The organism is Sinorhizobium fredii USDA 205 (genome assembly GCF_001461695.1).
Classification (GTDB): domain Bacteria; phylum Pseudomonadota; class Alphaproteobacteria; order Rhizobiales; family Rhizobiaceae; genus Sinorhizobium; species Sinorhizobium fredii.
This window is the reverse complement of the sequence record NZ_AUTC01000140.1, coordinates 1-57,671: the sequence shown is the minus strand read 5'-3', so window position 1 is coordinate 57,671 and position 57,671 is coordinate 1. Positions and strand designations below refer to the sequence as shown.

Genomic DNA, 57,671 nt, shown 5'->3' with positions numbered 1-57,671 from the left:
GCTTCTGCATCGACACCGGCCACACCCATTACGCCGGGATGAACCCCGTCGAGACGCTGAAGACATATGCCGACCGGCTCGACTACGTCCACTTCAAGGACATAGACGAGCAGGTCTTCCGCCGCGTGCTCGGCGAGAAGATCCGCTTTTTCGAAGCCTGTGCGCAAGGCGTCATGTGCCCGATCGGCCACGGGGTCATCGACTATCCGGCCGTCAAGCGCGCCCTCGAGGAGATCGGCTATCACGGCTTCATCACCGTCGAGCAGGAGCGCGACCCCTTGAGCGCCGCCGGCAGCCTCGCCGATGTGAAGGAAAGCCGCGACTATCTGCGCTCGGTCGGGTTTTAGTTGGTGCCTGTCGCACCCCCCTCTGCCCTGCCGGGCAGGGGGGGATGAAACGAGGCACCATCGGAAAAAGCAAAATCTAGACCGCAACTCGACCAAACATTCAGGAGCACGACAATGTCAGTGAAGAAGAGACAGCCGATCCGCTGGGGCATGGTCGGCGGCGGACGCGGCAGCCAGATCGGTTACATCCACCGCTCGGCAGCGCTCCGCGACGATACTTTCGAACTCGTCGCCGGCGCCTTCGACATCGATCCGGTACGCGGCCGCGCCTTCGGTGTCGATCTGGGACTCGACGAAGCACGCAGCTATCCGGATTACCAGACGATGTTCGCCGAGGAGGCGAAGCGCGGCGACGGCATCGAGACGGTCTCGATTGCCACGCCCAACAACACGCATTTTTCGATCTGCAAGGCGGCGCTCGAACATGGCCTGCACGTCGTCTGCGAAAAGCCGCTCTGCTTCACGGTCGCGGAAGCGAAGGAACTGAAGGCACTCGCGCAAACACGCGGGCTGATCGTCGGTGTCACGTACGGCTATGCCGGACACCAGATGATCGAGCAGGCCCGCGCCATGGTGAAGAACGGCGACCTCGGCGAGATCCGCGTCGTCAACCTGCAATTCGCCCACGGCTTCCACAGCGCTGCGGTCGAGGAGCAGAACCCGTCGACGCGCTGGCGGGTCGACCCCAAATTCGCCGGCCCGAGCTATGTGCTCGGCGATGTCGGCACGCACCCGCTCTATATTTCCGAGGTCATCCTGCCTCATCTGAAGATCAAGCGGCTGATGTGCGTGCGCCAGAGCTTCGTCAAGAGCCGCGCGCCCCTTGAGGACAACGCGGTGACGCTAATGGAATACGACAACGGCGCCATCGCCAATGTCTGGTCCAGCGCCGTCAATGCCGGCTCGATGCACGGCCAGAAGGTCCGCATCGTCGGCTCGAAGGCGAGCATCGAGTGGTGGGACGAGCGGCCGAACCAGCTCTCCTACGAAATCCAGGGCGAGCCCATCCGCATCCTCGAGCGCGGCATGGATTACCTCTATCCGGAAGCGCGGCTCGACGACCGCATCGGCGGCGGCCATCCGGAAGGCCTGTTCGAGGCCTGGGCCAACCTCTACCGCCGCTTCGCTCTCGCGATCAACGGCAACCGCGGGCTGGCACCTGCTGGCATCGAGGAACTGGTTTTCCCCGGTATCGAGGCCGGGTTGGAGGGTGTCCGCTGGGTCGAAAATTGCGTTCGCTCGGCCGATGCCGGCGGGGTGTGGGTGGATTACGAGTGAGAGGCATAGCGCAAATTCCCCCTCATCCGGCCTGCCGGCCACCTTCTCCCCGCAGGCGGGGCGAAGGGGACTCGCGGCACCGTCTCGCCCCAACGATGCCGCTGTCATAGATGGACAGATCCTACAAACGCCTGGAAGCGGCAAACGGCGACACTGTCCCCTCGCCCCGCTTGCGGGGAGAGGGCTGGGGTGAGGGGCGATCAGAGGCTCAGCGGTCGATAGCTACGACTTCTGCTTCGCCACAAAGCCCGCGTGCCATTTCGCGAGCATCGACACAGCCTCCTTGAGGAAAGCCGGATGGGTGCCGGGCAGAAATTCAATCCTTGGCGCTTTCCCATCGAGCCTCAGCCGCGCAAAGACCCGCCCCGCCTCGTCCTTCAGTTCCTCCGGCTCCGACTTCCCCGGTTCTGGCTTGTCGCTTCGCGAAAGCCGGTTGAAGACGAGTTGGAATCGCTGGTCGGTATCGGCGGCGCGGAAGCGTGACGACGCGATCTCCTCTTCCGCCTTTTCGCGCGCCTCATCGCGTTCCAGCAAGGTGCCGATGGCCATCCAGCGCTCGCGGCCGGCCTTCGGCGCCGGGCCGATGGCGCGGGCGAGTTGGTGCGGCACGCCGTCGGCAACCTGCAACAGGCGCGACAGCTCGCTTTTCTGCACGGCAAGCGCATCGCCGATCACCTTGCGATCGAAGCCGCGGGCGGCGAGCGCGGCAGCAAAAAGCGCCCGCTCGATGAAGGAGAGGTTGCGCCGCTCGGCATTTTCCTTTCCCTGGGCCAGCACCAATTCGTCGTCGGTCAACGGCCGGACGATCGCCTTGACCTGCAGCTCAAGCCGGCGCACCGCCTTCAAGCGACGGTGGCCATAGGCGGTCTGGTAGTACCCCTGTTTCTCCGGATGCGAGCGGACGAGGATCGGCGATTGCTGGCCGTTGTCGCGGATGCTTTCGACGAGGGCGAGAAAATCCGGATCGTCGCCTTCGCCATCGGTCAGACGGTCCTCGATGAAGGAGGCTTCGACAAGCGCCGGATCGAGGGCGACGACGCGCTCACCCTGGCTCAGCGCTTCCCGGAGTGTTCTTGCCTCTTCCGCTTCGCGGGTGATGCTGCCGAGCGAAAGGCCCATGGCCTTGACGGCGCCGGATGCCGCGCGGGGCGCGGCGGGTTGGGCGTTGACAGGTGTCAACTCGCCCGGCTCTTCGCTCGCCTGCGGCGCGGCGGCTGGTGCACCGCCCATGAACAGCGCCCGCAATTCGTTCTTCCGGTTGTTGCCAGCCATGACTTAGCGCCCCCATGCCGCGTGAATGAGAGCCTCGATCTCGCCGTTGACGGCGTTCAGCGACTCGATCGCCCGGTCGTAAGTGGCGCGGGTGAAGTTCTCGCGGCCGACCTCGTAGAGCGTCTGCTTGGTAAGACCCGCGTCCGAGATCGCCGTCGACTTGACCATCGCCGAGGTCAGCACCCGATCGCCGAACAGCGAGCGCATGAAGCCGACGATCTGCGCCTGCGGCCCGTCATTGGGCTCGAAGCGGGTGACGAGATAGCGCAGGAAGTCGAAATTGAGCTCGCCGCCGGCCTCGCGCACGACGCTCAACAGGTCCGAGGTCATGTAGAGGAACTGGTTCATCGAGGCGACGTCGAGCATCTGCGGATGCACGGTGACGATGACCGAGGTGGAGGCGCAGAGCGCCGACAGCGTCAGGTAGCCGAGTTGCGGCGGGCAGTCGATGACGACGACGTCGTAGTCGTCGGCGACACTTGCGAGAGCGGCCTGGACGCGGGCGAAGAACAACGGCCCGGCATCGGTGCCGTTCTGGCGCGCGCTCAACGCCTGCGGCGTCGTGTGCTCGAATTCCTGCAGTTCGAGGTTGCCTGGCACTAGGTCGAGCCCGTCGAAGTAGGTCTTGCGGATGATCTCTCTTAGCGGCCGCGCCTCGGCGTCGTAGCGGATCGCGCCATAGAGCGTGTCGTTGCCGGTCAGATCCAGTTCCGGCTGATAGCCGAACAGCGCCGAAAGCGAGGCCTGAGGGTCGAGGTCCACCGCCAGCACCCGGTGGCCGGTCAAAGCGAGATATTGGGCGAGATGGACCGACGAGGTCGTCTTGCCGGAGCCGCCCTTGAAATTAGTCACCGAGATGACCTGTAGATGCTCGCCCCCCGCGCCGTCGCGCCAGTTCACATAGCCGCGTGCCTTAACGGCATTGCCCTTGGCAAGCGCCTGTTCGGCAAGATGGCGGCGCAGCGCATTGATGTCGGAGAGCGAATAGGAGCGGCGCCCGCCAATTCCGGTATCGGGCTGCGGCCCCTCGCCGGCAAGCGACAATTGCCTGAGATAGCCGTCGGAAACGCCGATCAGCTTTGCCGCTTCGCCAGAAGTGAAGCTCCGCAGCGTCTTCATCGCCGTCGGCGCGAACAGGCGGTCGCGCATCGCCTTCAACTGCTCGGAAAGCGCCCGCGCATCCGCCGCGATCGCCTCGTCGGCGGACCTGCCCGCAGCGTTCGTCGCCTTACCCACTGCGCTTGCGGCGTCCACGGCCGATCCTGTCATGTCCATCGTCGAAATCCCTCGTGCATTGCACATTCGCGCCTCGAGCCGCAACCGAATGACAACAGCCATCCCTTCGCCGGCCGCATAAATGCGCCCGTCGCGTTCCTTTACAGGTCAATCGCTGAACTACGCTGAAATACTGAATATGCGGTCCATTCCGTTACAGGAATGATTCATCCTCTGATTCGCGTCAAGCCATTTCTCCCGCCTCGACCTTGTCGCTAGGCGCGAAAGGTGTAGGTGTCGATCGACTGAGGCTTCATCTCGATCGAAAAGCCGGGCCGCTGCGGCGGCACGTAAGCGGCATTTCTGATGATGCAGGGATCGACGAAATGCTCGTGCAAGTGGTCGACATACTCGATCACGCGGCCGTCCTTGGTGCCGGAAACGGCAACATAGTCGATCATCGACAGATGCTGCACATATTCGCAGAGGCCCACACCGCCGGCATGCGGCCAAACCGGCAGCTGGTACTTCGCTGCCATCAGCAGCACGGAAAGCACTTCGTTCAGGCCTCCGAGCCTGCAGGCGTCGACCTGCACGATGTCGATCGCGCCCTCGGCGATGAACTGCTTGAAGAGAATGCGGTTCTGGCACATTTCGCCGGTCGCGACCTTGATCGGCGCGATCGCCGCGCGGATCTTGCGGTGGCCGGCGACATCGTCAGGGCTCGTCGGCTCCTCGATGAAGAAGGGCTTGGCGAAGGCCAGCGCCCTCACCCAGTCGATCGCCTCCTTGACCTCCCAGACCTGGTTGGCGTCGATCATCAGATAGCGGTCGGGACCGATCACCTCGCGGACGATCGTCAGCCGGCGGATATCGTCGGCGAGGTCTCGCCCGACCTTCATCTTGATGTGATTGAAGCCCTGGTCGACCGCTTCCTGCGCGAGCCGCCGGAGCTTCGCATCGTCGTAGCCGAGCCAGCCGGCCGATGTCGTATAGCAGGGGTAGCCCTCCTTCTCGAGCGTCGCGATGCGCTCCGCCTTGCCGGGATCGGCGCGTTTTAGGATCTCGATCGCTTCCTCGCGCGTCAGCACGTCGGTCAGGTAGCGGTAGTCGACGATATCGACGATCTCCTCCACGGACATCTCGGCCACCAGACGCCAGACAGGCTTGCCCGCTTCCTTGGCGATCAGGTCCCAGACGGCATTGACGATCGCCCCGGTGGCGAGATGGATCGCGCCCTTCTCCGGGCCGATCCAGCGCAACTGGCTGTCGTCGGTCAGATGGCGCCAGAAGCGGCCCGGCTCGCTTCGAATGGTCTCGATCTCCTGACCGACGACCAGGTGCCGCATGGCCTTGATCGCCATGCAGCAGATGTCGTTGCCGCGGCCGATAGTGAAGGTGAGGCCATGGCCGGCGAGCCCCGGCCGATCGGTGTCGAGAATGACATAGGCGGCCGAATAGTCCGGGTCCGGGTTCATTGCGTCCGACCCGTCGAGGCTTTGCGACGTCGGAAAGCGCAGATCGTAGACGCGGAGATCGACGATGTGGGTCATGGCATGCTCCGTTTTTCATTCAGTCGCGAACCGGGCGGCGCGGCCGGATGATACCACCCCGCAGCGACGACTTGTATCAGCGGCTCGGCGGCGCCCGGCCGTAGAGCAGCAGCATGACGATAATGACGATGCCGTAGACGATCTGGCGGCCGGCTTCCGGCATCTGCATGACCGAGAGGATGGACTGCAGGAGCGTGATCAAAATGACGCCCGCCACCGTGCCGAGATAGGAGCCGCGGCCGCCGAGGATGGAGGTGCCGCCGAGCACGACCGCGGCGATCGACGGCAGCAGATAGGCGTCGCCCATCGCCTGCGCCGCCTTGGAGGCATAGCCGGCGAGCAGCACGCCGCCGAAGGCGCTCAGGGCGCCCGAAAGTATGAAGGCGATCATGACGACGCGCCGCGTGCCGACGCCGGAGAGAAAGGCGGCACGCTCGCTGTTGCCGATCCCATAAACGGCGCGACCGAAGGCGGTGCGGGCGAGCAGAAACACCATCGCCGCGCTGACGGCAAGCCAGACAAGGATGGCGTTCGGAACGCCCGGCACGAGTGTGCCGGTCGCCAGCCAGCGTATGGCAGGCGGCGCCGAATCCTGCGGCGAGAAGCCGCCGGTGTAGACGACCATCAGTCCCTGCGCCACGACATTGGAGGCAAGCGTGACGATCATCGAGGGAATGCGCAGATAGGCGACGCCAAAGCCGTTCAGGAGGCCGAGAGCCATGCCGCAGAGAACCCCGACCGGGATAGCGACGAAGGCGCCTGTCGCTCCGAACCCGGCTGCGGCGCAGGCCATCATCGCGCCCATCGTCATCACCCACGGCACCGAAAGATCGATGTGGCCGAGCAGAATGACGATCATCATGCCGGCAGACACCACGCCGAGGAACGAGGCGACCTTGAGCTGCTGCAGCAGGTAGTCGGGCGACAAGAAATTGCTGGAATAAAGACTGCCGAGAAGGAGCAGCAGCAGGATGCAGCCGAAGGCGGTAAGCACGGCCGGATCGGCGCGGCGGAGCAAGGCGGGCAGACGCGCCTTGACGGACAAGCGGCTTTCGGAGGTCTCGCTCATTGAAACCAGTCCAGCCGGTTTCGGACCCGCAAAAGCGCCAACGAACCGATGCTGACGGCGATCATCAGCACGATGCCCTGGAGCAAGGGCTGCCACAGCGGGTCGACATCGAAGGCGAACAGCATGTCGCCGGTGGTGCGGGCCGCAAAGGCGCCGAAGATCGCTCCGACGGCGCTACCGCGGCCGCCATAGAGCGACACGCCGCCAAGCACGACCGCGGCGATCGACCAGAGCGTATAGGCGCTGCCGCTCGCATAGGCCGCCTCGCCGGTATAGGTGAAGAAGGTGAGGAACAGGCCGCCCATTCCGGCGAGCAGCCCGCTGAGCAGATAGGCCGCGAACTTGCCGCGGCGGATCGGCACGCCGGACATGAAGGCGGCCGGTTCGGAAGAGCCCGCCGCGAAGGCTGCCCGCCCCGCGACCGATTTCCGGAAGGGCAGCCAGATGATCAGCACGACGGCCGCGAGTGCGACGAGGCTCGACGGAATGACGCCGAACAGCCGGCCGGTCAGCGCGTCAGCGAGATCCTCGTTGACCGACCCCCCGGGAAAGGGCCTGAGCAACAGCCCAAGGCCGAAATAGACGGCCCCGGTCGCGATCGTCGCCACGATCGGCTGCAGGCGCCCGTAGATCACCAGCGCGCCGTTGATCGCGCCGCAGATCGTTCCCGTCGCCAGCACGGCGACCACTCCGAGGGTGGTCGGCACCGCTGCGCCGACGACGATCCAGGAGGCAAGGCAGTTGGTGAGCACCAGGATCATGCCGACCGACAGATCGATCCCGGCGGTGATCACCACCAGCGCCTGCGCCATGGCGACGAAGGCGAGCAGCACGCCCTTGTTGGCGGCAGTGTGGACGACATTGGCGGTGAAGCCGGCAGGATGATTGGCCACATAGACGGAAAACATCACCAGGAAGATCGCAAGGCCCGTCAGCGTGCCGCGCTGTTCGTTAAGCCAATAGCGCCATTCGCTCATGCCGCCGTTCCTTCATGCCCAGCCTCGACATTGAGCGCGCTGGCGATCAGCGCCCGTTCGCTGATCTCATCGCCTTCGAGCTCGCGGACGATGCGCCCGTCATAGAGAACCAGGACCCGGTCGCAGCAGCCGATCAGTTCGTCATAGTCGGTCGAATAGAAGACGATCGCAGCGCCCGTCTCCGCCAGTTGCCGAAGCAGGCGATAGAGCTCCTGCTTGGTCCCGACGTCGATACCGCGTGTCGGATCGTTGAGCAGGATGATCCGCGGCTTGCGCATCAGCCATTTGGCGATGACGACCTTCTGCTGGTTGCCGCCGGAAAGCGCGCCGACGGGCACGTCGAGGCCCGCGGTCTTGATTTCCAAGAGCCGCAGCATCTCATCGATCAGTTGCTCCTCCTTCGCCCGGTCTATGACGCCGCCGCGTGAAACGCGGTCGAGGGCGGCAAAGGAGAGATTTTCCCGGACGGTCATCGGCAGCATCAGCCCCTCGGTCTTGCGGTCCTCCGGGATCAGCGCCATGCAATGCGGTGGTTTTCGCGCCGCCGCCGGATCGCTGATTGCCACCGGCGCACCGTCGATGAGCACCGAACCGGTCATCCCCCGCAGCACGCCGAAGAGGGCGAGAAGCAAGAGCCGCTGGCCCTGGCCTTCGAGCCCGCCGAGCCCGACGACCTCCCCCTCGCCGACCGAGAAGGAAATATCGCGCAGCCGGTCGCTCCAGCCGAGACTACGGCATTCGAGCACCGGGGCCCTGCCCTGTTCGATCGCGCGCTTCTGCCGCGGCGGGAAGATGTTGCTGTATTCGCGCCCGATCATCATTTCGACGACCTCGCTGTTGGTCCGGCTACCGGCAGAAAAGCTCGCCACGTTGCGGCCGTTGCGGAACACGGTGCATGTGTCGGCGAGTTCGGCGATCTCATGCATGCGATGCGAGATATAGAGCAGCGCCAGACCTTCGGAACGCAGGCCCTTGAGCACGGCAAACACCTTGGCGACGTCGCCGGCCGTCAGCGCCGAGGTTGCTTCGTCGAGGATCAGGATGCGCGGCCCGGAAGCCAGCGCCTTGGCGATCTCGACCATTTGGCGGCGCGACAAGGGCAGGTCCTTGACCAGGGTTCGCGGGTGTATGTCTTCGGCGCCGGCCCGGGCGAGCGCCTCCTCGGCGATCGCCCGCTGGGCCCGCCGGTCGATCAGGCCGAAGCGGCGTGGCGGATTGGCGATGGCGATATTGTCGGCGACGCTGAGATCCGGGATCAGCGACAGTTCCTGAAAGACGCAGGCAATGCCGGCGGCAGAAGCCCCAGCCGGCGAGCGGAAGGTGGCGTCCTGACCGTCGAGCAGCATGCGGCCCTCGTCCGGCGCCACCACCCCGGCCATGATCTTGATCAGCGTCGACTTGCCTGCGCCGTTCTCTCCGAGAATCGCATGAATACGGCCCGCCTCCACGGCGAGATGGGCATTTTCCAGGGCACGAACCCCGCCATAACGCTTCGACACGCCTTCCATCCGGAAGAGCGGGGACGTCGCCTGTATCTCTGACATCGCCATCCGTCGCCTCGGCTCCCGATTCTCTTACGCATGCCGCGTGCGCACGCACGCGGCATAGTGCTCAGGAAAGCCCAGAGACCTACTGGTTTTCCTTCGTCTGACCCATGATCTCCTGCGCCGTGAAGTTGATGCCGCAGGTCGGGAAGGCGTTGCCGACGAAGAAGTTGTCCGACTGGTCTGGATAGAAGTCCTGGCCTTCCTTGAAGTTCGGGTCCTCGACGATCGCCAGCGGCAGCTTGATCGATTGCGGCACCACCTGTCCCTCGAGGGCTGCGATCGCCGTCTTGACCGCGACGGCGACTTGCGCCGGGCCGGTGCCCGCCGACGAGCACTTCAGGCCCTCGCCGGCATGCTTGGCGCAGAACTTGCGAAAGCCGTTCTCCGTCTCGCCGCCGAACGGCACGAAGGGATGGCCGGCATCGATCATCGCCTGCACGACGCCGGTATCGCCGCCCTGCGCGGTGATGCCGTCAAACTTCTTGTGCACGGCAATCGCATCGGCCGTCGCCTTCTGCGCGGTCGGGTCGTCCCACTTGCCGATCACCTCGACGACGTCCCACTTCTTGCCAGTCGCCGCGAAGGTTTCATGAATGCCGTTGTGGCGGTCGGTATCGACCGATGTGCCGGCGACGCCGCGCACTTCGAGGATCTTGCCACCTTCCGGAAGATGCTTGGCCAGCCAGTTCGCCCAGAGCACGCCGAGGCCCTTCTGGTCGACGTTGACATTGATGGCATCCTCGGTGTCGAGAATGTTGTCGAAGGCGACGAGGACGATTCCGGCTTCCTTGGCGCGCTTGATGACCGGACCGAAGGCGGTCGGGTTCTGCGCATTGACGATGATCGCGTCATAGCCGGAATCGATGAAGTTGTTGATCGCCGAGATCTGCGCCGGCACATCCTCGCCGGTGGAAACGACCTTGAACTCCTTGAGCTTGGCGGCAATGTCCGGCTGCGCGGCATAGGCCTTGGCCGTCTGGATCATCTGGATGCGCCATGTATTGGCAATAAAGCCGTTGGCCAGTGCGACCCGATAGGGGCCATCTTTTTTCGGGAACTTGAAGAATTTGGTTTCGGCCGCCCACGGTGCGAAGCAATCCGGCTCGGCCGCGGGACCGCTGACGATTTCAGGTTCCGCGTAGGCGGTGGTGGATAGAAGTGCGAGCGCAGCGGCCGTGAGAATGCCGCTGACGAAGGTTCTGGTCATCGAATTCCCTCCCGTTAGCATGCGGGACAGGGCATCGAACGGGCCGCCATCGAGTTCGCCGCAGACATGTCCGCGGGTTGGAGCACTGACCGTCTAATGAATGCAGTCGAATTGCTCCGGACCACTGGGAAGCCCTTCTCGGTCATACGCGACCTAGTGCTTCAGTGGCCGATCCGGCACGACTATCGATACGCGAGTCCAGTGACGCCAGACAGGCTCCTCCCGGGGGCGTCCGGTGGAAATGGTAGCGCTACCAATAAGTTATGTAAAGCGACGACCCATGCATGTCGTGCCCGAAACCGCAACGCGCTTTCGAGCAACAACGCAGCATCGTGTTACAGCGACATTTGCGCGTCTGAACCCTGCACACGATAGTAGCGTAATCGGGCTTGGCGGATGCATTTTCTGCCCTCCTGTACCGCAACCGGTGAGGCGCAGCAGGCGGTTGCGGTCTACTGTTCAGAGCACGTGCTTCAAGTGCAAGGCAGCGCAGCCAAACGCTGCGCTGCCTTGCGAAAAATACGGCTCAGCCTGGCTGTCCCGGGCGCATCGGCTGGTTGAAGCGCTCGGCGAAGGCCTCGATCGAACCGCGGCCGAAGCGCCTGAGGCGCCGTCGCACCAGCACGGACATGACGCGTGCGGCGGTGGAGACGGTCATCTCGTCGAGCGGACCGGTGCCGCTCCAGGGCTTCGTCAGGCGGTCGGTGACGATGCCGAGCATATTGGCCGGCATGATGTCGGTGCAGGGCCGCATCCAATCGAAAACGGCGCTGATCGGCACCACTTTTCCTTCGAAGGAAACGATCGGTTCGGGCATGTCTTCGTCCCAATCGTCATAGGCTTCGAGCGCATCTCTGAAGAGATTCTGCAGCGTGATCGGGGCATGCCCTTCATAAAGGGCGGGCAGGAAATTCGTCATTAGGGTCTCCTCCGAGTGGGTAGGCCGGAAACGCGAAATGGCCAATTCTGTCAGCGGTAACGGATTGTGATGCTCCTTCATAAAACGTGCAGCGGCAGTATGGTTCAAAGCACGGGAGCGCGCAAACACAATCGATTGAAACGGTGGATTTTCTGCCGCGGGGCAGAAAAGCGGCGAACCCAAGCTGACACAAGCTGCTGAAATCTTGGACTGATTTCCGCCCTGTGGAAAAACAGCTAGACCGTCAGATGACGGCGCGCTTCCGGGGTGTCCAGCGTCTCCGCCGGTCCCGCGTGGACAAATGCGCCGCGATCCATGATGTAGACCTGATCGGCGAGCTCGCGGCAGAAATCGAGATACTGCTCGACGAGCAGGATCGCCATGCCGGTCGAGTCCCTCAAATATCTGATGGCCCGGCCGATGTCCTTGATGATCGACGGCTGGATGCCCTCGGTAGGCTCGTCGAGCACGAGGATCTTCGGGCGGGTGACGAGCGCGCGGGCGATGGCGAGCTGCTGCTGCTGGCCACCCGACAGATCGCCGCCGCGACGGCCGAACATGGTCTGAAGCACGGGAAACAGGCTGAAGATGTCGTCTGGGATCGAGCGCTCGGCCCGCTTCAGCGGCGCATAGCCGGTCTCGAGGTTCTCCCTGACCGTCAACAAGGGAAATATCTCGCGCCCCTGGGGCACGTAGCCGACCCCGTGCTTGGCGCGCCGGAACGGCGCCAGCCCGTCGAGCGGCATGCCGTTGAAGGAGATTGCGCCGGAACTCACCGGATGCTGGCCTGTGATCGCCCTAAGCAGGCTCGACTTGCCGACGCCGTTGCGCCCCAGCACGCAGGTGATCTTGCCCATCTCGGCCTTGAACGAGACGTTGCGTAGCGCCTGGGCGGCGCCGTAATGCAGGCTGACGTTTTCGACGCTCAACATAGGTTCAACTCCTACCGCTCATCGGCCGAGATAATTCTCGATCACCTTCGGATCGTTGCTGACGAAATCGATCGAGCCTTCCGCCAGCACCGAGCCTTCGGCGAGGCAGGTGACCTTGACGCCGAGATCGCGGATGAAGCCCATATCGTGCTCGACGACGACGACGGAGCGGGTCCTGGCGATTTCCTTGAGTAGGACCGCCGTTTCGGCCGTCTCCGCATCCGTCATGCCGGCGACAGGCTCGTCGACGAGCAGCAGCTCCGGCTCCTGGGCCAGCAGCATGCCGATCTCCAGCCATTGCTTCTGGCCGTGCGACAGGTTGGCGGCAAGATCGTCGCGGCGGCCCGTCAGCCGGACCGTCGAAAGGATCTCCTCGATGCGGGCCTTGTCCTCGCCGGTCAGGCGATAGAACAGCGTCGCGAAGACGCCGCGGCGGCGGTTCAGCGCCAATTCCAGATTGTCCCAGACCGTATGGCTCTCGAAGACGGTCGGCTTCTGGAATTTGCGGCCGATGCCGAGCTGGGCGATCTCCGCCTCGTCCTTCCGGGTCAGGTCGATGTCGCCCTTGAAGAAGACCGCGCCCTCGTCCGGCCGCGTCTTGCCGGTGATGATGTCCATCATCGTCGTCTTGCCGGCGCCGTTCGGCCCGATGATGGCGCGCAATTCCCCCGGCTCGACGATGAAGGAGAGCGAATTCAGCGCCTTGAAGCCGTCGAAGGAGACGGAGACGCCGTCGAGATAGAGCAGGTTTTTCGGCCTCTTCTCGGTCATGACTTTCACTCCGCAGCCAAGGGTTCGGCCGCCGGGAGGCCGGCGTCCTTGTGATTTCGCGCCTCCCGATAGGCTCTGCGCCGACTGACATATTGCAGCGCAGTGCCGACCACGCCCTTCGGCAGGAACAGCGTCACCAGCACGAAGAGGCCGCCGAGCGCGAAGAGCCAGAATTCCGGGAAGGCAGCGGTGAAGATGCTTTTGCCGCCGTTGACGAGGATCGCGCCGATGATCGGGCCGACCAGCGTGCCGCGCCCGCCGACCGCCGTCCAGATGACCACCTCGATCGAATTGCCGGGCTCGAACTCTCCCGGATTGATGATGCCGACCTGCGGAACGTAGAGCGCGCCTGCGACGCCCGCCATCATCGCCGAGACGGTGAAGGCGAAGAGCTTCATGTGCTCGACGCGGTAGCCGAGGAAGCGGGTGCGGCTTTCGGCGTCACGCAGCGCCACCAGCACCTTGCCGAATTTCGAGCGCACGATCCCCGATGTGATGACGAGCGAGGCGGCAAGCGCCAGCGCCGAGGCCGCAAAGAGCGCGCCGCGGGTGCCGTCGGCCTGGATGTTGAAGCCGAGGATATCCTTGAAGTCGGTCAGCCCGTTATTGCCACCGAAGCCCATGTCGTTGCGGAAGAAGGCGAGCAGCAGCGCATAGGTCATCGCCTGGGTGATGATCGACAGATAGACGCCGTTGACGCGCGAGCGGAAGGCGAACCAGCCGAAGACGAAGGCGATGAGCCCGGGCACGACGATGACCATCAGCGCTGCGAACCAGAACATGTCGAAGCCGTACCAGAACCAGGGCAGTTCCTTCCAGTTGAGGAACACCATGAAGTCCGGCAGCAGCGGGTTGCCATACGAACCCCGTGCGCCGATCTGGCGCATCAGATACATGCCCATCGCATAGCCGCCGAGCGCGAAGAAGGCGGCGTGCCCGAGCGAGAGGATGCCACAGAAGCCCCAGACGAGGTCGAGCGCCAGAGCGAGCAGCGCATAGGTCAGGTACTTGCCGAACAGCGAGACCAGATAGGTCGGCACATGCAGCGGATGGTCCGCTGATGTCAGGAGATTGAGGGCGGGAACGAGGACGGCAAGGGCCAGCAGGATCGCCACGGCGATGACGATGGTGCGGTCCAGCGATCTGATGAGGAAAGAGGTGATCATGCTTCCACCGCCCGGCCCTTGAGTGCGAAAAGCCCGCGCGGCCGCTTCTGGATGAAGAGGATGATCAGCACGAGCACGAGGATCTTGCCGAGCACGGCACCAGCATAGGGCTCCAGGAACTTGTTGAGGATGCCGAGTGAGAAGGCGCCGACAAGTGTGCCCCAGAGATTGCCGACGCCGCCGAAGACCACCACCATGAAGCTGTCGATGATGTAGCCCTGGCCGAGGTTCGGCGAGACGTTGTCGATCTGTGAGAGCGCGACGCCGGCCATGCCGGCAATGCCGGAGCCGAGCGCGAAGGTGAGCGCATCGACCCAGGGCGTGCGGATGCCCATGGAGGAGGCCATGCGCCGGTTCTGGGTCACCGCCCGCATCTGCAGGCCCATCGGCGTCTTCTTCAACAGGAACAGAAGGGCCGCGAAGACGGCGAGCGCGAAAAGGATGATCCAGAGGCGGTTCCAGGTGATCGTCAAGCCGCCGAGCTCGAACGCGCCCGACATCCAGGACGGATTGCCGACCTCGCGATTGGTGGGCCCGAAGATCGACCGCACCGATTGCTGCAGGATCAGTGATATGCCCCAGGTGGCCAGCAGCGTCTCGAGCGGCCGGCCATAGAGGAAGCGGATGACGCCGCGCTCCATCGCCATTCCCACCGCCCCGGTGACGAGAAAGGCGAGCGGCAGGGCGATCGCCAGCGACCAGTCGAAGAGACCCGGGAACGAATTGCGCAGGATCTCCTGCACCATGAATGTCGTGTAGGCGCCGAGCATGACCATTTCACCATGCGCCATGTTGATGATGCCCATGACACCGAAGGTGATCGCCAGGCCGATCGCCGCAAGCAGCAGCACCGAGCCGAGCGACAGGCCGTACCAGACATTTTGTCCGGCGGCCCAGAGCGCCTGGGTCTGTTCGATGCCGGCGAGCGCCGCCTCGATGTCGGGCCTCAGGGTTTCGTCGGCCGAGTTCAGCGCCGTCGAGAGGATGGAGAGGGCCTCGCGGCCACCGCTTTGCTTGAGGACCTGAACCGCCTCCTTCTTTTCGTCGACGGGCCGGTCGGAAATCAACAGCGTCGTGGCGCGCGCCCGCTCGAGCAGTGCACGAACCTCAGCGTCCTTCTCGGCGGCGAGCGCATTCTCGATGGCGCCGAGCGCATCGGCGTTGGGGGATTGAAGCACGGATTGCGCTGCCTTCAGGCGCTGATTGCGGTCGGGGCTGAGCAGCGTCAGGCTGCCGAGCGCGGTGCGCACGGCGCGGCGCACGCCATTGTTAACTTTTATCTTCGAGAACGCTGCCTTCGGCGCTTCGCCAGCGCTTTCGCCGGTCACCGGATCGGTGAGCGTGAGGTTCGAACCGCTTTCCTTTGTCAGGAACACCTGGTTATCGGCCTTGCGCGCATAGAGCATGCCTTCTCCGAGTGCCTCGAGCACCGGCACGACCTTGGCGTCGCCGGTCTTCGCCAGCGCGGCGATATGCTCGTCCATGTTAGAGAGTTTCGCCTCGCCGAGCGCGTTCACCAGATCGCGCAACCCCTCTTCCGCACGAAGCCCGCCGGGGATCGCGGTGAAGAGGCACAGGGCAATCAGCAGGGTTTGAAAGATCCGGTACATTCGCTTCTCGCTTGGCATCTGCGGCAAGTCCCCCGTCCGAATGGAGGCCGTCGGACGGAGGGTATTTCATGCTATCGGTTCGTCATGAAACTCGATGCCGGGGGCGGACCGCATCCGGCCCGTCCGCGAACAATTGCTTCGTCATGAAATCATGAACCCTTGCCGCCGCACTTGCCGGTGGCGACGTTGAAGTTGCCGCAGGACATCGGCGCCCGCCAATCGGAGATCAGGTCCTTGGAGTCCGGCAGGTAGTCCGACCACTCGTCGCCGACGACAAGGCCGGGCGTTTCCCAGACGGTCTCGAACTGGCCGTCGCCCTGGATTTCGCCGATCAGCACCGGCTTGGTGATGTGGTGGTTCGGCATCATCGTCGAGTAGCCGCCCGAGAGGTTCGGCACCGAGACGCCGATCATCGCGTCGAGCACCGCGTCTGTGTCGGTGGTGCCGGCCTTCTCGACCGCCTTCAACCACATGTTGAAGCCGATATAGTGGGCTTCCATCGGATCGTTGGTGACCCGCTTGTCGTTCTTCGTATAGGCCTTCCAGGTCTTGATGAACTCGGCATTGGCCGGGTTGTCGACCGATTGGAAATAGTTCCAGGCGGCGAGGTGGCCGACCAGCGGACCGGTATCGAGGCCGGCGAGCTCTTCTTCGCCCACCGAGAAGGCGACGACCGGAATGTCCTCGGCCTTGATGCCCTGGTTGCCGAGTTCCTTGTAGAACGGCACGTTGGCGTCGCCATTGATCGTCGAGACGACGGCCGTCTTCTTGCCGGCCGAGCCGAACTTCTTGATGTCGGAGACGATCGTCTGCCAGTCGGAATGACCGAAGGGCGTGTAGTTGATCATGATGTCCTCGGGCTTGACGCCCTTGGCGATGAGATAGGCTTCGAGGATCTTGTTGGTCGTGCGCGGATAGACGTAGTCGGTGCCGGCAAGCACCCAGCGCTCGACCTCTTCGTTCTCCATCAGATAGTCGACGGCAGGGATCGCCTGCTGGTTCGGCGCGGCACCGGTGTAGAAGACGTTGCGCTGGCTTTCCTCACCCTCGTACTGGACCGGGTAGAAGAGGATCGAGTTCAGTTCCTCGAAGACCGGCAGCACGGATTTGCGCGACACGGAGGTCCAGCAGCCGAAGACGGCCGAGACCTTGTCGACGGAGACCAGCTCGCGAGCCTTTTCGGCAAAGAGCGGCCAATCCGAGGCCGGGTCGACGACGACCGCCTCGAGCTTCTTGCCGAGCAGGCCGCCCTTCTTGTTCTGCTCGTCGATCAGCATCAGCATGGCGTCTTTCAACGTCGTCTCGGAGATCGCCATGGTTCCGGAAAGCGAATGAAGAATGCCGACCTTGATCGTGTCGTCGGCGGCAAAGGCGCCGTTGAACGCCGTCGTCGAAAGGACGGCAGCGAGGAATGCGCCGGTGACGCGTGCCCTGTAAGTCATCTGATTGAACCCCTCTAGCTCTGGTCGCCGCAACGGAGCGTTTGTTCTCCTTGGCCGTTGCTTGAGGGATCATTGAATAAGCCCGCTGCACTGCACATACGTCATTCTACGTAGATGGCGGGGGGAAGAAGGAAGCAGCGCGCAAGAAAGGCTGCCAGCTAGGCGCTACCTTTGCCGCATCGCAAAGGTAGCGCCTCCAGGCAAGCCTTTCAGACGATGCGCTTGCCCGACGCATCCAGCACCCTCTCGCCATCTTCCTTGGTGAACGGCCCCTTGTGCGTGTCGGGTAGAATATCGAGCACGACCTCGGACGGGCGGCACAGCCGGGTGCCGAGCGGCGTCACCACGAAGGGCCGATTGATCAGGATCGGGTTCTTCACCATCGCATCGATGAGTTGCTCGTCGGTCGTTCCTGGATCGTCAAGACCGAGTTCCGCGTAGGGCGTGCCTTTCTCGCGGATCGCCTGCCGGACGGTGAGGCCGGCGTCGCCGATCATCCGGGCGAGTTCGTCGCGCGACGGCGCCTGATCGAGATATTCGATGACGGTGGGCTCGATACCGGCATTGCGGATCATTGCCAGCGTGTTGCGCGACGTGCCGCAGCCGGGATTGTGGTAGATTGTGACATTCATGATTTTATCCTCATCGGGTTTGCAGGCCGCAGCAGCCACGTCATCAGAAAGAGCGCGGAAACCGCACCGACCAGCTCTGCGGAGATGAAGCCGGGCAGATCCGCCGGGCGGATGCCGGAGAACGTGTCGGTCAGCGACCGGGCGACCGCCACGGCCGGGTTGGCAAACGAGGTGGAGGCCGTGAACCAGTAGGCAGCCGTGATATAGAGGCCGACCAGCCAGGGCACGGATTTCTGCTCGAAGCGGAGCCCGGCGAGTATGGTGGCGACGAGCCCGAAAGTGGCGACCCATTCGGCGAACCACTGTCCTCCCCCGGTGCGCACCTTCGTCGACCATTCCAGGACCGTGTGATCGAACATCAGATGCGCCGCGATCGTCCCGAGGATGCCGCCGGCGACTTGCGCCGCCACATAGCCGATGAGATCGCGTCGCGACAGGGAGCGCGACAGCGCGAAAATCAGCGATACGGCCGGATTGAAATGGGCCCCGGCTATCGGACCGAGAATGGTGATCAGCACGACCAGGATCGCGCCCGTGGCAAGCGTGTTTCCGAGCAAAGCGAGCGCCGTGTCCTCAGTCAGCGACGCGGCCATGATGCCGGAACCGACGACGGTCGCGACGAGCAGCGCCGTGCCCAGGCCTTCCGCGGCAAGACGTCGGGAGAGATCGAATGACGACATCAGCGCGCCTCGGACGGACGGGACGTCGCGCCTTCGAGCCGGCCGATCTCATGCAGCTTCGTCTCGAGCGCGAGCTTGTCGAGCGAGGCGATCGGCAGGGCTGCGAACACCGATATGCGGTTCTTCAAGTACTTCGCCGCAAGGGCGAAAGCGCGGCCCTTCTCGACATCCGAACCCTCGACCGCAGCGGGGTCCTCGATGCCCCAATGGGCGGTTGCCGGATGTCCGATCCAGACCGGACAGGCCTCGCCGGCGGCATCGTCGCAGACCGTGAAGATGAAATCCATTTGCGGAGTACCGGGCTCGACGAAGACATCCCAGCTCTTCGACGAGAATCCCGTCGTGCGGTAGCCGAGCGCTTCGAGCGTCTTCAGCGCCCAGGGATTAACCTCACCCTTGGGCTGGCTTCCGGCCGAAAAGGCGCGGAAGCGGCCCTTCCCTTCCGCCTCGAGTATGGCTTCCGCCATGATCGAGCGGGCGGAATTGCCGGTACAAAGAAAGAGCACGCTGTAGACCCGATCGTCACTCATTGGCATTTCCCCTCCGCGGTTGGCGCGCAGCAGGCCGCGACCTCGGCGACCGGTGCGCAGATTTCGGGATGGCCGGCGCAGCAATCTTCCATCAGGAAACGGACGAGACTGCCGAGCGCCTCGTAATTGGCCGAATAGATGATCGATCTCGACTCACGCTGCTGGGTAATCAATCCTGCCCGCTCCAGTTCCTTCAAGTGAAACGAGACATTGGAGGGCGATACGTCCATCTTCTCCGCTATCGCCCCCGCGGATATGCCGCTTGGGCCGGCGACCACCAGCATTCGGATGACCTGCAGGCGGGTCTCCTGCGAGAGCGCACCGAAGGCGACAAGCGCTTGACGTTCGTCCATATTTCAACAATCCTTGAATAATTGAAACGAGGAATAACGCAGATGGACGCGCTCGACAACACCAAAATCCGGAATGACGACATCTCGCTCGGGCTTCTGCTTGAAACCCTGGCTGGGGCTAGCGAGCTTCCCCTCGTGTTTCACTATGACGGGCGGCCGGTCAAAGCCGGCTACCATGTGACCGAGGTCAAGGCCGGGCAGTTCGCAGCGCTCGATTGCGGTGCCAATGAGGAGGCATGGACCGAGATTTTCGTGCAGCTTTGGGATGTCGAGGGCGAAAGCAGGGCGCACATGCCGGCCGGCAAGTTCTCGGCGATCATCCGCAAGGTTTCGGATCACTTGCACCTTGCGCAATCGGCAAAGCTCACCTTCGAAGTCAGCGACGGCGTGCGTCCGATGCAGCTCTATTGCGCATCGCTGCCGAGCCTGCGCGGCAACGCCGTGCATGTGGAACTCGCGCCGAGGCCCGCGAGCTGCAAGCCGCGTGATCGCTGGCTTGCCGAGGAGAGAAGCAAAGCGGCTGGCTGCTGCGGGCCTGCGCTGGAGACGAGCGCGTGCTGCCGGTGATCGGCATGGAAATCTCTGACTTCGATCACTGTCCAGATGATTTCGCAATGCAGCAATTTCGCGCGCCGCGCGTCTGTGTTACGAAGGCAAGGCCGGGATTGCCGGGGGGCAAGGCACAGACGACGAGGGACCATGGCGGCACGCCAGCGCATCATTCCCGTTCGACGAGAATATAATCGCTGGGTCGCCAACCAGACGCTGGAAGACTATGCGCTGCGCTTCACCGCCAAGAGCGCGCGGCGGTTTTCCTCCGAGCGCATCTCGCAGACGGCGATCGGCGCCATCTCTTTCCTGGCGCTGGAGGCAATCGGCGGCGCCATCACCATGTCCTACGGCACCACCAATGCGATCGTCGCGATCCTCGTCGCCAGCGTGATGATCCTGCTGGTCGGGCTGCCGATCAGCCGCTATGCGATCCGCCACGGCGTCGACATCGACCTTCTGACGCGCGGCGCGAGCTTCGGCTATATCGGCTCGACGATCACCTCGCTGATCTATGCGAGCTTCACCTTCATCCTCTTCGCCATCGAAGCGTCGATCATGTCCGGGGCGCTGGAGCTCGCCCTCGGCATCCCGCTCTGGATCGGCTACATCGTCAGCGCCGTCATGGTCATCCCCCTGGTCACCCACGGCGTCAGGCTGATCAGCAAGTTCCAACTCGTCACCCAGCCCTTCTGGATCGTGCTCAACATCCTGCCGTTTGCCTTCATTGCGCTTGCCGACTGGGAGAAGGTGGGCCTGTGGCTCGCCTATGCCGGCATTCACCACGCCTCCGGACCGGCCGGCACCGTCGCGCCCTTCGATCTCGTCGAATTCGGTGCGGCTTCCGCCGTCATTTTCGCGCTGATGGCGCAGATCGGCGAACAGGTCGACTTCCTGCGCTTCCTGCCGCCGGACGGCCAGAGGAAGCTGCATCACCGCATCGCCGTGTTTCTTGCCGGCTCCGGCTGGGTGATCGTCGGCGCGCCGAAGCTCTTGGCCGGTTCCTTTCTGGTGGTGCTGGCGCTGAGTGCCGGCGTGCCATCGACCAGGGCCGCCGATCCGGCGCAGATGTACTACACTGCCTTCGGCTACATCCTCCCGTCGGAGACGGCGGCACTCCTCTTGATGGTCGCCTTCGTCGTCGTCTCGCAGCTGAAGATCAACGTGATGAATGCCTATGCCGGGTCGCTTGCCTGGTCGAACTTCTTCTCGCGGCTCACCCATAGTCACCCGGGCCGCGTCATCTGGCTGGTCTTCAACGTGGCGATCGCGCTGCTCCTGATGGAGCTCGGCATCTACCGCCTGCTCGAGGAGACGCTCGGCATCTTCTCGATCATCGCCATGGCCTGGCTCTGCACGATCTCCGCCGACCTCTTCGTCAACAAGCCAATGGACTTGTCACCCCCCGGTATCGAGTTCAAGCGCGCCCATCTCTACGACATCAATCCCGTCGGCCTCGGCACCATGGCCGTCTCGGCGCTGCTGGCGCTCGCCGCGCATTTCGGCGCCATGGGCGAGATCGCCGCCTCGCTCGCCCCCTATATCGCGCTGGTCACCGCCTTCGTCGTCTCGCCGCTGATCGCCTGGTGGACGAAGGGAAAATTCTACCTCGCCCGCAAGCCGCGCAAGAGCTGGCTGCGCGAGAGCGAAATTACCTGCTCGATCTGCGAGCATCCGTTCGAACCGGAGGACATGGCCTGGTGCCCGGCCTATGCGGCGCCGATCTGTTCGCTCTGCTGCTCGCTCGACAGCCGCTGCCACGACATGTGCAAGCCGAAGGCGCGGCTGAACACGCAGATCGCCACCGTCGCCAAGACGGTCTTTCCGGAGACTGTCGTCGCAAAGCTCGCCACAAGGCTGGGGCGCTATGCGATTTCGGCGGTGATCTCGATCACCGGCATCGGCATCATCCTGGCGATGATCGCCCACCAGACGACCGCCGCCTCGCCCGAGACCGCCGCCGTCGTCGAGCGGACGGTCGCCGTCGTCTTCTTCGTCTTCGCCATCCTGGCCGGGGTCGTCTCCTGGTTCTATGTGCTTGCCCATGACAGCCGCGTGGTGGCGGAGGAAGAGTCCTCCCGCCAGAACACGCTGCTCCTCAAAGAGATCGCCGCCCACAAGAAGACCGACGCGGCGCTGCAGAACGCCAAGGAAGCGGCCGAATCCGCCAACCGGGCGAAGAGCCGCTACGTGGTCGGCTTGAGCCATGAATTGCGCACGCCGCTCAACGCCGTGCTCGGCTATGCACAGATCCTCGAACGCGACGAGACGATCCCATCGTCGCGGCAGGGCGCGATCAAGGTGATCAAACGCAGCGCCGATCACCTTTCGGGACTGATCGACGGCCTGCTCGACATCTCGAAGATCGAGGCCGGCAAGCTGCAGGTCTATTCGAACGAGATCAACATCCACGATTTCCTCGACCAGATCGTCGACATGTTCCGCCCGCAGGCGCAGGCCAAAGGCATCGGCTTCGAGCACAATCGCGGCCCAACGCTGCCGCAATATGTGAAGACCGACGAAAAGCGGCTCCGGCAGATCCTCGTCAACCTGCTGTCAAACGCGCTGAAGTTCACCGATCAGGGCCACATCCGCTTCGACATCGCCTATCGCAGCCAGGTGGCGACCTTCACCATCGAGGACAGCGGCCGCGGCATCAGCGACAAGGACCTGCCGAAGATCTTCGACCCGTTCCAGCGCGGCTCCGCGGAGCACCGCATGCCGGGTCTCGGTCTGGGGCTGACGATTACGCGCCTGCTGACCCAGACGCTCGGCGGCGAAATCTCGGTCATCAGCGAGAAGGACAAGGGCACTGCCTTCAAGGTGCGGCTGATGCTTTCCGCCGTCGACCGGCCGGCGGCCCTCAAGGACCCGGTGCGCAAGATCAGGTCCTATGAAGGAGCGCACCGCACCATCCTCGTGGTCGACGACAATGCCGACCACCGCGACCTGATGCGCGAGGTGCTCGCGCCGCTCGACTTCACCGTGCTGACGGCGGCGAACGGCGCCGACTGCCTGGCCCTCCTCGAAGCGACGCGGCCGGACCTCTTCCTGATCGACATTTCCATGCCCGGCATGAATGGCTGGGAACTGGTGACGAAGCTCCGGGAGGCCGGCCAGACCGCGCCGGTGATCATGCTGTCGGCCAATATCGGCGACGGCTCGGCGGCCCGCGTGATCGGCCACAACGACACGCTCGCCAAGCCTTTCGGCGTGCGCCAGCTCACCGACAAGCTGGCGATCCATCTCGGGCTCGAATGGATCCACGCGGGCGACGTCAAGGAGTCGTCTCCCAGTGGCAAGACCGGAACCGTGGCGAGCCCCGGCGACCATCACGTCAAGGAATTGATCCAGCTCGGCGAAATCGGCTACGTGAGGGGTATCGAGGCGAAATTGACGGAGATTGCCCTGAACCCCGAGCACCAGCCCTTTGCCGAGGCAGTCCGCGCCTACGTCCAGGCCTTCGACCTCTCAGGCTACGACGCCTTCCTGAAGCGGCTGCTTCCCGAGGAGACGAACGCCCGTGCCTGAGGCCGCCAACCCGCGCGACATCGTGCTTCTCGTCGACGATTCTCCGGAGGCGCTCGGCTTCCTGACCGAGGCGCTGGAGCAGTCCGGCTTTTCCGTGCTGATCGCTACCTCCGGCAATGCGGCGCTCAACATCGCCGATCGCATCACGCCCGACCTCATCCTGCTCGATGCGGTGATGCCCGGCATGGATGGGTTCGACACCTGCGCCCGGCTGAAGGCGAATGCCTCGGTCGCCCAGGTGCCGGTGGTCTTCATGACTGGGCTCACCGAGACTGAACATGTGGTGCGCGCCCTTGAAGCCGGTGGCGTCGACTACCTCACCAAGCCGATCAACATCGACGAGCTCCGCGCCCGCATCCGCGTCCACCTTTCGAATGCGCGCTCGGCGCAGAGCGCCCGCGTCGCGCTCGATGCCGCCGGCCGGCACCTGCTTGCTGTGCGCGGCGACGGCACGGTGCGCTGGTCGACGCCGCAGGCGACCCGGCTTGTCAACGCCGCCACCGGCAGCGACGACGGCCTAGCGGTGGTGGCCGCCCGCATCGCCGCGTGGATGCAGGAACGCCAAGGCGGCGACAAGCAAGGCAGTTTGACGCTCCATCAGGCCGGCCAGACGGGCCTGCAGATTTCCTATCTCGGCGCCATCGGCGCCAACGAGTATCTCTTCCGCCTGACCGCCGAGAACGGGATCAGCGACGACGAGATGCTGCGCCAGCACTTCCACCTCACCCAGCGCGAGTCAGAGGTGCTCTTATGGATCGCCAAGGGGAAATCCAACCGCGACATCGGCGAGATCTTGGGCTTGAGTGCCCGCACCGTCACCAAGCATCTGGAACAGATCTATGTGAAGCTCGGCGTCGAGAACCGCGCCTCGGCGGCGGTCAAGGCGACGCAGGTGCTGCACGGGATTTAATCGGGTCGGGCGTGGGCCGCAGGGACCTCTCAAGAAGTACGCTCAGGGGTCGGCTTACCCCCCTCTGGCCTGCCGGCCATCTCCCCCACAAGGGGGGAGATCGACCCGCGGCGAGCTAACCGCCCCAATCAAAAACCCTGGCAATGCAGAGCCTTCTAGCGGGCACCGGGCGTGCGACATCCGTTCTCCCCCCTTGTGGGGGAGATGGCCGGCAGGCCAGAGGGGGGTGAGGCGCCGGCATCCATCCCGCCTGCGTTGCCTAAGGTTAAGCTTCTGCTGCAAAAAAGCGCGACCTGGAAAACCAGGCCGCGCCAGATCGCACTCATCGTGCGTTGCCCTGGGAGGCAACTTATTCGGCGGGCTGAACCGCGATTGCCGGAATGGTCTCGATAGGCGGATCGCCGGCAAGCGCGACCGAGAGCGCGCCTGGTCCAATTCGCCTTCCCATTTTGCCACGACCAGCGTCGCAACCGCGTTGCCGACGAAGTTGGTGAGTGCCCGGCACTCCGACATGAAGCGGTCGATGCCGAGGATCAGCGCCATGCCGGCAACCGGCACGGAGGGAACGACGGAGAGCGTCGCGGCGAGCGTGATGAAGCCGGCGCCGGTGATGCCGGCCGCGCCCTTCGAGCTCAGCATGGCGACGAGCAGGAGCAGGATCTGATCGCCATAGGAGAGCGGCGTGTCGGTCGCCTGGGCGATGAAGAGCGCCGCCAGCGTCATGTAGATGTTGGTGCCGTCGAGGTTGAAGGAATAGCCTGTCGGAATGACGAGGCCGACGACCGAGCGCTTGCAGCCGGCCTTCTCCATCTTGTTCATGAGGCCCGGGAGCGCCGCTTCCGAGGACGAGGTGCCGAGGACCAGCAGAAGCTCTTCCTTGATGTAGCGGATGAGCGCCACGATCGAGAAGCCGTTATAGCGCGCCACGGCGCCGAGCACCACGAAGACGAACAGGAACGAGGTGAGATAGAAGGTGCCGATCAGCATGGCGAGGTTGGCGATCGAGGCGACGCCGTATTTGCCGATGGTGAAGGCCATGGCGCCGAAGGCGCCGATCGGGGCGGCCTTCATCAGGATCGCCACCAGCCGGAAGATCGGCAGCGTCAGCGCCTGCAGGAAATCGACGACCGGCTCGGCCTTCTTGCCGACGATGGCGAGCGAGATGCCGAACAGCACCGAGATGAACAGCACCTGCAGGATGTCGCCTTCGGCAAAGGCGCCGACAAGCGTCGTCGGAATGATGTTCATCAGGAAGCCGGTGATCGACTGCTCATGCGCCTTCGCCGCATAGGAGGCGACCGCCTTCGCATCGAGCGAGGCCGGATCGATATGCATGCCGGCACCCGGCTGCACGACATTGGCGACGATGAGGCCGACGACGAGCGCAAGAGTGGAGAAGGTCAGGAAGTAGAGCATCGCCTTGCCGGCGACGCGGCCGACCTTGGCGAGATCGGTCATGCCGGCAATGCCGGTCGCGACCGTCAGGAAGATCACCGGTGCGATGATCATCTTGACGAGCTTGATGAAGGCGTCGCCGAGCGGCTTCAGCTCAGTGCCGAGCTCGGGATAGAAATGCCCGAGCAGAATGCCCGCGGCGATTGCCGCCAGGACCTGGACATAGAGATGGCGGTAAAAGGGTGTCTTGCCGCGGGGCTCCGCGGAATGCTCGATGATCATGTGATATCCTCCACTTAGGGTGCGCCCAGTCCGGCAACGCGCCGGGCCTCCCGGGCCACTTTTCCGAAGATCGACAGCCGCGGCCGCCTTGTGGATTTTGTCTGCAACGGACGTGCCAGTTTGCCGACGACGTTGCACGCCATTGAAAATATTAGATTTTGAGTGATCGCCCCTAACGCTGCCTTATCAGTATGTGCGGAAATCCGCACAACTCGGCTGGCACTCTGGGCGAAAACATGCACAATGCCGCCATGACCAAATACGCTTCAGGCACGGAGGATCTGGGCACGCTGCGCCGCCGGGCGCGGCGATCATGGCTCGTTTTCGGCGCCGTGGCGCTCGCGCTGCTGGTCGCCGGTTTCTTGCTTGCCGGGGCCTATGGCCGATCGCAGGCTCTGGTCGACCTCGCCGAGCAAAGCCGCCTCGACGCCAGCTTGAAGGCCTCGCTGTTAAGGGCGGTTGTCGAACGGCAGCGGGCCCTACCGCTGGTCCTTTCCGACGATACCGCCATTCGCCAAGCGCTGGTCTCGCCGAGCCCTCAGTCGCTGGAGCCGATCAATCGCAAGCTCGAAAGTCTTGCAGCAAGTGCCGAAGCGGCCGTCGTCTATCTGATCGGTCGCGACGGCGTTGCCGTCGCCGCCAGCAACTGGCGGGAGCCGACGAGCTTCGTCGGCAACGACTACGCCTTCCGCGACTATTTCCGCCTGGCGATGCGCGACGGCAAGGGCGAGCATTTCGCCATGGGAACGGTGAGCCGGCGGCCCGGCCTCTACATCTCGCACCGCATCGACGGGCCGGGCGGCCCGCTCGGCGTAGTCGTCGCCAAGCTCGAATTCGACGGCGTGGAGGCCGACTGGCGGGTCACGGACAAGCCGACCTATGTCACCGACCGCCGCGGTATCGTGCTGATCACCAGCCTGCCTTCCTGGCGCTTCATGACGACGAAGCCGATCCAAGACGACCGTCTGGCCGACATTCGCGAGAGCCTGCAGTTCGGCGATGCGCCGCTGCTGCCGCTGCCTTTCCATCGAATCGAGGCCCAGCCGGATGGTTCCTCCACGCTGGAGGCGCTGCTGCCGGGCAAAGGGACCGAGCCCTTTCTGCGCGTCGAGACGCTGGTGCCGTCGACGAATTGGCGGCTCGAGCAACTGTCGCCGCTCAAGGCGACGCTGGCTGCCGGGGCGCGCGAGATGCGGCTCATCATGCTTGCCGCGCTGGTGCCCCTCTTGGCATTTGGCGCGTTTCTGTTGCGGCGGCGGCAGGCGATCGTAATCCGATCGGCGAGGGAGCGGCTGGCGCGCAACGAACTGGAAGAGAAGGTCGAGGAGCGGACGCGTGACCTCAGCATGGCCCGCGACCGCCTCGAAACCGAGATCGCCGATCACCGGCAGACCGCCGAGAAGTTGCAGTCCGTCCAGCAGGATCTCGTCCAGGCGAACCGGCTGGCGATCCTTGGCCAGGTCGCCGCCGGCGTCGCCCATGAGATCAACCAGCCGGTCGCAACGATCCGCGCCTATGCAGATAACGCCCGCGTCTTTCTCGACCGCGGCCAGAGCGCCACGGCCGTCGAGAACATGACAAGCATCGCCGAACTCACCGAGCGGGTCGGCGCCATCACCGACGAGCTGCGCCGCTTTGCCCGCAAGGGCCACTTCGCCACGGGGCCGACACCGATGAAGGATGTCGTCGAGGGAGCGCTTCTGCTGCTGCGCAGCCGCTTTGCCGGCCGCATGGACGCGATCCACATCGAACTGCCGGCGGACGGCCTCGAGGCCATCGGCAATCGCATCCGGCTGGAACAGGTGCTGATCAACCTGTTGCAGAACGCGCTGGAAGCGATCGGCGATCGCGACGACGCCGCGATCCGGGTGCGCTGCGAGGAGATGGCGGGCGGCATCACGCTCACCGTCACCGACAACGGACCGGGCATTCCGGCCGCCATCCGCGACGAGCTGTTCACACCCTTCAACACCTCGAAGGAAGAGGGCCTCGGTCTCGGATTGGCCATCTCGAAGGAAATCATCTCCGACTACGGCGGCACGATCGAGGTCGAGAGCGGCCCGTCCGGAACGACATTCACCGTGCATCTGAAGAAGGCTGACGCGCAATGAGCGGCGCCCCATCCGTATTCCTGGTCGATGACGACCGCGACCTGCGCAAGGCGATGCAGCAGACCCTGGAACTTGCCGGCTTCACGGTCTCGCCCTTCGCGGGCGCGACCGAGGCGCTGGCGGAACTCAGTGCCGGCTTCGAGGGTGTCGTCATCAGCGATATCCGCATGCCGGGCATGGATGGGCTTGCCCTGTTCCGCAAGATCGCTGAACTGGACGCGGACCTTCCCGTCATCCTCGTCACCGGGCATGGCGACATACCGATGGCCGTCCAGGCCATCCAGGACGGCGTCTACGACTTCATCGCCAAGCCTTTTGCCGCCGACCGGCTCGTCCAGAGCGCCCGGCGTGCCCAAGAGAAGCGCCGCCTGGTGATGGAGAACCGCGCGCTGCGCCAGGCGGCCGAGGCCGCCTCCGAAAGCCTGCCGCTGATCGGCCAGACGCCGGTGATGGAGCGGCTGCGGCAGACGCTCAGGCACATCGCCGACACGGACGTCGACGTGCTGGTCGCCGGCGAGACCGGCAGCGGCAAGGAGGTGGTCGCAACGCTTCTGCACCAATGGAGCCGGCGAAGAAACGGCAATTTCGTAGCGCTCAATTGCGGCGCACTGCCCGAAACGGTGATCGAGAGCGAGCTCTTCGGCCACGAGGCCGGCGCCTTCACAGGTGCTGTCAAGAAGCGGATCGGCCGGATCGAGCATGCGAGCGGCGGCACGCTCTTCCTCGACGAGATCGAGGCGATGCCGCCGGCAACGCAGGTCAAGATGCTGCGGGTGCTCGAGGCGCGCGAGATCACGCCGCTCGGCACCAATACCATCCGTCCGGTCGACATCCGCGTCGTGGCGGCCGCCAAGATCGACCTCGGCGACCCGGCCGAGCGCGGCGATTTCCGCGAGGACCTCTATTACCGGCTGAACGTCGTCACCCTGTCGATCCCGCCGCTCCGCGAGCGCCGCGAGGATGTCCCGCTGCTCTTCTCGCATTTCCTGAAACGCGCCTCGGAACGCTTCGGGCGGGAGGTGCCGGAGATCTCCGCGGCCACCCGCGACTATCTGATGTCGCACCCTTGGCCCGGCAATGTGCGCGAACTCTCGCACTTTGCCGAGCGGGTGGCGCTCGGAGTAGAGGCAAACCCCGCCAAATCCGCCGCCCCGGCAGCGGCGACGAACAGCGGCACCCTGCCGGAGCGGCTGGAGCGCTACGAGGCCGATATCCTGAAAGAGGCGCTGACCGCCCATCGCGGCGACGTCAAGGAAACCCTGACGGCGCTCGGCATTCCCCGCAAGACCTTCTACGACAAGCTGCAGCGCCACGGGATCAACCGGGCTGACTATGCCGGGCGCACCGCCGCGGGGGAGTCTTGAGATTGTCGCCCGTTGTGGGCGAGACGCGGCGGCCGCAACCGCTTGACCGCGAACTTCCTGAGCCTATCTCCAGCGCATGGACACGACCGACCGCAGGCGATCCGCCCCCGCTACTCTCCGATCGCTGCGGATTGCCCTGCAGCGCCTCGAACGCGGCCGCGATTCCTGGGCACTGCGCTGGCAGGCGCTGCTCGCTTTCATCGATCTCAGCATCCTCGCCTTTTTCATATTGGGTCCCTATCTCCGGGCTGGCCCGTCCTATCTGATCATCGACTACACGATCGCCGCCTGGATCGGCGCCGAGCTGATCGCACGCGCTGTCGCGGCTCCTTCGCCCCAGGCCTTCCTCAAAAGACCTATGACATGGGTCGACGTGATCATCCTCGCTACGCTTTTGTTTCCGGACCTGTTGTTCAATTTCGCCTTCCTGAGAGCCATGCGGATCTGGGCGATCGGGCGAAGCCCGCTCTTTCGCGCAGGCTTGCGGCGGATTGGCGGGGCGCATCTTCAGGACGTGGTGCGCGCCTGCCTGAACTTCCTCGTCTTCCTGTTCATGATGACGGGCTTCGTCTACACCACCTTCTTCTATGCGCAGGAAGGCGGCGAAGGGTTCGTCGACGCCCTTTACTTTACCGTGGCGACGGTCACCACGACCGGTTTTGGCGACATCACGCTGCCCGGCACATTGGGCAAGCTCACCTCCGTCGTGACGATGATCATCGGCATCTCGCTCTTCGTCAGGCTCGCCCAGGCGGTGGTTCGTCCCCACAAGGTGAACTTCCCCTGCCCGCAATGCGGGCTGCAGCGGCACGACCTCGATGCCGTCCATTGCAAGGCCTGCGGCCACCTCCTCAATATTCCCGACGAAGGCGATTGAGGACCTGTCCTTCGGAACAACCCCGTTACGCGGCCGGCCGGCCGTCGCGGATCATCGAGAAATAGTCGTCCAGGCCGACCTGACCGCCCTTCAGTGCCACCTCAATGCCGTCGATCGACGGGTCGGCGCCATGGGCGGTGCAGAGCGGCGATCCCGGCGATTGCGGCAGCGGCAGGCGCAATGTCAGGGCGTCCACCGAAAGCTCGCTCAAGGCGTGGCTCGACGTATCGCCGCCGGCGATCACGGCACGACGAAGGCCGGCCCTCTCCACCAACGCCTTCAGAAGCAAGCCGAGCCGCTCGCCGATCCGGTGGCGCGACCCGTCCTCCAGGCCGATCGCATTGCCGCGGTCGCTCGAGGGGCCGAGCGCCGTGTAGAGAAGGACGCTCCGCCCCTCCTCAAGAACCGCAAGGCCGCGCGCAACAACATCCTCGAGCGCGGCCCCGCTGTCGGGCGCAGCAAGGGCGACCGGGTCGACGCCGATCCCCACAAAGCCGTTCTGGAGGGCGTGGCGGATTTGCCGTTCCGTCGTTGGCGAGACGCTACCGGAGACGACGGCGATCCGGTCGACCGGGCCCGGCGCCGTGAAGGCGGGCGCTGCGTCGAGCAGCCCGAGCCGGCGCCACTCGCGGACGAGCGCATATTCCAGGCCGGAGGAACCGCAGGCGAACTGGCCGCCGGAACTACGCTTGCGCCAGAGCTGCTGCCCGACGGCCGCCTGGCTTTCGACGCCCGCGACGTCGAGAAGGACGATGTCGTTTCCTTCGGCGAAGACGAAATCCGTGGCCGCGTTTGCATCCGCCGAGGCGAGCTGGGCGATATCGACCAGCCCCGTCTTCAGCGATGTCTGACGGGACAGGTGCTGGCGGATGTCTGCCTCATCCATCGGCGTCACCGGATGGCGGCTCATCACCGGATGGCGGTCGATGCGGTAGGTCTCGCCCCGAAAGGCGGCGAAGAGATTGCCGAAGCTCGTGTAGCGGCGGATTTGGGGAGCACCGAGCACAAGCGGCACCGGCGCCTTGCCGAACACCTCGCGGCCAATCTCGATCGCCTTGCCGATATTGCCGACCGCCGGACTGGAATCGAAGGTCGAGCAGACCTTGTAATGGGCGATCTCGGCCCCCAGCGACTTCAGCCAGACGAAGACGGAGGGGAGATGTTCCATCATCCAGCCGGGCGTCTGGCTGCGGCTCGTGCCGGCAAGGCCGAAGGCACGGCAATGGGCGAAACGCTCGAGCAGCTCAGGCTGCGGGATCTTGAGGAACAGCGCAGTCTCGACTCCGTGCGAGGAGAGCGCCTCCATGACGTCGGTGGAGCCGGTCAGGTCGTCGCCGTAGTAGCTCAGCAATGGTGTGTGCATGCGCTCCGTAGCTCAACTGGAGTGGGTCAGGCGCCCTTGCCGTCGGCGAATTTTGCGAGCGACTGGGCGAGTTCCGGATGATCCTTGGCATAGTCGGCAAGCGGGATGCCGGCGACCGCCGCCTCCCAGGCCTGGCGAACTGCCCTGACGCCGGCGCCGGCGCCGCCCGGGTGGCTGACAATGCCGCCGCCGCACAGGTAGAGAAGATCGGTCGAGCCGCCGGTCCGGGCATAGGTCTCGGGTGCCTGCCCGCCCCACTGTCCGGAGCCGACGACCGGCAACGGACGGTCGCGTTCGGAAAAGAGCGGCGTGCTGACCGCCTTGAAGGATTTCACGAAGCTCTCGTCCGGCTCCCAATATTTGACGCGGATGCCGTTGATCTGGAACTGGTCCACGCCGATCAGGCGCCAGAACTGCTGCCAGACGGAGAATTCCATTCCGAGGCCGCCGTGGCGGGTGAGGATATCCCAGCCGTTCCGATGCGCATGAAGCACGATCCCGGAGCGCTTGCGCAGGAAGGCAACGCCCCCCATGCCGATCGAATTGATGTTTATGACCCCGGCATTGCCGCCCGCCTGAACGACGAGATCGTGGTTGCGCATCATCTCGTCCGGGTCGGTGTGGGAGATGCCGAAGGCGTACATCACCTTCTTGCCGGTCTTCTGCTCGTGGTCGAGAATCCTCGGCATGATCGCGGCAATCCGCGCCTTCAGCGGCGAATAGGCCGGGCTCATCAGCTTCTCGTCGTCCTTGATGAAATCGACGCCGGAGGAGAGCAGTTCACCCACCAGTTCAGCTGTCTCCTCCGGCCTCAAGCCCAAAGCGGGCTTGACGATGGTGCCGATGATCGGGCGACCTTGGACGCCGGTCAGCCGGCGGCTCCCCGCAACGCCGAACTGCGGCCCGGGATGGGCGGCGGCGAATTCCGGCGGCAATTGCATGTCGACGATGCGGACGCCGGTCATCCCCTTGATCGAATAGACCCCGCCGATCGCGACGGTCATCAGCGCCGAGAGGTCCGTGCCGAGCGCATCGAGCGGGAAGTCGATATCCGCCTCGCCCCGGTTGAAGCGCTTCGCCTCGCCCGCCTCCTCCGGCCAGCAGGGGCGGTCGGTCGGCTCCAGATGCCTGATGGCGACAACCCGGGCCGCAACGCGGGCCTTCAGCTCATCGGTTTCGCCCGGCACCGGCACGAAGGTTCCGGTCGACTGGTCGCTGGCGATCCTGGCCGCCAGGGCCTCGACGTCGCCGGGGGTCTCGATGCGATAGGTGATGCGGATCACGGCACTTCGCTCTCGTGAAATAAGTGGCCTCATTCGCCTTGACTGGTATAATGAGTATCTGAGTTACGCAAGAGAAATCGCGTGAGTCGGCCGACAGGGGTGAGATTTCCTCGCCACGGAAAACGTGCATATAGAGGGACAAGCGACAATAGCGGTGGAGTTCACATGGCGATTCAATCCGAACCGATCGTTCGTAGGAAGCTTTCCGACGAGGTCTTCGCCCGGCTGAAGGCGCTGATCGAGACCGGCGAATTGCAGCCCGGCGACGAGATGCCGTCGGAACGGATGCTGATGGAGCGTTTTCAGGTCGGCCGCCCGGCCATTCGCGAAGCGATGCAGACGCTTGCCAATATGGGTCTGATCGAGATTTCGCACGGCGAGCGCGCCAAGGTGCTGCAGCCGACGGCGCAATCGCTTTTGAGACAGATGGACGTCGCCGCCAAGATCATGCTTTCGGCCTCATCGGATTCGCTCGAACACCTGAAAAACGCCCGCATCTTCTTCGAGCGCGGCATGGTGCGCGAGGCCGCAAGCCGCGCCACCGCCGCCGATGTCGCTGCGCTCGAGGAGACCTTGAAGCGGCAGCGCGCCGCGCTCGGCGATTCCGACGCCTTCATCGCCGCCGACATGGCCTTTCACAGCCGCATCGCGCAGATTTCCGGCAACCCGATCTTCAGTGCCGTGAGCGAAGCGATGCTCGGCTGGCTGAAGGAATATCACACCGAAATGCTGATCTGGACCGGCAAGGAAAACGTGACGCTCTCCGAGCATGCGGAAATCATCGACTGCATCCGCCGGGGCAAGCCTGATGAGGCCGAGCAGGCGATGATCAAGCATCTTGAGCGCTCGCGAGCGCTTTATGCGCCTAGGGGAAGGGCGGAGAGCTAGGGCGAGTAGGTCGTGCGCTTGTTCACCCCCTCTGGCCTGCCGGCCATCTCAGAATTCGATGCGGGCGACCGCATAGACGGGGAGCACGATGCTTTCCCCTTCCTGCGCCCTGACCTCGGGCTCCCTTGCCCCTTCCCGCAACCAGTTCTCGTCGAGAAGCGTGAGCCTTCGCATAGCCGGCTCGGCAAGCCTCACCGTCTGCAGATCGGGCGTGAGGTTGGCAAACAGCAACGTTGAGGTTTCTCCAAGGGCCGCGCCGAGCCCGACAACCCGATCGGGCGCGGCTGTCTCGACGGCGATGCGCCGGCCGCCCGACAGCTCGGCAAGCCAGCGCAAGACGTGGAACAATGGCCTCGGATGGCCCTCCTTGACGGGCTCGCCGGGTCCGGCCACCAGGCCGAATGGGCCGGCAAGTGTCGAAAGCGTCAGCACCTCGAGATCCGCGTCCGCCACGGTCGCCGCATAGGCGAGCGTCCACGCGGCACCGAAGAGCGCATTGTGCCGCGGATCGCGGTTTGCCATGGCGATACGCTTGCCCGACGGATTGTCCTTGGTCTGGCTACCATAGGGGTTCTGGCGCATGGCGATGGTCGAGGGACCGATGCGATAGGGCCTGTCGCCATAGATCGCCCGGACGGAGCGGGCGACATCGCGCAGCGCCTCGAAGGTCTGCATGACGCTCAGGTCGTCGGCGGCGTGGACGATCGGATTGGTGCAATGCGTCACATAGGAGAGCCGATCGGCCGGCACGCGCTTGCGGTTGAGCTCGGTGAAATAGCTGAACATCCCGCCGCCGAGCGGCACGCCCGGGAAATCCCTTTGTGCGGCGGCATAGACATCTTCGAGTGGCGGGCATTCCGGCCAGACGCTGCCGGGTGGCGTCGATTGGCGATCGACCGATGGGGACACGGCTAGACTTGCGAGCTTCAGCCCGCTGTCGCGCACCATCCGGGCGACCTCGCCCAATTCGACATCCAACGGGCGCCGGCAAGGCACGAAGCATTCGAGCGTCACCGCTGCGCCCGAACTATCCGCCATTTGTCGGAAGTGCCGCAGCGCCTCTGCGCCATGGCCGGCATCCGGGTCGAAGTGGCAGACCAGATGCCGAGCACCGAGCGCGCGGATCAGGCCGGCATCAAGGAGTTGATCGCTCACCTCGTCGGGCCTGAGGCCAATGCCGATTGCCGGCAGTGTTCCTTGATCTCGCTTCAGTGAAACCGCGATCGGGCCAGACTCCTGGTCGACCTTCGGGATGGCCGCGCCGGCCTGCCGGATCGACAGACGGATCGCTTGATGAACCGTCTCGCCGGCCTTCAGCACATAGGGCCAGGGCAGTGCCAGCGGCCGCACATAGGTCTTGTAGGAGCCGTCGGTCCAGTTCCGCTGGTCCTCCATCTCGAAGACGTCGCCCGCCATGCGGCACTCGGCCGCGACCCCCGGCATCACCTCATGGGTGATTGCGGCGATATCCTTGAACGGCTGCCAGGGCTCGATCAGGTCGGGGAAAACCGATCGCTCGATCGAACCGTCGCCATGCTCGACCGCGACTGGCCGGCCTGCCACGCCGACGATAGGATGCAGGATCGCAAAGCCGGCACGCGCCGTTTCGAAATCGCGATCCGGCGTGAAGCGCGAATCGAAGATGACAGCGTCGGGGAACACCTCGACCGTCGACCGACACTCGAGGACCGCCCCGTCCGGTGCCCGAAACCGCGCATTATATCGGACGATCGTCGCCGCCTCTTCCTGTTCGACGGTCAGTTCGGTGATTGCGGCCTCGCATGTGCCCCAATCCCGGTCGCGCACCAGAAAGGAAATCGTCCGCAACACTTCCCTACCGAAAAAGCGGATCGTCCGCAGATTGCCGCCGACGAGTTCGGCGCTGAGGCGACCGGCTTCGAGGCGGCGCGATTCCGGCTGCCTCTCTTCGGTGCCGAAGAGAAGAAAGGCATTCGAAGACGTCATAGCAGCAAGTCCTCGACCGGCACGGTCTTGCCCCTGGCGGCGCTGCGGTAGGAGGCCTCGACAAGGGCGAAGGTCTTGAGATTGTCCCTGCCCGACGTATCCGGCTCGCGGCCGGTGCGCAGACAGTCGACCCAGTGCTGCTGGATGAGGCTGACGCTCTCCTGGATGTTGTGCCAGGGCGGCGATGCCCAGGGGAGAAGGCGCGGCGCGACATCGGTCATCTCAGTGCCGTCGCGCGAGTGAACGTGGAGGCGGTAGCCCTGCAAGAGCCGAAGCGTGCCCTTGCTGCCATCGACTTCCAGCAAGGTTTCGGGGAAGGCCTCGACCGGCAATCGGGTGGCATAGCTGCAATCGACAACCGACGTGATCCCGAGCCGATGGTCGAGCATCATGGTCGCGACGTCCTCGCCGACGATCCTCGGATTGACCCGACGGGTACGAGCGGTGACCGACGTCGCGTCGCCGAAGAGATAGCGCGCAATGTCCAGCGCGTGGATCCCGAGGTCCTCGATGATGAAGCGCTTGCCCGTCGCCAGATAAGGCTGGCCGGAATAGACGTCATAGGCCGACCGGAAGCTTACCCGACCCCAGAACACTTCGCCGATCGCGCCGCTGTCGATAACCGCCTTTGCGGTCCGGATCGGCGACTGCCAGCGGAAATTCTCGTGCACCATCAGCGGTACGCCCACCTCGGCACAGGCGGCGACCATCGCCTTGGCGTCCTCCATCGTCGGCGCGATCGGCTTTTGACAGATCGTCGGAATGCCATTGCGCGCGGCGAGTTCCACGAGCGAGCGATGGCTTTTGACGGTCGTCGCGATATCGACGAAATCAAAACCGCCATCGGCAAACAGGTCCTCGGCCGAGGTGTAACGGCGCGTGATGCCGAACGCGTCGCCAACCGCCCGGAGCCTTGCCGGATCGCGATCGCAGATGGCGACGATGCGCGCCCCCTCGGCGTCGCGCCAGCCATGCATCTGGTTGACCGCAAAGAAACCACAGCCGATCAGGGCGCCTTTCAGAACTGCCATGCTGTCTTTTCCTTCCAACTCAAGGGGCCCTCCCCCAACCCTGCCAACTTAAAGACCCCCCAACTCTTGCAACTCAAGGCCCCCTCCCCAATCCCTCCACACGAGGGAGAGGGGCTTTGCTGTCGCACCTCCTCCTGTGACCTGGAGCGCTGCCACTCGCGAAAGCGCCGGGGTTGGGCAAGACGGCGCCGCCGCGAAGCCCCTTCCCCTTGTGGGGAGGGGTTGGGGAGAGGAATTCCTCGCTAACCCTTCTTTGCAAGCTGCATCAGCGTCACCTGCTGCTGCAACCGGCGCTGTGCCTGGTCCACCACGACCGCAACGATGATCACGATGCCCTTGATGACCATCTGCCAGAAGGACGAGATCCCCATCATGACGAGACCGTCGGAAAGTATGCCGATGACGAAGGCGCCGATGATGGTGCCGCCGATCGTACCCCGACCGCCGGACATTGACGTGCCCCCGAGGACTGCGGCGGCGATGGCGTTCAGCTCAAAGGAATTGCCCGTCGCCGGGTGCGAGGCCATCAGTTCCGAGGAGATGACCAGACCGACGATCGCCGCGCAGAAGCCGGAGAACATGTAGACGAACATCTTCACCCGATCGACGCGGATGCCGGACATCCGCGCCGCCCGCTCGTTGCCGCCGACCGCGAAGATATGACGGCCGATCGGCGTGCACTTGGCGACATAGGCGGCGGCAAGCGCCACGACGATCAGCATCCAGATCGACACCGGCAGGCCGAGAAGCCGGCCGGAGCCGAGGAAGGCGAAGCCGGTCGTCGACAGTTCCGGCTTGCCGACGAGGTTCGGGAAGGTCTGGCCGTCCGACGACAGCAGCGCGAAGCCGCGGGCGACATAGAGAGTGCCGAGCGTCGCGATGAACGGCGCCACGTTCAGCTTGGTGATCAGCAAGCCGTTGATCGCACCGATCACGATCCCGACCGCCAGAGTGATGAGGCAGACCTCGAAGACGTTGAAATAGATCGTGTAGCCGAACTGCAGGTCGATGCCGTTCAAAATCAGGCCGCCGGCCACCATGCCGCAGAGCCCGACGATCGAGCCGACGGAGAGGTCGATGCCGCCGGTGATGATCACGAAGGTCATGCCCATGGCGAGGAAGGCGTTGAGCGCCACGTGCTTCGACATCAGGATGAGGTTGGCGGTCGACAGGAAGTTCGGCGCGAAGACCGAGAAGAAGGCGATCACCGCGAAGAGCGCGATGAAGGTCCTGAGCTTCATCAAGGTCAGCAGCAGAGAGCCGTTCGAGGCTTCCGCCGTGGTGCTGGTCGTCGTTGCCGTGGTCATCAGGCGTGTTCCCTTGTCGTTTTGTGGCCTTCGGCCGAGGCCTTCACGATCATCTCTTCCGTCGCATCAGTGCGGTCGATGACGGTGACCAGCCGTCCATTGCTCATGACGGCGATGCGGTCAGAGAGCGCCATCACCTCTTCGAGGTCAGAGGTGGAAAAAAGGATCGCCAGCCCCTCGCCCGCCAGCCGCCGCATGGTGCGGAAGACGTCGGCCTTGGCGCCGACGTCGATGCCGCGGCTCGGCTCGTCCATCAGGAGCACCTTCGGCCTGGTCATCAGCGCCTTGCCGATGACGACCTTCTGCTGGTTGCCGCCCGACATCGACGTCACCTCGAAATCCGGGTTCGGCGCCTTGATCGAGAGATCGCGAATGGCCGCCTTGATAGCCGCCCGTTCCTTCTCGCCGACGATATGAAAACGCAAGCGAAGGAAGCGTTCGAGGCTTGCCAGCGTCAGGTTGCTGGCGATCGACAGCGCTTGCACCAGCCCTTCGCGCTGGCGATCCTCCGGGATCAACGCCAGGCCCTCCTGGATCCGGTCGGAGGTGTCGCATGCGGAAACGTCGACGCCGCCGACATGGACGCGCCCGGTCGAATGGGGATGCTGGCCGATGACGCATTCGAAGAACTCGCTTCGCCCGGCCCCCATCAGCCCGTAGATGCCGAGCACTTCGCCGGCGCGCACCGAGATCCCCATGTGGTCGACGGCAAGTCCGCCGATGCGCCGCGGCAGGCAGATGTCCTCGGCGCGGAAAACCTCTTTACCAAGGCGATGATCGACGGACTTGGCGAAATCCTTGGCGTCCGAACCGATCATCGAGCGGACGATCCATTTCGTGTCGATGTCTCTGATCATGGCGTGGCCGGTGATCTGGCCGTCGCGCAGCACCGTGATGTAGTCGCCGATCCGCATCAGCTCTTCGAGGCGGTGGGAGATGTAGACGATCGCCACCCCTTGCGCCTTCAGTTCCCGAATGACCTTGAAGAGCACATCGACCTCAGCCGCCGACAGTGCCGAAGTCGGTTCGTCGAGAATGAGGATGCGGGTATCGAGCGAGATCGCCTTGGCGATTTCCACCAGCTGCTGCTGGCCGATCGGCAGGTCCTCGACGAGCGTCTCGGCGTCGATGCCGGCATCGAGCCTGTCGAGGAAATGGTTGGCCTTGTCGATCTGGGCGCGATGGTCGATGCCGCGCAGGCCGCGGGTCACTTCGCGGGTCGCGAAGATGTTCTCGGCGACGGAGAGGTTGCCGAAGAGATTGAGCTCCTGGAAGACCATGCCGATGCCGTGGCGCTGGGCGTCGGCGGGCGAATGGAATTCGACCTCCTTGCCGTCGAGCAGGATGCGGCCGAGCGAGGGCTTCTCGACGCCGGCGATGATCCGCATCAGCGTCGACTTGCCGGCGCCGTTCTCGCCGACGAGCACGTTCACGGCCCCGCGCCTGAGCGCCAGGTTGGCGTGGCGCACGGCGACGATGCCGGAATAGACCTTGGTGACGTCCTCGAGACGCAGCACGCAATCTTCGTCCTGAACCGGCTGCATAGTCATCCACCCACCGTCAGCTCAACCGGCACGAAGAGCGGCAACTGCCCCTTGGCGGGATCGGGATAGGCGCCAACCGCATCGAGCTTCTTGCCGACAAGCTGGTCGCGCGACAGCTTGTCGAGCACCAGGCCGTTCACATGGGTATTGAAGGCCTTGCCGTATTGGGCCCACTCGATCTGGTTCTTGAATTCGTTGAAGTTCGCGAAGTCGAGGCTGTCGCGGATCGCCGTGCCGCGGATCGCCGGGCCGATCTGGACGCGGGCATCCGCCTTGGCGTCGCCATCGGCATCGACCTCCACATAGGCCGAGCGCGACTTCGTCTCGGCCTTGACTATGGTGCCGGAAAGGCGCGCGGCAAAGGTCCAGGGCGCGCTGCCCTGCTTCTCCTTGTGGCCGTATTTGGCGCCGGCCGCTTCCGGATCGCTTGCCGCAAGCGCGGCGACCTCGGTGAACGGCCCCGCCTTCTTGTCGAGATAGGGCACGACCTTGCTGTCCCAGATCTCGCCGACCATGCGATCCGGATCGAAACCGCCCGTGGCGGATTGCGCCGCCTCCTCCGCCGTCGGCGTCTTGATGATCTTGCAGCCCGCAAGCGCCATCATCGCCACGAGGACAATGACGGACGCGCCCCTCATACCTGGCATCGAAACCTTCTCCACAGGGAATGCTGGCGCGCGAGGCTGTCGCCGTCGCGCGCCAAGAGACGATCAGTTGGTGAGCGCGAAGGTCTCGAGCTGGTCGGCGTTTTCGCTGTTGATCAGCACGCAATCCATGAGCTGCTTTTCTTCCGCCGGCTTCTTGCCGGTGGTGATGAAGTCATGCGCCTGCTGGACGGCCATCTGAGCTTGCGCATAGGCAGGCTGCAGCACCGTCGCCTTGATGCCGCCGGACTTGATCGAGTCGCGCACGTCGTTGGAACCGTCGAAGCCGACGACGATGACGTCCTTGCGGCCTGCGGCCTGCAGCGCGGCGATCGCGCCCATGGCCATCGTGTCGTTGCCTGAGATGACCCCCTTGATGTCGGGATTGGCCTGCAGGATCGTTTCCATCTTGCTGTAGGCCTCGGTCTGGCTCCAGTTGGCCGATTGCTGTGCCACCATCTTCAGCTCGGGATATTCGTCGATGACGTCGTGATAGCCCTTCGAGCGGATGCCGGCATTGAGATCGGACTCGCGGCCGAGCAGTTCGACATAGTTGCCGGCTTCGCCCATCAGCTTGACGAATTCCTCGGCGCCGAGCTGGGCACCCTGGTAGTTGTTGGAGACGATCTGCGACACGGCAACGCCGGTGGCGTTGATTTCCCGGTCGATCAGGAAGGACGGCACGCCGGCGTCCTTGGCCTTCTGCACGGCGGCGATCGAGGCTTCCGAGCCGGCATTGTCGAGGATGATCGCCTTGGCGCCGCGGCCGATCGCCGTGTCGATCAGTTGCGACTGCTTGTTGGCGTCGTCGTCATGCACCAGCACGAGCGTCTCGTAGCCGAGTTCCTTGGCCTTCGCCTCAGCACCGACCGCCTCGGCCTTGAAGAACGGGTTGTCGTGCGACGGCGTGATGATCGCGATGAGATCGGCCGCGTAGGCCGGAATAGCCGAGCCGGCCGCCAGGAAGGCCGCGAAGGCGGCCACGGTCATTCTGCGTGTCAGTTTCATCTGTTCTCTCCTCCCAGGTTGAGAAACGACCGGAGTTGCCCCATGCCCTCCGGTTTTCGTGGATCAGGTGATGCGGCGGATGCTGTCGGCGATTTCCTGCGGCTCGAAGACGCGCTTCCAGTCGTCGCGCATCAGCATCGGCTTGCCGAACTCGATCGCCTTGTTGCAGGCATCCGAAAAGACACCCTCGACCTCTTCGAAGATCACCGCGCCGAGCACGTTCATGTGGCCGAGCAGAAAGTCGCGCGCCGCTTCCTTCGGCACGCCGCGGGCGACGCATTCGTCCATCGCCTCGCGCATGACGACGAGCAGCGAGGCGCAGACCGTCTCCGACAGACCGGGCTCGAGCAGCGCCATCTGCTCGACCGTCACCCGGTGCGAGCGCATGACCGGCGCCCAGATGAGCTTGGCGATCTCCTCGCCCTTGGCGTAGTCCGCCTCCGGTCCCTGCATCAGCGCCGAGACGATATGCTGCTTGGCGGCGATACCGCCGAAGTGGTCCTTGCGCGCGGCAAGCTCGGTCTCGTCGTTGAAGATCGGCGGGTGGCAGGGATGGGTGACGAAATAGGTGAGGTCGCCGCGCTGCGGCAGGTGTCCGGCAAAGGGTGCGGCCGCATCGAGGACGATGAGCATCGTGCCGGGCTTCAGCCTGTCGACAATGCCGGTTGCCACCTTGCCGATCGCCGTGTCCGGCACCGCAAGGATCACGACCTCGGCACCGTCGAGCGCGGTGTCGAGAGAGACCGCCTCGAGCCCGAGCTCCTTTGCCAGTCTCGCTTTGCCGATCTCGCTCACCTCGACGTGACGCACGTCGAAGCGCGAGCCCTTGAGGTTCTTGGCCAACCGGCAGCCCATCTTGCCGCCGGCGCCCAACAAGGCAATCGAAGTCATCTGTATCTCCCGCATGTCGTTGACGGAAGCGATAGACCAACTGGTATGATGAGTCAATGAGTATATCAGCGTCCGCCGACCGGCGTTCGGCGACGCCGCGGCAATTTCTTGCCTAATCCTGCAAGTTTCAAAAGAATGTGATAAACAAATGATTTGACGTCGAACGGAAGAGTGGGGAGCTATGTCCATGAGCGAAGCCATCATTGAGCGGCAGCGCCTGCGCGAGGAGACCGCGCCGCTGCGTGCGCGCATCCTCGACGAGCTGGCGCAACTGCCATGGGACGGCCTGCGCTACAGCCACAGCATCCCCGGGCTTTCGCTCTATCGCGTCGTCGAGCCGGCCGGCCCTTTTTCCGCCGTCTATGAACCGAGCCTGTCCCTGATCGTCCAGGGGAGCAAGCGCGTCCATGTCGGCAACCAGACGCTCGTCTACGATGAGTCCTGCTTCTTCCTGACGGCCCTCGGGCTGCCGGCGACCGGCCAGATCTGCGAGGCGAGCCTCGACGAGCCCTATGTGGCGGCGTCGCTCCGGCTCGATCTCGAGAAGCTGCGGCGGATCATCGCCGACAACGACCTGCAACCCGCGGACGCCCCCGAACGCGATCTCGTCGGCGTCGCCGTCGGCGCTGCAACGCCTCTGCTGTTCGACGCCTTTCTGCGACTGATTTCGCTGGCGAATGCGCCGGGCGACATCCCGTTTCTGGCAAACCATATCCACAACGAGATCCTCTACCGGCTGCTCACCGGCGAGCAGGGCGCACGGCTCAGACGCTTCGCGCTTGCCGGCACCAACAGCAATCGCGTCGCCAGGGCGATCGCCTGGCTGAAAGAGAACTACACCCGGCCGCTGCGGGTCGAGGAACTGGCGGAGATCGCCAATATGGGGGTCTCGACGCTGCACCATCATTTCCGCGCCATGACCGCCATGAGCCCGCTGCAGTTCCAGAAGCATCTGCGCCTGCACCACGCGCGGGAACTGATGCTGTCGCAATCGCTCGACGCGGCGACGGCGGCGCTGCGCGTCGGCTACGAGAGCCCGACCCAGTTCAGCCGCGAATATCGGCGCGCCTTCGGCCATCCGCCGCTGCGCGACATCAAGACGATCCTGAACTCGAACGATGCGGCCAAAGGCGATTCCGTCGGCTAGCGGCGCGGCAGACTACCGATGATCACAATCCCGTCAGATCGACAGGAATAGGCAACAATCCGACAGGATCGACTCTACCGGACGGAAAGCCGGTCTTCTAAGTTGCGACCGCAGCCTGGCGAATGGCTGCGGCGCGTGGGGGTGCATCTGCCTGGTCCCGCGCCTCAACGCGAGGAGAACACCATGGCAATTGTGACGATCAACGGCGTCGAGCATTCGGTCGATGCCGAGGCGGATATGCCGCTTCTTTGGGTGATCCGCGATCTTGTAGGGCTGACGGGTACGAAATTCGGCTGCGGCATGGCGCAATGCGGCGCCTGCACCGTCTATGTCGACGGTTCGCCCGTTCGCTCCTGTCAGACGTTCATCGGCGACATCGAAGGCGCAAAGGTCACCACCATCGAGGGCCTGAAGGGCAAGGTAGCGGAAGCTGTGCAGGCCGTCTGGGCCGATCTCGACGTGCCCCAATGCGGCTACTGCCAGTCGGGGCAGATCATGTCGGCGACAGACCTCTTGGCAAACAACCCGAAGCCCAGCGACGAGGACATCGACGCCGCCATGTCCGGCAATCTCTGTCGTTGCGCCACCTATCATCGAATCCGTGCCGGCATTCACGAAGCCGCAAAGCGCCTGGAGGGCTGAGCCATGCTACCGAAACTGATGCAATCGCTTACCCTCCCCGCCGCACGCGTCGAAGCGTCGCGGCGGCAATTCCTGATCGGCGCGCTGGCGACCGGCACCGGCCTTGCCATCGGCTTTCACCTTCTCTCTGCGTCGCCAGCAGCAGCGAGCGAAACGGCGACGCCGAGTGGCGCACATGCGTTTTCCCCCTATGTCACGATCGACGGAGATGGGAAGGTGACCGTCCTTTCCTCCCAATTCGAGATGGGTCAAGGCTCTTACAACGGCATTGCCACGCTTGTCGCCGAGGAACTCGATGCCGACTGGTCGACCATCGACGTGAAGGGCGCCGCCGGCAGCATCCAGGCCTATGGCAATGTCGCCTTTGGCGGCGCCATGCAGGGAACCGGAGGCTCGACCTCTATGGTGACCTCATGGGAACGCTACCGCAAGGCGGGCGCTGCGGCCCGCGCCATGCTGGTCGCCGCTGCGGCCTCCGAATGGGGCGTCGAGGCGGCGGAGATCACGGTGGAAAACGGACTTCTCTCCCATCCCTCCGGCAACAGCGGCGGTTTCGGCGTCTTTGCCGCCAAGGCGGCGACGCTGCCGGTGCCGGTCGAGGTGAAGCTGAAGCAGCCAAGCGACTGGAAGCTGATCGGCAATTCCGAACTGAAGCGCTTCGACAGCGCCCGCAAGGCAAACGGCACGGAGCAATATACGATCGACGTCAAGCTGCCCGGCATGCTGACCGCCGTGATGATCCACCCGCCGCTGTTCGGCGCAAAGGTGAAGTCCTTCGATGCCTCTGCCGCGCGCGCCGTCAAGGGCGTGGTGGACGTGGTCGAAACGCCGCGCGGCATCGCGGTGGTCGGCGAGCACATGTGGGCGGCGATCAAGGGACGCGAAGCGGTCACCGTCGAGTGGGACGAGGCAGGTGCGGAAAAGCGTGGAACGCAGCAGATCATGTCCATGTATCGCGACCTCGTGAAGAAGCCGGCGGCGGCAGTCGCGCGCAAGGACGGTGACACCGAGGCTGAATTTGCCAAGGCCGCCAGGGTGATCGAGGCGAGCTTCGAGTTCCCCTACCTGGCGCATGCGGCGATGGAACCGCTGAACGCGGTCGCGCGCATGAACGACGACGGCACGCTGGAGATCTGGGGCGGGCACCAGTTCACGGACGTCTACCAGAAACTCGCCGGAGATGTGGCCGGGATCGCTGCGGAGAAGGTCCGCCTCCACGTGATGAAGACCGGCGGCAGCTTTGGCCGGCGGGCCGTGTTCGACGGTGACGTTGTCGTCGAGGCAGTATATGTGGCCAAGGCCATCGGTTTCCGCGCGCCGGTAAAGCTGCAATGGACGCGTGAGGCCGACATGCGGGGAGGCCGCTATCGTCCCGCCTATGTCCACAGCCTCAAGGCCGGCATCGACGACGGCGGAAAACTCGTGGCCTGGACCGATCACATCGTCGGTCAATCCATCGTGGCAAAGACGGCCTTCGAGGGCATGGTCAAGAACGGGGTCGACCCGACCTCGGTCGAGGGCGCGAACAACCTGCCCTACGCCATTCCGAACCAGACGGTCGGCCTGACGAGCACGGAGGTCGGCGTTCCGGTTCTATGGTGGCGCTCGGTCGGTTCGACGCACACCGCCTTCGCCGCGGAAACCTTCCTCGATGAAGTCGCCGAGGCGGCAGGACGCGATCCGGTCGAATTCCGTCTCTCCATGCTCGAGCCGGATTCGCGCCATGCGACCGTCCTCAAGCTCGCGGCGGAAAAAGCAGGATGGCAGAAACCCTTGCCGGAAGGGCGCTTCCGCGGTGTTGCCATCGCTGAGAGCTTCGGCTCGGTGGTCGCCGAGATCGCTGAGGTCTCGACCGACGGCAACGGCCAGATCAAGGTCGAACGGGTGGTCGCCGCCGTCGATTGCGGCCTGGCGGTCAATCCGGACCAGGTCCGCGCCCAGGTCGAGGGGGGCATCGGCTTCGGGCTGAGCGCCATTCTCGGCGAGGAAATCTCGCTGACCGACGGCCAGGTCGACCAGGGCAATTTCGACCTCTACACGCCGCTGAGGATCGATGCGATGCCGGCGGTCGAGGTCCACATCGTCGCCTCCGCCAACCCGCCCTCGGGCATCGGCGAGCCCGGCGTTCCGCCGATCGGCCCTGCCGTTGCCAATGCCGCCTACAAGGCGCTCGGCAAGCGGATTCGCGTCATGCCATTCGCAAAATCGCTGAACGCGTGACCCTGCCTGCCCGGTTGGCCAGAAGGCCGGCCGGGCACTGCCGCCTGGGGATGGGTGCCTAAATTAGATCACCGCGATGACCCTGCCGGACGAATCGAGGCGACACCTGATTCGCGCCTGACGGACCTGGATGCCGTCTTGACCGGCATAGTCTATGCTGACGGCGAGCGGCGCCGTGAGCGCCCCATTGCGGTGCCGGAGCAGGGAACCGGCGCTTGCCGCACGCACGCGCACGGCGCCAAGCGGTGACGCAGCCGACGCAATCGCCCGTTGGCAGGCGCGCACGACGGTGTTTGGAGTGCCAGGAACCGCTGCAATCGTCAATGGCAGGCGTATGGGGTAGCCCCATTCGCCTCGCTCGTGCCCGGCGCGCTTCTTCAACGGCCAAAGGATGCGTGGCAGAACGATGGATGCTCGCGCGCTCGTTGCCGGGGCAATGCGGGTGATCGTGTTGGCACCGCCAGCCCCTGGTGACTGAGACCCCGCGGTCGCGCCACCGCTGGACGGCCGGGTCCCAGAGCCCGCGGCCGAACCGCCCGAAGCAGCCCCGGAACCGGTCGCTGTGCCGCCGCCGCCCGATGACCCGGCCTTCGAACCGGATCCCACCGACATGCCGCCACTCGTACGGCCGAGATTGCCGCCGACCCCAAGGCTGGATCCTCCCTTGCCGAGCGAGGTTCCGCCTTTTACTCCACCTACTCCGTCGGCCTCCGCGCCGATCCCCGCCGAGACGCCGCTTTTGTTGATCCCCACTTGAGCGCCGACGCCGACCGGACCGACCTTGACGCCAAGGCCTAAGGCAAGAGCCGATGCGGGCCCGATCGCGACTGCGATCAAAAATGTGGCAACTAAGTGCTTACGCATCACCGGGTTCCTCTTCTTTAGGCCAAGCTATCCTCAAAAATGCATTCCACCTACCAGCGGCCAAGCATCGGCGGTCGTCTGGGAAGCAGCGCGTCCGGGAGCAGAACCGTCGCCGATCGAACGGAGGGTGCTGGCTTGCCGAGCTCCACCTTGCGGATTTCCAGCGACCCGCCTCCCCCGGCCGATCCGGCGCGCTTCCGCGCTACTGGCTTGGCACGTTCATTGGCGTGATTGCCGTCGCGCACGTTCCGTCTACGCTCGATGCTTGCGGTGGGGCGCTCAGCCTTCCCCTTGGGGAGGTCGACTTCCTTGCGCTCCACCGCAAGGCCGCGGCCATTCGACCGTTCGCGCTCGTCTCCGAACGCCTCGCTCCGCGCCGCCGAGCTCCGAACCAATTCCTCCCTTGCCGCGTCGCGTTCTTGGCGAGCAGCGTCGAGATCGCGCGCGAGCGATCTTCCCTTCTCGCGTTCCAACGCAAGCGCTTCCCTGGTCCGCATTGCGACGGCCTCGGCAGCCTTTCGAGCCTGCACCGCGGCGGCCTGCTCCTCTGCCGCCAGGTCGGCGCGGGCCTCCAGGGCTGCGGCCGATTGGCGGGCCACGGCGAGATCGCGTTCGTAGGCTCCAAGCTTGCGCCGCTCTTCATTAAGTGCCCGCCTGGCATCGACCAGCGACGCCTCCGCAGCACTGCGCGCTCTGAGCGCAGCAGTGTCGAGACCACGCGCAAGCGATCTTCCTTTCTCGCGTTCCAATGCGAGCGCTTCCCCGGTCCGCATTGCGGCGGCCTCGGCAGCCGTTCGAGCCTGCACGGCGGCGGCCTGCTCCTCCGCCGCCAGCTTGGCGCGGGCCACCAGGGCCGCGGCCGATTGGCGGGCCACGGCGAGATCGCGTTCGTAGGCTCCAAGCTTGCGCCGCTCTTCATCAAGTGCTCGTTTGGCATCAGTCAGCGACGCCACCGCAGCATTGCGCGCTCTGAGCGCAGCAGCCTTTGACCGGATTGCTCCAGCCGACTTGGTCTCCAGACGTTCGATTTCGCGCCGCATGATGGTCAGGTCGCGCGCGAAGCCTTCGGCTCTCCGGCGCTCATTTATAAGAGCCCGTCCTTGTTCAGCCACCATAGCGGCAAGCTTTCGCGCCTGCGCGCCAGCATCGTCGGCGGCGCGCCGCGTGGCGTCAAGGTCGCGTCTGGCCGCAGCCAAATCGCGGCGGAGAATGTCCTCACGCTGACGGCCAGCCGATAGCGCGCCGGTCTTGATCGCGTCGACTTCCTTGCGCGCGGTGAGGAGATTTTCCTCCAGCTCGGCGCGTTTGGCGCGGTCGCGGGCGACCAACTCACGAGCCTCCGTGACCGTGGCTACCGCGGTTTCCCAGTCTCGCGCCGCATTCGCTTCGTGCTCCAGCCGAACCTTCATGGCTTCGAGATCGGCCCGCGCAGCATTGAGTTCCTGCGTCACGGTGGCAGCGCGTTGGCGCTCGGCAGCAAGGCTGCGATTGTGCCGTATCGAGGCGTCGCGAGCAGCCTGACGCGCTGCACGCGCTTCTCCGCGAGCCTTTTCAAGCTCCATACGAGCGGCCGCCAGGTCACTAAGCAAGACTTGCACCCTGGACTGTTCGGATTCCAGAGTTTGTAGTTGCTTCGTCGCTGCGGGCTCCGCGATGCGCAGCTGCGCTGCAGGCGGAGGCCGCTCGGCAGGGGTGGTCACCCGCGATGATGGCACTCGGGGCGCCGGTGTTCGTCGTTGGACGGTTGTGGCCGGACGTTGGTCGCTGCCGCTTCTGGCCTGCAAGCGATCGGCTATCAGCTTCGCCAGTTCACTCTCGCGTAAACCTGCCGCGGGCAGGCGTCCGATTTCCGGAAGTTCGAGCGTCCCACCTGTCCCGATCGTAAAAGTGTCGTTAAGCAGCGCCGCCTCGACTACGCCGCCAAGCAAGGTATGCCATCCAGAAACACTTATCTCGACCGTATCTTGCGGGGCTAGCCTGTCGTCAGTGGGTGGCCCACCTTTCGCGGGAGACCCAAGCAGCATCATGAGGCAGAACGGAACGACCCTGAGCGTGGCGCTCAATGGGGCCTGGCGAGCGCGATGACATGGAGCTGCCGCGGCGCATTGATCCCCACAGGGAAATGCAGGGCTGTCGCACGTTGCCTCGGACCTGTTTACATGATCCATGACTGATCCTTCCGGACATGCGCGACTGGCAAACAAGCCATGCGCGCACAGCGCTGACGATCTGCAAACATAACGTTCAAGGGTAGCAAAGCTGGGTCGCAGCGGTGAGGTTCAAATAGGATTAGTGGTATCCACTAATGTTCTTAGTCCGTCCTCATAACCCAATCGCATTACCTCCTTGGGATGAGCCGACCCACTTTCGCCGCGGCAGTGAGAGTGGTTCGAAGCCCCAAAGGCTCGGACCCGTGTGCTGGATCACGGTGGCGACGGCCGGTTTCGCTCGCGCCAGGAAGCCGGGCTGAGGGAGGTCACGCGTCGGAATTCCCGGTTGAAGTTCGATTTCGTCTGAAAGCCGGATTCGAGCATCGCTGCGGTCACCGGCATATCGGTCTCCCGCAGCAGCCGGCAGGCTTCGGCAATGCGGAAGTCGTTGATATATTGGGAGACGTTCTTGCGCGCCAAGCGATTGACGGCGCCGGAGATCAGCCGGGCCGGCACGCCCGCGCGCCGCGCCAGCCGCGACAAGGTCAGGTTTTCGTCTCGGGACAAGCGCTGCTCGGCCAGCAAATGATCGATTCGATCGAGGACTTCACGATCCTTCGCCGCCAGCGATGCAGCTTGTTCAATGTTTGAAGCGACTACCGGCAGCGGCCGCGCGCGGGCAGCGACGATGGCGGTAGGGCCGAGAAAGAGCAAGGCCAGAAGATTTGCATTGCTCACGATCAGAGCGGCATTGGCTCCCTTGCTCCACCGGAAATCGAGGAAAATCGCGAGGTCGAACAGGGCGGAAATACAAAGCGCCGCGGCGGCGATGAGAAGGGCGCGATGTGCCGCGTGGACGCCGTCGAAACGCGCTTCGTCCAGGGCATCGGGGCCTGTGCGGCCGAGATTCAGGAGAGCCAGCGCGTAGCCGACGAACAGCACGATCAGCGCACCGTCGATCAGCGCCGGAGACAGCACCAGCAGCGCAATTATTCCAAGCGGCGGCGCGGCGTGAAGCCAACGGGCACGACTTGCCCCCGCCTCCCGGTGGATCAGACTGCGGAAACTTGCCAGCACCAGCGGTGGCAGACAACTCGCCAACACGGGCAGCACATATCTGAGAGCTGCGACATCGTAACCCCATCGCAAGCCCATGATGATCGATTGCACGGCGCAAAGGCAGATCAACGCAAGGAACGGCCGAAGACCCTTGCGCGGCTCGTCGCTGCGCAGCGTCGCAACGAGAAGGATGACAAGCAGCGAGGCGACGACGAACGGCAGCGGGAGGAAGATCAAGCTATGTCCTTCGGGTGGCGATCAGTGGCCGGATGTTGACCTAAATCGCGATTCGGGACGACCTCAATCATGATCTAGGAAGCGGAGGAACCCGGCATGCGCGATCATTTGCAGGTCACTTCAACCTTGGAGGTTCCCGATGATTCCTTCGCATGTTCTTGCCGCCCTTGCCCTCGCCGCCGCATTCGCGGCACCCTGCCATGCATTCGAAGCCGGTGTGGGTGAAATACGCATCGCCGCGCCCGAAAGCGGGCGAAACCTTCAGGTCACCGTCTGGTATCCCGCCCGTCCTGGCGGCGAAGCCGTTTTGGTGGGTGAAAACCGGGTGTTCGACGGCGCGCCGGCGCTATCAAACGCACCGCTCCTCGAAGGCCGCTATCCGTTGGTGGTGATGTCGCATGGATCGGGCGGCCGCATCCAGGGGATGAGCTGGCTCGCCGCGGAACTGGCGAAGGCCGGATTTGTCGTCGCCGGTCCCAATCATCCCGGTACGACCAGCGGCAACTCGACCCCCGCCGACACGCCGAAGCTGTGGGAGCGCACGCAGGATCTGTCCTCCGTGATCGACAGGCTCGCGACCGACCCGCAATTCAGCAGCGTCATCGACAGGGATCACATCGGCGTCGTCGGCTTCTCGCTCGGTGGCGCGGCCGCCATGGAGATCGCCGGCGCCCGGGCCAATCTCGAAGCCTATGCCCGCTACTGCGATACCTACAAGAAATGGGATTGCGCCTGGTATGCGGGCGGCAGAGCCTATGTCGACGACAGACCAATCGAGTTCGACAAAGTCGACCTGCGCAAGATCGACCGGGCGCGCTTCGAACAATCGAATCTCGACCGGCGCGTCAAATCGGCCGTGCTGATCGACCCGGGTCTCGCGCAGGCCTATGACGCGCAGAGCCTGAAGGAGATCGCCATCCCGATGGCCTTCATCAATCTCGGCAGCCCGGGGACGATTCCTGCGGCGGTGATCGCCTCTGGGCTGGCGGCGCTGGCACCCCATGCATCCTATGCCACCGTTGCCGGCGCCGATCACTTCAGCTTCCTGCCCGAGTGCAAGGAAGGCGGGGCGGAACTCTTGAAGTCGTTCGGCGAGGTCGATCCGATCTGCGACGATGGCGATGGCCGATCGCGCGGGGATATCCATTCCGAGTTGATCGATCTCGTACGGGGAGCCTTGCAGCGAACCCTCAAAGAGCCTTCGTAAGATCAAACGTCAGAGCCGGCGATCATCGAAGCGATGGACGACGGCTCCCGCCACCGGGCTGCGGGCGACGAAAATGCCACCGGCCCGGCTTTCCTTTGCACTGTCGGCCGGGCGCAGCGAGGTGACGAACAGCGTCTTGCGATCCGGCCCGGCAAAGCAGGGCATGGTGGGTGCGGGCATCGGGAACGGATGCGCCTTGATCAGCCGGCCCTCAGGCGAGAAGCGATTGAGGACGCCGGCCGAAACGCCGGCGCTCCAGTAGTTGCCGTCGACATCGGTCGCCGCGCCGTCCGGGCGCCCGGTTGCCTCGTCAAGATCCACCAGCCGCCGGCGGCCCGAGAGTTCGCCCGTCGCCGGGTCGAACTGCCATCGGTCGATCCAGGGCCCGCGCGAATCCGAGTGGAACAGGACGGCGCCGTCGGCGCTCCAGGCAAGTCCGTTCGAGCAGACGATATTCTCTACGTTGCGCTCGACGGCGCCTGTTTGCGTCAAGCGATAGAGCGAGGCGATCGGCCGCCGGTCGGCGGCGACCTCGTGCATGGTGCCGACCCAGAAGGCGCCGTCCGGCCCCACCTTGCCGTCGTTCAGGCGCGTATCCGGCCTTTCCGGCTCGATCGCGGCGATCTGCCGGGCGATCGCGCCGCTCTCCGGATCGAACAGCACGACGCCGTCGCGCTGGGCCAGGACGAGACGGCCGGACCGCGCGAGCCCGAGGCTGCAGGCGCCGCCCTCCAAGCGCCATTCGACGTGGTTGGCCCCGGAAAGATCGGCGCGGTGAAGCGTGCTCCGACCGATATCGACGAAGAACAGGCAGTTGCGGCGCTCGTCGTAGACGGGGCTCTCGGCCACCTCGCAGCGCAGGTCCAGCACGCATTCAAATGTCAAGTCGAAAGACATGTTTTACACCATGATCTGACAGGCAGCTTTTCGCACTCCACGACAATGCGCAGAATTTTCAATGTTTCGCATCCTCGTTTTTCCTTAACATTCCTCTTGCCTCCACTCAACTTGTAAAATAAAAATACAAGAAACTTGCCAAGGAGATTTCCATGAAAACGACATCCGTCAGCGCGGCCGACCTCAGCGCCTCCGTCCTTTCAGTTCCACCGCTGGCGCGTGACGCACAAGGCTCACCAAGCAAGGCGGAGAATCGTCGACAGGTGGACTGGCTGCGCTCGGGCGACGTGACGACCTATCTCTATGGCGGCAACGCCAATCTCTATAATTTCGGCGTCGTGGACTTCGGCCGACTGCTCGACCTGCTCGAGGAGATCGCGCCGGCCGACGGCTGGATGATCCCGTCGATCGGCGCCGATTTCGGCAAGGCAGCCGATCAGGCCGCCATTCTGCGGGAGCGGGCCTTCCCGACCGCCATGGTTCTGCCGCTCTCCTTTCCGGCAACCCCGGCCGGCCTGGCGTCCGGCTTCTCCAAGCTTGCCGACATCAGCGGCCGTCCGCTGATCGCCTATATCAAGAATGACGGATTCATGGAGGCGGCCGACGTTGCCCGCCTGTTCCGCGACGGCGCGATCTCGGCGGTGAAATATGCGGTCGTCCGTCCGGATCCGAAGAACGATCCCTATCTCGCCGAAATCCTCGCCGCCGTCGGCTCCGGCGAGCGCATCGTCAGCGGCATCGGCGAGCGCCCGGCGATCGACCACATGGAAATGGGCCTGACAGCCTTCACCTCCGGCTCGGTCTGTGTCGCCCCGCATCTCTCGACGGCGATCCTGAAGGCCGGCCGCGAAGGTCGTTTCGCCGATGCCAGAGCCATTCGCGAAAGCTTCCTGCCGCTCGAGGACCTGCGCGACGCCCATTCGCCGATCCGCGTCCTGCACGAGGCGGTGCGGCTGGCCGGTATTTGCGAGACCGGACCGATCGGCGACTTCCTCACCAATCTCGACGGCGCCGAACGGCTCGAGGCGATCGCCAAGGCGGCGCAGGAATTGAAGGCAAAGAGCGAGGCCGCGACCGCAGGCGCGCTACGGCAGTCGGCGCGCGCCTGACGAGCAACTGGCGATGGCAGTTGTCCGACCCCCCTATGGCCTGCCGGCCATCTCCCCCGCAAGGGGGGAGAATGCATGTGGCGCGCGCAGTGCCCATCAACAGGCGCTGTCTACTCGCACGCAGCGTGCTCGGGGCGCTTGGCTTGCGGCGCGTCGATCTCCCTTGTCGGGGAGATTGCCGGCAGGCCAGAGGGGGGTGGGACCTGCCGCCACGCTTCGATTCAGGAAGGACACCTGCCTAGAGCTCGCCGTAAGATCCGGTGACGCGGGCGCGGGACTCGGTCAGGTGATAGCGCATGTGAAGACGCGCCAGATCGGCGTTCTGGCTGGAGATCGCCACGAAGATCTTGCGATGCTCTTCAAGGACCCGGCGCCGCCGGTCTTCCGAACCCTGTTGCGTAAGGCTCAACGCCATACGCATCGAGCCGCTCATTATATCGCGCAGGTCTTGCAGGAGGCGCGGGAAAAGCTCGTTTCCCGCGGCCGCCGCGACGGCAAGGTGGAAGGCAAAGTCCTCCTCCCAACCATTCTCGCCGCGCTGGAAGGCGCTCTCCAGCGCCGCAAGTGCCTCGCCGATCTGGTTCAACTGCGCCTTGGTGCGCCGCATGGCGGCAAGCCCGGCGCATTCGGTCTCGAGCGCCAACCGCGGCTCGAAGGCCCTCAGATAGCTGGCGATCTCCGCCGAAGCGGCGAAATCGGTGAGCTTGTTGGAGGGCCGCGACTTCACGAAAGTGCCTATCCCCTGGCGCGAGACCACCAGCCCATCCGCCTGCAGCCGCATCAAGGCTTCGCGCACCACCGGCCGGGAAACCTGGAAGTCGCTGCAGATGCGCGCCTCGGACGGCAGCTTCGCGCCTTCGACAAGTTGCCCGCTGGTGATCTGCTCGAGGATCTGGCCGTAAAGTACGTCGGCAAGGCGTTCGCGCCGCGCCGGCTTCAGTTTCAAGGATACGTCGTTCAAGAGCTTGGTCTCGCCTGTCATTTTTCTGAACAGGTCTAATTTAGCCGAGCCGATCGGGAATGCAAAGGAGGTCGCCGATGACCAAACGCAAGAGTCCAGATGATCTTAGGAGCTTCCGCTGGTTCGGCGCCAAGGACCTGCGCTCCTTCGGGCATCGCTCCCGTCTCTACCAGATGGGCTACGACCAGCAGGAAATCGCCGCCAAGCCTGTCATCGCGATTATCAATACCTGGAGCGACATCAACCCGTGCCACGCGCATCTGCGCGCTCGCGCCGAGGAGGTCAAGCGCGGCGTCTGGCAGGCGGGCGGCTTTCCGGTCGAGCTGCCGGCCATGTCGCTCGCCGAAACCTATGTGAAGCCGACGACGATGCTCTACCGCAACTTCCTCGCCATGGAGGTCGAGGAACTCATCCGCTCGCATCCGGTCGACGGCGTCGTGCTGCTCGCCGGCTGCGACAAGACCACGCCGGCAACCATCATGGGGGCGATCCAGGTCGACCTGCCGACGATCTTCGTGCCGGCCGGGCCGATGCTGCGCGGCAATTATCGCGGCCAGCCGCTCGGCTCGGGCTCGGACGTCTGGAAATACTGGGCCGAAAAGGAGGCCGGGAAGATCACCGAGCTGCAATGGAGCGAAATGGAGCGCGGCATCGCCCGCTCCTACGGCACCTGCATGACGATGGGAACCGCCTCGACGATGACGGCGCTCGCCGATACGCTCGGCCTGTGTCTTCCCGGCGCTTCGGCCATCCCCGCCTCGGACGCCGGCCATTCGCGCATGGCAGCACTTTCCGGCGCCCGCATCGTCGAGATGGTCTTCGAGGACCTGAAGCCCTCCGACCTGCTCACGGCCAAGGCTTTCGAGAATGCGCTGGCGGTGCACATGGCCATGGCCGGGTCGACCAATGCGATGATCCACCTGATCGCCATGGCGCGAAGATGCGGCGTCCGGTTGAGCCTGGAGGATTTCGACCGCATGTCGGAGAAGGTGCCGGTGCTTTGCAACATCCGCCCGACCGGCGCCTTCCTGATGGAGGATTTCTTCTATGCCGGCGGCCTCCTGGCCCTCTGGAAGCGACTTGCGCCGCTGCTCCATCTCGAGGAACGCAACGTCGTCGGCACGATCGGCGGGGCGATCGAACATGCCGAAGTGCACCTGCCGGACGTGATCCGGCCGCTCGACAACCCGGTGGCCGGCCGCGGCGGCACGGCGATCCTCAAGGGCAACCTGGCGCCCGACGGCTGCGTGATGAAACCGGCGGCCGCCGACCCGGCACTGCTCAAACACCGCGGTCCGGCGCTGGTCTTCGACGATTACGACGCGATGATGCGGGCGGTGAACGACGAGGACCTCGACGTCACCGCCGAGACGGTGATGATCCTGCGCAATGCCGGGCCGGTCGGCGGACCGGGCATGCCCGAATGGGGCATGCTGCCGATCCCGAAGAAGCTTCTGAAGCAGGGCGTGCGCGACATGGTGCGGATTTCCGATGCGCGCATGAGCGGCACCAGCTACGGCGCCTGCATCCTGCACGTCGCGCCGGAATCCTATGTCGGCGGTCCGCTGGCTGCGGTCCGCAACGGCGACATGATCGCCCTCGACGTCGCCAGCCGGACGATCACCCTGGAGGTCGACGCGGCGGAGATCGAGCGCCGGCTCACGGAATGGCGGCCGCCCGAGCGCGACTATTCGCGCGGCTATCTGAAGATGCATGCCGAACATATCCAGCAGGCGCCGGAGGGCTGCGACTTCACCTTCCTGCAGTCGCCGCACAAGCTGCCCGAGCCCGAAATCCACTGAGGTATTCCGATGATCAAGCGACTTCTGGTAACAGGCGCCGGCGGCGGCCTCGGACGCTATGGGCGTGAAAGGCTGAAAGGGTCTGCGGAGATCCTGCGCCTCTCGGACATCGTCGACATCTCTCCTGCCGGGCCCGGCGAGGAAGTGGTGCGCTGCGATCTCGCCGACCGGGAGGCGGTCGCCGAACTGGTGCGTGGCTGCGGCGCGATCCTGCATCTCGGCGCGATCTCGGTCGAAGCGAATTTCGATGCGTTGCTCCAGGCGAATTTCCTCGGCACCTACAATCTCTACGAAGCGGCACGACAGGCAGGCGTCCCACGCATTATCTTCGCGAGTTCCAATCATGTGATCGGCTTCCATCCGGTCGGCGAACAGCTCGACGCCCAGGCGGAGCGCCGGCCCGACAGTCTCTACGGCGTCAGCAAATGTTTCGGCGAGGATCTGGCGCGGCTCTATTTCGACAAGTTCGGCCTTGAGACGGCGTGTCTGAGGATCGGCAGCTGCTTCGACGAACCGAAGGACCGCCGCATGCTCTCCACCTGGCTGAGCCCCCGCGACTTCATCTCGCTCGTCGACAAGCTCATCGCGGCGCCGGCGATCGGCCATCTGGTGCTCTACGGCGTCTCGGCGAACCGCGATGCCTGGTGGTCGAACGGCCATGCCGACTTCCTCGGCTGGAAACCGCAGGATACGAGCGAGCCCTATCGCGAAGCGATCGAGCGCGATCAAGAGACCGCCGCAGGCAGCGAGTACCAGGGCGGCCGTTTCGCGGCGGGCGGTATACTCGGCTAGCGGTGAAAACCGAGCGTTTGGCACCGGGACCTAAATATCGGTTTCGAGGCTATGCCGTCATCGTCCTGCGACGGCACCATGAATGGCACAGTTCGGCCGATACCGTTGAAAAACTCGCCATTGCAGGTGCTTGGGACGCAT

At 64.4% G+C, this 57,671-nt stretch carries 47 protein-coding genes and 2 pseudogenes (1 of these 49 running past the window's edge); 16 read left to right on the top strand and 33 right to left on the bottom strand.

Going from position 1 to position 57,671, the window contains the following annotated elements:
- Both N181_RS16705 and N181_RS16700 read left to right on the top strand, forming a co-directional pair.
- Positions 1 to 347, top strand: partial view of a sugar phosphate isomerase/epimerase family protein gene (locus tag N181_RS16705; RefSeq protein WP_037398828.1) — the end only. The gene continues 577 nt to the left of window position 1, outside the view; 347 of the gene's 924 nt are visible here — the last part of the coding sequence; its start codon lies off the left edge, out of view; it ends in the stop codon at positions 345 to 347.
- A 114-nt stretch (positions 348 to 461) separates the two neighbouring features.
- Complete coding sequence (locus N181_RS16700) at positions 462 to 1,625, top strand: Gfo/Idh/MocA family protein (RefSeq protein ID WP_037434965.1); 1,164 nt, start codon at positions 462 to 464, stop codon at positions 1,623 to 1,625.
- Between the two features lie 222 nt (positions 1,626 to 1,847).
- On the opposite strand, the gene repB is transcribed toward N181_RS16700, so the two are convergent.
- From repB to N181_RS16615, 17 genes are all read right to left on the bottom strand, one after another.
- A complete protein-coding gene (gene repB / locus N181_RS16695; RefSeq protein ID WP_060563601.1) occupies positions 1,848 to 2,897 on the bottom strand; it encodes a plasmid partitioning protein RepB in 1,050 nt (349 codons plus the stop codon).
- Positions 2,898 to 2,900: 3 nt separating this feature from the next.
- Positions 2,901 to 4,166, bottom strand: a complete 1,266-nt coding sequence (gene repA, locus N181_RS16690) for a plasmid partitioning protein RepA (protein ID WP_370009496.1) — start codon at positions 4,164 to 4,166, stop codon at positions 2,901 to 2,903.
- A 221-nt stretch (positions 4,167 to 4,387) separates the two neighbouring features.
- Positions 4,388 to 5,665: an L-fuconate dehydratase gene (locus N181_RS16685; protein ID WP_037434962.1), complete on the bottom strand. Its 1,278-nt coding sequence runs from the start codon at positions 5,663 to 5,665 to the stop codon at positions 4,388 to 4,390.
- Positions 5,666 to 5,741: 76 nt separating this feature from the next.
- Positions 5,742 to 6,734: an ABC transporter permease gene (locus N181_RS16680; RefSeq protein WP_060563600.1), complete on the bottom strand. Its 993-nt coding sequence runs from the start codon at positions 6,732 to 6,734 to the stop codon at positions 5,742 to 5,744.
- Positions 6,731 to 7,711 (bottom strand): ABC transporter permease, encoded by a 981-nt coding sequence (locus N181_RS16675; protein ID WP_037436677.1) that lies wholly within the window; start codon positions 7,709 to 7,711, stop codon positions 6,731 to 6,733. The genes N181_RS16680 and N181_RS16675 overlap by 4 nt, the downstream gene beginning before the upstream one ends.
- Positions 7,708 to 9,261 (bottom strand): sugar ABC transporter ATP-binding protein, encoded by a 1,554-nt coding sequence (locus N181_RS16670; protein WP_050994732.1) that lies wholly within the window; start codon positions 9,259 to 9,261, stop codon positions 7,708 to 7,710. The genes N181_RS16675 and N181_RS16670 overlap by 4 nt, the downstream gene beginning before the upstream one ends.
- 79 nt (positions 9,262 to 9,340) lie before the next feature.
- On the bottom strand, positions 9,341 to 10,465 hold the full coding sequence (locus N181_RS16665) for a sugar ABC transporter substrate-binding protein (RefSeq protein WP_037398874.1): 1,125 nt from the start codon (positions 10,463 to 10,465) through the stop codon (positions 9,341 to 9,343).
- Positions 10,466 to 10,991: 526 nt separating this feature from the next.
- Positions 10,992 to 11,384, bottom strand: a complete 393-nt coding sequence (locus tag N181_RS16660) for a BRA0787 family protein (RefSeq protein ID WP_037398876.1) — start codon at positions 11,382 to 11,384, stop codon at positions 10,992 to 10,994.
- A 236-nt stretch (positions 11,385 to 11,620) separates the two neighbouring features.
- A complete protein-coding gene (gene urtE, locus N181_RS16655) occupies positions 11,621 to 12,316 on the bottom strand; it encodes an urea ABC transporter ATP-binding subunit UrtE (RefSeq protein ID WP_037398877.1) in 696 nt (231 codons plus the stop codon).
- An 18-nt stretch (positions 12,317 to 12,334) separates the two neighbouring features.
- Positions 12,335 to 13,087: an urea ABC transporter ATP-binding protein UrtD gene (gene urtD, locus N181_RS16650; protein ID WP_037398878.1), complete on the bottom strand. Its 753-nt coding sequence runs from the start codon at positions 13,085 to 13,087 to the stop codon at positions 12,335 to 12,337.
- A gap of 5 nt (positions 13,088 to 13,092) precedes the next feature.
- On the bottom strand, positions 13,093 to 14,253 hold the full coding sequence (gene urtC / locus N181_RS16645) for an urea ABC transporter permease subunit UrtC (RefSeq protein WP_037434945.1): 1,161 nt from the start codon (positions 14,251 to 14,253) through the stop codon (positions 13,093 to 13,095).
- On the bottom strand, positions 14,250 to 15,863 hold the full coding sequence (urtB, locus tag N181_RS16640; protein WP_037434942.1) for an urea ABC transporter permease subunit UrtB: 1,614 nt from the start codon (positions 15,861 to 15,863) through the stop codon (positions 14,250 to 14,252). The genes urtC and urtB overlap by 4 nt, the downstream gene beginning before the upstream one ends.
- A 149-nt stretch (positions 15,864 to 16,012) precedes the next feature.
- Positions 16,013 to 17,305, bottom strand: coding sequence for an urea ABC transporter substrate-binding protein (urtA, locus tag N181_RS16635; RefSeq protein WP_014331170.1), 1,293 nt, complete (start codon positions 17,303 to 17,305; stop codon positions 16,013 to 16,015).
- Between the two features lie 209 nt (positions 17,306 to 17,514).
- On the bottom strand, positions 17,515 to 17,937 hold the full coding sequence (gene arsC, locus N181_RS16630) for an arsenate reductase (glutaredoxin) (protein WP_037434939.1): 423 nt from the start codon (positions 17,935 to 17,937) through the stop codon (positions 17,515 to 17,517).
- On the bottom strand, positions 17,934 to 18,617 hold the full coding sequence (locus N181_RS16625; RefSeq protein ID WP_037434937.1) for an aquaporin: 684 nt from the start codon (positions 18,615 to 18,617) through the stop codon (positions 17,934 to 17,936). Before N181_RS16625 ends, arsC begins: the two co-directional genes overlap by 4 nt.
- Positions 18,617 to 19,147, bottom strand: coding sequence for an arsenate reductase ArsC (locus N181_RS16620; RefSeq protein ID WP_037434935.1), 531 nt, complete (start codon positions 19,145 to 19,147; stop codon positions 18,617 to 18,619). The genes N181_RS16625 and N181_RS16620 overlap by 1 nt, the downstream gene beginning before the upstream one ends.
- Positions 19,144 to 19,500: an ArsR/SmtB family transcription factor gene (locus tag N181_RS16615; RefSeq protein WP_037434931.1), complete on the bottom strand. Its 357-nt coding sequence runs from the start codon at positions 19,498 to 19,500 to the stop codon at positions 19,144 to 19,146. The genes N181_RS16620 and N181_RS16615 overlap by 4 nt, the downstream gene beginning before the upstream one ends.
- Positions 19,501 to 19,542: 42 nt before the next feature.
- Between N181_RS16615 and N181_RS16610 the strand changes: the two genes are divergently transcribed.
- From N181_RS16610 to N181_RS16600, 3 genes are all read left to right on the top strand, one after another.
- Entirely contained in the window at positions 19,543 to 20,067 is a 525-nt protein-coding gene (locus tag N181_RS16610) for a DUF6428 family protein (protein WP_037434930.1), read from the top strand.
- 132 nt (positions 20,068 to 20,199) lie between these two features.
- On the top strand, positions 20,200 to 23,580 hold the full coding sequence (locus N181_RS16605; protein WP_037434929.1) for a hybrid sensor histidine kinase/response regulator: 3,381 nt from the start codon (positions 20,200 to 20,202) through the stop codon (positions 23,578 to 23,580).
- Entirely contained in the window at positions 23,573 to 24,490 is a 918-nt protein-coding gene (locus N181_RS16600; RefSeq protein ID WP_037434927.1) for a response regulator transcription factor, read from the top strand. Before N181_RS16605 ends, N181_RS16600 begins: the two co-directional genes overlap by 8 nt.
- 349 nt (positions 24,491 to 24,839) lie before the next feature.
- Here N181_RS16600 and N181_RS16595 read toward each other — a convergent pair.
- Positions 24,840 to 26,167, bottom strand: a pseudogene (locus N181_RS16595) (dicarboxylate/amino acid:cation symporter).
- A 236-nt stretch (positions 26,168 to 26,403) separates the two neighbouring features.
- On the opposite strand from N181_RS16595, the gene N181_RS16590 reads away from it, so the two are divergent.
- The 3 genes from N181_RS16590 (at position 26,404) to N181_RS16580 (ending at position 30,519) form a co-directional block, all read left to right on the top strand.
- On the top strand, positions 26,404 to 28,278 hold the full coding sequence (locus N181_RS16590) for a sensor histidine kinase (RefSeq protein WP_037434921.1): 1,875 nt from the start codon (positions 26,404 to 26,406) through the stop codon (positions 28,276 to 28,278).
- Complete coding sequence (locus N181_RS16585; RefSeq protein ID WP_037434919.1) at positions 28,275 to 29,642, top strand: sigma-54-dependent transcriptional regulator; 1,368 nt, start codon at positions 28,275 to 28,277, stop codon at positions 29,640 to 29,642. Before N181_RS16590 ends, N181_RS16585 begins: the two co-directional genes overlap by 4 nt.
- Before the next feature lie 76 nt (positions 29,643 to 29,718).
- Positions 29,719 to 30,519, top strand: coding sequence for a potassium channel family protein (locus N181_RS16580; protein WP_037434917.1), 801 nt, complete (start codon positions 29,719 to 29,721; stop codon positions 30,517 to 30,519).
- A gap of 25 nt (positions 30,520 to 30,544) precedes the next feature.
- Here N181_RS16580 and N181_RS16575 read toward each other — a convergent pair whose 3' ends face one another.
- Both N181_RS16575 and oiaX read right to left on the bottom strand, forming a co-directional pair.
- Positions 30,545 to 31,882, bottom strand: a complete 1,338-nt coding sequence (locus N181_RS16575) for a four-carbon acid sugar kinase family protein (RefSeq protein ID WP_037434916.1) — start codon at positions 31,880 to 31,882, stop codon at positions 30,545 to 30,547.
- 26 nt (positions 31,883 to 31,908) lie between these two features.
- The gene (gene oiaX / locus N181_RS16570; RefSeq protein ID WP_037434914.1) at positions 31,909 to 33,165 is read right to left on the bottom strand and encodes a 3-oxo-isoapionate-4-phosphate decarboxylase OiaX; all 1,257 of its coding nucleotides are present in this window, start codon (positions 33,163 to 33,165) and stop codon (positions 31,909 to 31,911) included.
- Positions 33,166 to 33,330: 165 nt separating this feature from the next.
- Here oiaX and N181_RS16565 point away from each other — a divergent pair, with 165 nt between their 5' ends.
- The gene (locus N181_RS16565) at positions 33,331 to 34,053 is read left to right on the top strand and encodes a transcriptional regulator NanR (RefSeq protein ID WP_037434912.1); all 723 of its coding nucleotides are present in this window, start codon (positions 33,331 to 33,333) and stop codon (positions 34,051 to 34,053) included.
- A 48-nt stretch (positions 34,054 to 34,101) separates the two neighbouring features.
- Here N181_RS16565 and apnL read toward each other — a convergent pair whose 3' ends face one another.
- The 7 genes from apnL to N181_RS16530 all read right to left on the bottom strand — a co-directional run bounded on the left by apnL (position 34,102) and on the right by N181_RS16530 (position 42,443).
- On the bottom strand, positions 34,102 to 36,018 hold the full coding sequence (gene apnL, locus N181_RS16560; protein ID WP_037434910.1) for a D-apionate lactonase: 1,917 nt from the start codon (positions 36,016 to 36,018) through the stop codon (positions 34,102 to 34,104).
- Positions 36,015 to 37,049: a Gfo/Idh/MocA family protein gene (locus N181_RS16555; RefSeq protein ID WP_037434908.1), complete on the bottom strand. Its 1,035-nt coding sequence runs from the start codon at positions 37,047 to 37,049 to the stop codon at positions 36,015 to 36,017. The genes apnL and N181_RS16555 overlap by 4 nt, the downstream gene beginning before the upstream one ends.
- 242 nt (positions 37,050 to 37,291) lie before the next feature.
- Entirely contained in the window at positions 37,292 to 38,356 is a 1,065-nt protein-coding gene (locus N181_RS16550; protein ID WP_037436111.1) for an ABC transporter permease, read from the bottom strand.
- A complete protein-coding gene (locus tag N181_RS16545; RefSeq protein WP_162129907.1) occupies positions 38,356 to 39,900 on the bottom strand; it encodes a sugar ABC transporter ATP-binding protein in 1,545 nt (514 codons plus the stop codon). The genes N181_RS16550 and N181_RS16545 overlap by 1 nt, the downstream gene beginning before the upstream one ends.
- Before the next feature lie 2 nt (positions 39,901 to 39,902).
- Positions 39,903 to 40,547 carry a DUF2291 family protein gene (locus N181_RS16540; RefSeq protein WP_037436106.1) on the bottom strand — a complete coding sequence of 215 codons (645 nt, stop codon included), beginning with the start codon at positions 40,545 to 40,547 and terminating at the stop codon, positions 39,903 to 39,905.
- Positions 40,548 to 40,610: 63 nt separating this feature from the next.
- Positions 40,611 to 41,552, bottom strand: coding sequence for a D-ribose ABC transporter substrate-binding protein (locus tag N181_RS16535; RefSeq protein WP_037398946.1), 942 nt, complete (start codon positions 41,550 to 41,552; stop codon positions 40,611 to 40,613).
- Positions 41,553 to 41,615: 63 nt separating this feature from the next.
- The gene (locus tag N181_RS16530) at positions 41,616 to 42,443 is read right to left on the bottom strand and encodes a phosphogluconate dehydrogenase C-terminal domain-containing protein (protein ID WP_037398949.1); all 828 of its coding nucleotides are present in this window, start codon (positions 42,441 to 42,443) and stop codon (positions 41,616 to 41,618) included.
- 181 nt (positions 42,444 to 42,624) lie between these two features.
- On the opposite strand from N181_RS16530, the gene N181_RS16525 reads away from it, so the two are divergent.
- The 3 genes from N181_RS16525 to N181_RS16515 all read left to right on the top strand — a co-directional run bounded on the left by N181_RS16525 (position 42,625) and on the right by N181_RS16515 (position 46,452).
- On the top strand, positions 42,625 to 43,590 hold the full coding sequence (locus N181_RS16525) for an AraC family transcriptional regulator (RefSeq protein WP_080579293.1): 966 nt from the start codon (positions 42,625 to 42,627) through the stop codon (positions 43,588 to 43,590).
- Positions 43,591 to 43,773: 183 nt separating this feature from the next.
- Positions 43,774 to 44,232 carry a (2Fe-2S)-binding protein gene (locus N181_RS16520; RefSeq protein WP_037398951.1) on the top strand — a complete coding sequence of 153 codons (459 nt, stop codon included), beginning with the start codon at positions 43,774 to 43,776 and terminating at the stop codon, positions 44,230 to 44,232.
- A 3-nt stretch (positions 44,233 to 44,235) separates the two neighbouring features.
- Complete coding sequence (locus tag N181_RS16515) at positions 44,236 to 46,452, top strand: xanthine dehydrogenase family protein molybdopterin-binding subunit (protein WP_037436705.1); 2,217 nt, start codon at positions 44,236 to 44,238, stop codon at positions 46,450 to 46,452.
- A gap of 63 nt (positions 46,453 to 46,515) precedes the next feature.
- Here the strand turns inward: N181_RS16515 and N181_RS16510 are convergent, their stop codons facing one another.
- From N181_RS16510 to N181_RS16500, 4 genes and pseudogenes are all read right to left on the bottom strand, one after another.
- Positions 46,516 to 47,316 (bottom strand): hypothetical protein, encoded by an 801-nt coding sequence (locus N181_RS16510; RefSeq protein WP_037436102.1) that lies wholly within the window; start codon positions 47,314 to 47,316, stop codon positions 46,516 to 46,518.
- A 50-nt stretch (positions 47,317 to 47,366) separates the two neighbouring features.
- Positions 47,367 to 48,905 carry a coiled-coil domain-containing protein gene (locus tag N181_RS16505; protein WP_234885896.1) on the bottom strand — a complete coding sequence of 513 codons (1,539 nt, stop codon included), beginning with the start codon at positions 48,903 to 48,905 and terminating at the stop codon, positions 47,367 to 47,369.
- A gap of 162 nt (positions 48,906 to 49,067) precedes the next feature.
- Positions 49,068 to 49,340, bottom strand: a pseudogene (locus tag N181_RS34815) (polysaccharide biosynthesis/export family protein); the annotation flags it as partial.
- 399 nt (positions 49,341 to 49,739) lie between these two features.
- Positions 49,740 to 50,762: a helix-turn-helix domain-containing protein gene (locus N181_RS16500; RefSeq protein ID WP_037436095.1), complete on the bottom strand. Its 1,023-nt coding sequence runs from the start codon at positions 50,760 to 50,762 to the stop codon at positions 49,740 to 49,742.
- Between the two features lie 139 nt (positions 50,763 to 50,901).
- Here N181_RS16500 and N181_RS16495 point away from each other — a divergent pair, with 139 nt between their 5' ends.
- Positions 50,902 to 51,969 carry an alpha/beta hydrolase family protein gene (locus tag N181_RS16495; RefSeq protein WP_037436094.1) on the top strand — a complete coding sequence of 356 codons (1,068 nt, stop codon included), beginning with the start codon at positions 50,902 to 50,904 and terminating at the stop codon, positions 51,967 to 51,969.
- Between the two features lie 9 nt (positions 51,970 to 51,978).
- Here N181_RS16495 and N181_RS16490 read toward each other — a convergent pair whose 3' ends face one another.
- Positions 51,979 to 52,866, bottom strand: coding sequence for an SMP-30/gluconolactonase/LRE family protein (locus tag N181_RS16490; protein WP_060563596.1), 888 nt, complete (start codon positions 52,864 to 52,866; stop codon positions 51,979 to 51,981).
- Between the two features lie 152 nt (positions 52,867 to 53,018).
- Here N181_RS16490 and N181_RS16485 point away from each other — a divergent pair, with 152 nt between their 5' ends.
- Complete coding sequence (locus N181_RS16485; RefSeq protein WP_037436089.1) at positions 53,019 to 53,975, top strand: dihydrodipicolinate synthase family protein; 957 nt, start codon at positions 53,019 to 53,021, stop codon at positions 53,973 to 53,975.
- 238 nt (positions 53,976 to 54,213) lie between these two features.
- Here the strand turns inward: N181_RS16485 and N181_RS16480 are convergent, their stop codons facing one another.
- A complete protein-coding gene (locus N181_RS16480; protein ID WP_037398987.1) occupies positions 54,214 to 54,936 on the bottom strand; it encodes a FadR/GntR family transcriptional regulator in 723 nt (240 codons plus the stop codon).
- 77 nt (positions 54,937 to 55,013) lie between these two features.
- Here N181_RS16480 and araD point away from each other — a divergent pair, with 77 nt between their 5' ends.
- Together araD and N181_RS16470 are read left to right on the top strand one after the other, a co-directional pair.
- On the top strand, positions 55,014 to 56,738 hold the full coding sequence (araD, locus tag N181_RS16475) for an L-arabinonate dehydratase (RefSeq protein WP_037436088.1): 1,725 nt from the start codon (positions 55,014 to 55,016) through the stop codon (positions 56,736 to 56,738).
- A gap of 9 nt (positions 56,739 to 56,747) precedes the next feature.
- Entirely contained in the window at positions 56,748 to 57,530 is a 783-nt protein-coding gene (locus N181_RS16470) for an NAD-dependent epimerase/dehydratase family protein (protein WP_081319005.1), read from the top strand.
- Positions 57,531 to 57,671: the final 141 nt, after the last annotated feature.

Bases quoted from the DNA above. Each gene is read 5' to 3' on its own strand.
- N181_RS16700 (WP_037434965.1), top strand. From the start codon at position 462: ATGTCAGTGAAGAAGAGACAGCCGATCCGCTGGGGCATGGTCGGCGGC.
- N181_RS16675 (WP_037436677.1), bottom strand. From the start codon at position 7,711: ATGAGCGAATGGCGCTATTGGCTTAACGAACAGCGCGGCACGCTGACG.
- repB (WP_060563601.1), bottom strand. From the start codon at position 2,897: ATGGCTGGCAACAACCGGAAGAACGAATTGCGGGCGCTGTTCATGGGC.
- N181_RS16685 (WP_037434962.1), bottom strand. From the start codon at position 5,665: ATGACCCACATCGTCGATCTCCGCGTCTACGATCTGCGCTTTCCGACG.
- N181_RS16520 (WP_037398951.1), top strand. From the start codon at position 43,774: ATGGCAATTGTGACGATCAACGGCGTCGAGCATTCGGTCGATGCCGAG.
- N181_RS16625 (WP_037434937.1), bottom strand. From the start codon at position 18,617: ATGTCGTCATTCGATCTCTCCCGACGTCTTGCCGCGGAAGGCCTGGGC.
- N181_RS16610 (WP_037434930.1), top strand. From the start codon at position 19,543: ATGGACGCGCTCGACAACACCAAAATCCGGAATGACGACATCTCGCTC.
- N181_RS16555 (WP_037434908.1), bottom strand. From the start codon at position 37,049: ATGGCAGTTCTGAAAGGCGCCCTGATCGGCTGTGGTTTCTTTGCGGTC.
- urtD (WP_037398878.1), bottom strand. From the start codon at position 13,087: ATGACCGAGAAGAGGCCGAAAAACCTGCTCTATCTCGACGGCGTCTCC.
- N181_RS16510 (WP_037436102.1), bottom strand. From the start codon at position 47,316: ATGCGTAAGCACTTAGTTGCCACATTTTTGATCGCAGTCGCGATCGGG.
- N181_RS16490 (WP_060563596.1), bottom strand. From the start codon at position 52,866: ATGTCTTTCGACTTGACATTTGAATGCGTGCTGGACCTGCGCTGCGAG.
- N181_RS16590 (WP_037434921.1), top strand. From the start codon at position 26,404: ATGCACAATGCCGCCATGACCAAATACGCTTCAGGCACGGAGGATCTG.
- N181_RS16575 (WP_037434916.1), bottom strand. From the start codon at position 31,882: ATGCACACACCATTGCTGAGCTACTACGGCGACGACCTGACCGGCTCC.
- urtE (WP_037398877.1), bottom strand. From the start codon at position 12,316: ATGTTGAGCGTCGAAAACGTCAGCCTGCATTACGGCGCCGCCCAGGCG.
- N181_RS16615 (WP_037434931.1), bottom strand. From the start codon at position 19,500: ATGGACGAACGTCAAGCGCTTGTCGCCTTCGGTGCGCTCTCGCAGGAG.
- N181_RS16620 (WP_037434935.1), bottom strand. From the start codon at position 19,147: ATGAGTGACGATCGGGTCTACAGCGTGCTCTTTCTTTGTACCGGCAAT.
- N181_RS16515 (WP_037436705.1), top strand. From the start codon at position 44,236: ATGCTACCGAAACTGATGCAATCGCTTACCCTCCCCGCCGCACGCGTC.
- N181_RS16670 (WP_050994732.1), bottom strand. From the start codon at position 9,261: ATGGCGATGTCAGAGATACAGGCGACGTCCCCGCTCTTCCGGATGGAA.
- urtA (WP_014331170.1), bottom strand. From the start codon at position 17,305: ATGACTTACAGGGCACGCGTCACCGGCGCATTCCTCGCTGCCGTCCTT.
- apnL (WP_037434910.1), bottom strand. From the start codon at position 36,018: ATGACGTCTTCGAATGCCTTTCTTCTCTTCGGCACCGAAGAGAGGCAG.
- N181_RS16550 (WP_037436111.1), bottom strand. From the start codon at position 38,356: ATGACCACGGCAACGACGACCAGCACCACGGCGGAAGCCTCGAACGGC.
- N181_RS16530 (WP_037398949.1), bottom strand. From the start codon at position 42,443: ATGACTTCGATTGCCTTGTTGGGCGCCGGCGGCAAGATGGGCTGCCGG.
- N181_RS16545 (WP_162129907.1), bottom strand. From the start codon at position 39,900: ATGCAGCCGGTTCAGGACGAAGATTGCGTGCTGCGTCTCGAGGACGTC.
- N181_RS16495 (WP_037436094.1), top strand. From the start codon at position 50,902: ATGATTCCTTCGCATGTTCTTGCCGCCCTTGCCCTCGCCGCCGCATTC.
- N181_RS16680 (WP_060563600.1), bottom strand. From the start codon at position 6,734: ATGAGCGAGACCTCCGAAAGCCGCTTGTCCGTCAAGGCGCGTCTGCCC.
- N181_RS16585 (WP_037434919.1), top strand. From the start codon at position 28,275: ATGAGCGGCGCCCCATCCGTATTCCTGGTCGATGACGACCGCGACCTG.
- N181_RS16540 (WP_037436106.1), bottom strand. From the start codon at position 40,547: ATGCCAGGTATGAGGGGCGCGTCCGTCATTGTCCTCGTGGCGATGATG.
- N181_RS16605 (WP_037434929.1), top strand. From the start codon at position 20,200: ATGGCGGCACGCCAGCGCATCATTCCCGTTCGACGAGAATATAATCGC.
- N181_RS16525 (WP_080579293.1), top strand. From the start codon at position 42,625: ATGTCCATGAGCGAAGCCATCATTGAGCGGCAGCGCCTGCGCGAGGAG.
- repA (WP_370009496.1), bottom strand. From the start codon at position 4,166: ATGACAGGATCGGCCGTGGACGCCGCAAGCGCAGTGGGTAAGGCGACG.
- N181_RS16660 (WP_037398876.1), bottom strand. From the start codon at position 11,384: ATGACGAATTTCCTGCCCGCCCTTTATGAAGGGCATGCCCCGATCACG.
- N181_RS16535 (WP_037398946.1), bottom strand. From the start codon at position 41,552: ATGAAACTGACACGCAGAATGACCGTGGCCGCCTTCGCGGCCTTCCTG.
- N181_RS16580 (WP_037434917.1), top strand. From the start codon at position 29,719: ATGGACACGACCGACCGCAGGCGATCCGCCCCCGCTACTCTCCGATCG.
- N181_RS16470 (WP_081319005.1), top strand. From the start codon at position 56,748: ATGATCAAGCGACTTCTGGTAACAGGCGCCGGCGGCGGCCTCGGACGC.
- N181_RS16665 (WP_037398874.1), bottom strand. From the start codon at position 10,465: ATGACCAGAACCTTCGTCAGCGGCATTCTCACGGCCGCTGCGCTCGCA.
- N181_RS16485 (WP_037436089.1), top strand. From the start codon at position 53,019: ATGAAAACGACATCCGTCAGCGCGGCCGACCTCAGCGCCTCCGTCCTT.
- urtB (WP_037434942.1), bottom strand. From the start codon at position 15,863: ATGTACCGGATCTTTCAAACCCTGCTGATTGCCCTGTGCCTCTTCACC.
- N181_RS16565 (WP_037434912.1), top strand. From the start codon at position 33,331: ATGGCGATTCAATCCGAACCGATCGTTCGTAGGAAGCTTTCCGACGAG.
- urtC (WP_037434945.1), bottom strand. From the start codon at position 14,253: ATGATCACCTCTTTCCTCATCAGATCGCTGGACCGCACCATCGTCATC.
- arsC (WP_037434939.1), bottom strand. From the start codon at position 17,937: ATGAATGTCACAATCTACCACAATCCCGGCTGCGGCACGTCGCGCAAC.
- araD (WP_037436088.1), top strand. From the start codon at position 55,014: ATGACCAAACGCAAGAGTCCAGATGATCTTAGGAGCTTCCGCTGGTTC.